This window comes from Paenarthrobacter sp. AR 02, from assembly GCF_021538675.1.
GTDB lineage: Bacteria > Actinomycetota > Actinomycetes > Actinomycetales > Micrococcaceae > Arthrobacter.
The window spans coordinates 1-56,489 of the sequence record NZ_JAJUKH010000016.1 but is presented as its reverse complement, the minus strand read 5'-3'; the positions used below and the strand labels follow the sequence as shown (position 1 = coordinate 56,489).

Below are 56,489 nucleotides of genomic sequence, written 5' to 3'. Positions count from 1 at the left end.
GGATTAGAAGGCCGCTGCTCTATCCCCTGAGCTACTGGGGCGCACATGGCACGTGAAACGGCATAGGCCGCTGGCGCCACAAAGAGTTTACAGTGCGTTCGGCTGGCAACCCGACAACCCCGTGCTGCACTCCTTCCCTCCACAGGCCTTGCAGCACCAAGTTATGCACATAGCTTCGATGCGCCCTACTCGTACACTCCGCCGTGGACAAGGCTGAAAGAGCCGGACAGGCACTTCCCTACATCGAGAAGGACCACCCATGAACGACATCATCACCGTCCGCGGCTTCGTAGCCTCGGAAGTCAAAAGTTCCACCACAGCGCGGGGAACTTCCACCGCTTCATTCCGCTTGGGATCCACGGAGCGCCGCTACGATCGCGCCACCAACGCGTGGGTTGACGGCAACACCAACTGGTACACGGTTCAGTCATTCCGCTACCTTGCCGGACATGTGGGATGCAGCGTCAAGAAGGGGCAACGGGTCCTCGTCGTTGGACGCCTGCGTTTGCGGCAGTGGGAACACGAAGGTCGCGTCTACCACGTGGCCGAAATCGACGCCGAGTCAGTCGGACACGACCTCATGTGGGGCTCCGCCAACTTCACCCGCATGAACGGCAGCACAGCCCCCGCCGAAACTCCTCCGTCCGTTGAGGCCTCCGGTATACCGGAGCGAAACAGCGACTGGGATGCCGATCATGACCAAGTACCCCCGGTAGACGACACAGAAGAAGTCGCTGTAGGTGCCTCGGACGATGACGACACGATGTTGGTCAACATTGAAACCGGTGAACTGACGGGCGCCGGAGTGTGATTCTGCTGCACGTGTTCGCGTATCTGCGGGACCAGCCCTGCACGTAGCGCCTATTCTGGGTCCATGCCACAGCACGATGCAGCCCCGGGAGTCGTGACCTCTCCCGCCTCCTGGGCAGCTGTCGAGGAGTTGTTCGGAACCAAGGGGGAACCCTCCCGGTGCTGGTGCCGGTGGTTCTCCCTCTCCGGCAGGGACTGGAAGACCACCACACCGGAGGACCGCAAGAAACAGCTGAAGACTGCGTTCAGTGCGGGTCCTGCGCCGGGCGTGCTCGCGTTTGATGGCATCTCACTTTTTGGAGCAGCCGGGTTCAGCATCGTGTCCAGGCCCTCACCGGGAAGCGCTGTCATGCGGTGCCTCACAGGGACCAAGACAGGTACTGAGGTTGGGCGATGACCACCAGGGACCTGGTCCAGTCGATCCGTTCAAGCATTCGCTCCGCCGCGGACCCCGACAGGGCGCGGGGAGCACAGGCCTACATGAAGTCCGACATGCCTTCCTGGGGTGTGCGGGTTCCCGAAGTACGCAAAATCGTGAAAGCAGCTGTGCGGGAGTTCCCTCCAACATCGCCGGACGAACTGCGGGCCGCCGTGTACGAACTGTGGCGTCAGGCGGAAGCGCGGGAGGAGCGCTATGCCGCGATTGACCTGACAGGCCTGAAGATGGCGAAGGCCGACCTCGACATGTTGCCGGTCTACGAGGAAATTATCCGTACAGGTGCGTGGTGGGACTTGGTGGACGGGGTGGCGCACAGGATCTGCGCACTCCTCATTGCCCACCCGGGCACCATGAAGCCGCTGCTGCTCCGCTGGGCCGTGGATCACGACACATGGATCAGAAGGACCGCAATCACCTCTCAGCTTGCTGCAAAGGAAGGGACGGAGACCGACCTGCTGGCTGCTGTTATCCGGGCCAATATGACTGATAAGGAGTTCTTCATCCGCAAAGCGATTGGATGGGCCCTGCGCGAGTACAGTAAGACAGATCCGGAATGGGTGCGGAACTTCACCGCCGACAACGCCTCGGACCTAAGCCCACTGTCCATCCGGGAGGCACTACGTCTCCTGCCGTCCCCTTGATTTCGTTACCGGATTTCAGATGATGGGACGCAGGAAAGCCTGGTCCTTGGTGCGGAACAGGCCCTTGGTTTTGGGGTCCATGAAAATCAGATAGATCGCAAAGAAGATTGCGATGACGGCCGCGGCGATGCGGGCCAGCAGCAGGGCCAGGCCCAGGTCTTCGCTTTGGAGGTAGGGGAACACGTCCAATTGGTCCGAGATGGCGTAAACCATGAAGAACGACACCACAAAGTACAGGGCTTTGACCTGCCAATCGTTGCGGATGCCCGTCACGGCAAACAACGGAATCAACCACACGACGTACCAGGACTGAATCATCGGCGCCAGCAGCACAATGGCGGCAAACGCCAGCGTGAGGCGCCGCATGATGCGGTCGTAGTCGCCCCGGAAGATGAGCCAGGCGACAGCGGCAACCATGAGGACTTTCCCTGCGTCATAGACCGCCTTGGCAAACACTGCGCCGTCAAGCCCCAAAACGTTGGCGATCGAGCCGACAGCCAAGCCGATCAGGCCCACGGGCGCGTACCAGATCGCTACGCTCCCAGGCGCTGACAAACCGTTGATCCAACCAAATCCGTACCCGTTAACCAGGCTCAGCGCGTAGAGGAGTCCCAGGCTCAGGGCGGCCGTGAAGAACCAGAACACGAACCTGCGGGGCCACGAAGCACCCTTGCCGGCCCACAGAAGCCCGATGAAGGGCAGGAAGACCACGGTGATTGGCTTAACGGAGATGGAGAGGGTGACCAAGACAATGCCGAGGATGACACGGCGGGTTGCGCAGTAGTACAGGCCCGCGAGGGCAAGACCGATCATCAGCGCGTCATTGTGGACGCTGGCAATGAAGTTGGTCAGGAAGAGCGGGTTGGCGGCCGTCAGCCAGAGTGCCCGATGCGGGTTTACGCCGTGAAGTTCCGCCAGCTTCGGGACATAGACAATGCACAGGACAACCCCCACCGCGGCGACCAGGCGGAAGAGCATGACGCTTGCTTCCGGTTGGACGTTGGTGGCCCACACGACAAACTGTTCGATCCATAGGAACACTTGGCCGTAGGGCACTGGTGCCTCTGTCCACTGCTTGTCCGCACCCAGCTGGAAATAGTTGGGCAGGGCCGATATTCCGTTTTCGTAAGGGTTGATGCCCTCAACCATCAACCGGCCTTGCCCTATATATGCATAAACGTCCCTGCTGAAGAGGGGAACGGTGAACATCATGGGGAGCCCCCACGCCACCACGGCCTGCAACGTAGCTTTCCGGGCCTCAATGCCCCAGACCCTGACTCGCTGCCCGAGACGGAGCCAAGCGCGGACCAAGAGCATTCCGCCGATGGCCAACAGGACGATGGACAGTGCAACTCCCACGCCTTCGGTGCGCATCCAGATAAAGAGTGGTAGCCGCCTCAGTTCGGAGGCCGGAGCAAGCCAACCCACCCCCAGGGAACCGAACACCATGAACATCGAACCTATGAATCCGGCAATCAATGGCGAACAGGCGTTATCCACTTCGCTGGCTACAGCAGCTTTTGACGTGTCTGCTTTCCCTGCCAGTTGCGCGGCGGGTACGGGCACCGTCATGTGGTCGTCGTCCAATCGTTCGCCCGCTGTGTTCGGGTCACATTCTGAGTCATCGGGGGCATTCCACGACAGGAAGAAACGACACTGTCGCGCCCAAAAATCGTACCATCGGAGCACTTGGAAGCGACTGAGGGATAGGCTTGGCGCGTGCCTATTACTAATGAACGCATCGTCTGGATCGACTGCGAAATGACCGGCTTGGACCTGAAGAACGACGCCCTGATCGAGGTTGCTGCCTTGGTAACCGATTCGGAGCTGAATATCCTGGGGGACGGCGTGGACGTCGTTATCAAGCCCGACGATGCCGCACTCGAACAAATGAACGACTTCGTACGGGACATGCACACCCGCTCCAAGCTCCTGGAGGAGCTCCCCCACGGTAAGACCATGGCAGAAGCCGAAGCTGAGGTCCTGGAATACATCGAGAAGTGGGTACCGGATCCCAGGAAGGCGCCGCTGGGTGGCAACTCCGTGGGAACCGATCGGATGTTCCTTGCCCGCGACATGCCGAACATCGTGGAGCACCTGCACTACCGGGTGATTGATGTCAGCACCATCAAGGAACTCTCCAGGCGATGGTTCCCGCGTGCGTACTTCCAGTCGCCGGCAAAGCACGGCGGCCACCGCGCCTTGGGTGACATCAAGGACTCCATCGACGAACTGCGTTACTACCGCGAAGCCGTTTTCGTCGCCGCACCCGGGCCGGACACTGCCACCGCGCAGCGGATTTCCAAGGATGTGATGGCGTCCGCCGAAACACTGGGAACCAGCGAATCGGTGTGATCTGCAACATTTTTGGAGGTTTTTTCGCCAAAACCGGCAAAAGTGGACTTTGCACCCCAAAACAGCAGGTAAGCTATTTGTCGTTGCCTTCGAGGAAAGCCGGTCAAACGGACTAGCCGAAAAAGGCACATGGTGGGCTTAGCTCAGTTGGCAGAGCGCCTGGTTGTGGTCCAGGAGGTCGCGGGTTCAACCCCCGTAGCTCACCCCACCGAGATTGGCTGAAGAGCCGGTTTCCACAAAGGCCGTACCGGTTATCCGGTGCGGCTTTTGTTTTTAACCAGATCCAGGGCCGACTCCGCCTCGGAATCACAGCGTCAACGAAGGAAGATCTGACATGACCGTCCTGCCAGTCACCATCTGGGGCGAACCTGTCCTGCACCGCCGGGCAAGCGAAGTCGAGGTATTCGACGACGAACTTCGTGCATTGATAGCGGACATGTTCGAAACGAACGACGCAGCAAACGGAGTCGGCCTGGCGGCGCCCCAGATCGGCGTAGGCAAGCGCATCTTTGTCTACAAGTACGCCAATGACGACGACGTGCCCGAACAGGGCGTCGTGGTCAATCCGGTACTGACGCTCTCCAAAGTCTCCGGCGCGGCACCGGACCCCGACGAACATGTCGAAGGTTGCCTGTCGTTCCCGGGCGAGTATTACCCCTTGCAGCGAGCCGAATGGACCCGCGTCCAGGGCTTCGACGGCGATGGCAAGCCGGTGGACTTCGAGGCTACGGGCTGGTTCGCCCGGATCCTGCAACACGAGTTCGACCACCTCGACGGAAAACTGTACGTGAACCGCTTGATTGACCGGTACGCCAAAAAGGCCATGAAGCAGGCCAAGAAAAACGGTTGGGGTGTACCTGGCCTGACCTGGATGCCCGGCGTGGACCCCGATCCCTTTGGACACTGAATCCATGTCCACCAGTTCCACAGCAGAACTCTTCGAGCTCCTGGACATCTCCGGCGACGACGCCGCAGAATGTGCCGCCCTTTTGGCGACGCCACCCAGCGCAGCCGTCCTACGGGCCATCAATTCCTTGCAGGAGCGTCTGGGAACCTTTCCCCGGGACAGCATCCAGGCAAACGACGGTAGCGAGGCGGACTGGATTGAGGCCTTGCTTCGTTTCGCCCCGACGGTTCACAGCTACCATGTGGGTCTGGGGATCAGTCCTGCGGTGTCGGCTGCATCTCTGGGCGATGTAGGGCTGCAACTGCGCATTAACCGGCGGGTTCACAACCGCTTTGGGCTGGATACCTGGAGTTGGCTGACGCTCCACATGGCCGGAAACCTGTTCCGCTTGGGACGTCTGCAATTCCACTTGGTCAGGAATTCCGAAGTCGCAGGACAACAGAATAGTTCCGGGTGGGAGCTTGGCGTTCACATTCCTGAAGACGGGGGCCTGTCCCCCGCCCTGGTTGACGCCAGCTTCACCGAGGCCCGGGGCTTTTTCCCCCGGTATTTTCCGGACAAACCGGCCGACACTGCCACATGTGACTCGTGGATGCTTGATCCCTACCTGGTAGAACGGCTTCCGGACAGCAACATAGCTTCCTTCGCACGGCGTTTCACGCTGGACCGCTGCACGGATGCACCCACGGACGCCGTGTACTTTACGTTCCGCCAGCGTGGCCTGCAGGACCTGGACAAGCTTCCCCGCGAAACGTCACTCCAGCGCGTCGTGCTGGAAAGGATCGACGACGGCGGCACCTGGCAACTGGGGCATGGTCACCTGGCGTTGTAGATGGTTTGTTGCTCAGGGCATCCGGAGAGTACCCGCTTCATCGCGTCCTTTTCGGCCGCAGTGACCCAGAGCCTGTAGGCAGTCTTCACCGAAATTTGACGCGCTATGTAGTGGCACCGGAAGTTCTTGTTAGCCGGTAGCCAGGTCGCGGCGTCGCCGGCTCCTTTCTTGACGTTCGCCGGACCATCAGCTGCGATGAGGTTCAGGGGATCGTTGGCCAACGTTTGCCGCTGCTGTGCTGTGAGTTCCTGGGCACCTTTCTGCCAGGCATCGGCCAGGGCCACGACGTGGTCGATCTGGACTGCCGCGCTGGTGTCCTGACCCCTTCGGAACGTCACGTGGGCACCCGTGTAGGGTTCCTCGAAGACTCCCCCGGCGACCTTGCAGGAGGAGCCGGCCGTGAATTCAACGTCCGTAAGATCCCTGTGCAGGATGTCGTTCCGGGTGTCGCATCCATTGTGGTCCATGTCCGCCCAGGCCTGGCCGAAAGCTGCCCTGTCATAGTCAGACTTCGGTGCCCTGCCTTTCACGGGAAGCCGCTCCAAGGCCATGCTTGCACTTTCGGCAACAACGGGAGCTGCGCCCTTGACCGGTTTCATGAATGTCGCATCGAAGACGGGCGCCTCGCTGGGGCCCGCTGCCCAGGGATCGGCGACGCCAAACTGGCCGGTGGTGAAGAACCAGGCCAAGCCCGACACCACTGCTGTTGCTGCGAAAGCCAGAATGACCCAGGCGTGACGCGACCTGCGCCGGGCGCGTTTGTAGGCTGACCAGGTGATGCTCAAGGGACTCCGTCCAGTGGGGGCAGGCAATGTCCTACGAGCGTAGGACAAGGCCCCGACAGCCAGAGCAATATCCACAGTGTGGAGGAGAAGTCACACTGTGACGACGCTGATGTGGGGCTCTATTGCTCCCGCATCACGCGCTGAAGGTCTTCGGTTGCTACTTCGAGCAATGCGCGCAGCTGTTCAACGCGCTGATCCGGGACGTCACCGGCGGCATTGGCTGCGACTGCCTGATCGAGGAGTTTTTGGGCCTGCTTATGGTTGGCCCGCGCAACGTCCAGCGCGTGTTCGAGAGTGGTTTCGTGCTCAAGGGTTGATTCGTTGTCCATGAGCCCATTTTGATCAGGTTTCCCGGCTGTGGCCAGTGACACAGCCGGGAAACCCCTAAATAGTTTTGGTTGCTTAAGCGTCAGCCGTTTCCAGCAACGCGATGGGAGCAATCACGTCCTTGGCGGGGAATGACGGCGGGTTGACTCCGGCCATTTCCTCCATGACGCGGACAACCTGGCATGAGTAGCCGAATTCGTTGTCGTACCAAACGTAGAGCACCAGGTTCTTGTCGTTGGAGATGGTTGCAAGGCCATCAACAATGCCCGCGCGGCGGGATCCGACGAAGTCCGTGGAAACAACATCGGGCGAGTCGATGTAGTCGATCTGCTTGCGCAGGTCCGAGTGCAGGGACATCTCACGGAGGAAGTCGTTCACCTCGTCGCGCGTCGTGCCGTTCTCAAGGTTCAGGTTGAGGATGGCCATGGAAACGTCCGGGGTGGGAACGCGGATGGCGTTACCTGTGAGCTTGCCCTGCAGTTCGGGCAGAGCCTTGGCCACAGCCTTGGCAGCACCGGTTTCGGTGATGACCATGTTCAGCGCAGCAGAGCGTCCGCGGCGATCGCCCTTATGGAAGTTGTCGATCAGGTTCTGGTCGTTCGTGAACGAGTGGACGGTTTCCACGTGGCCGTGGATGATGCCGAACTTGTCGTTGATGGCCTTCAGCACCGGGGTGATGGCGTTGGTGGTGCAGGATGCGGCGGTGACAATCTTGTCGTCGTCGTTAATGTCCCGGTGGTTGATGCCGTGGACGATGTTCTTGAGTTCGCCCTTGCCCGGAGCCGTGAGCAGTACGCGGGCGACGCCCTTGCTCTGCAGGTGCTGGGAGAGGCCTTCGGCGTCGCGCCAGCGGCCGGTGTTGTCCACAACCAAGGCATCCTTGATGCCGTACGCGGTGTAGTCCACCGTGGCGGGGTTGTCCGAGTAGATCACCTGGACCTGGACGCCGTTGGCCGTGATGGTGTTGGCTTCCTCGTCCACGCGGATGGTGCCCTCGAAGGATCCGTGGACAGAATCGCGGCGCAGCAGGCTTGCGCGCTTGACGAGGTCGTTCTCGGCGCCCTTGCGAACAACGATCGCACGGAGTCGAAGACCGTGGCCGCCACCGGCCTTTTCAATGAGCAGGCGCGCCAGCAGGCGGCCGATCCGGCCGAAGCCGTAAAGGACGACGTCGGTGCTGGTGCGGTCGTCAGCGCCGCGCTTGCCAACGACGTCGGCAAGTTCCGCACGCAAGTACTCGTCCAGGGAGGCGCCATTGCCTTCAGCCCGGTACTTCTCCGTCAGACGCGCAATGTCGATAGCAGCAGCGCCCAACTCCAACTCGGACAAAGCGTTGAGCAGGGGTGCGGTTTCTTCGAGCAGGAGCTCGTGGTTGCTCATCCGGCGCGCGAAGCGGTGAGCCTTCAGGATGTTCATGGTGGACTTGTTAATCAAGCTCCGGCCGTGGATGCTGGTGACCACGTTGTTTTCCCGGTACAACCGGCCGATCACCGGAATCATGGCCTCGGCGAGAGCCTCCCGGCCCATCCACTTATCAAGACAAGAATCTGACGTCTGGCTCACAGAACTACCTTCCTTGGGTCAACCACATACGTCCTCGTATGCAGATGGCAGCGGCCGCCCGGAGTAGTCCTGCGGCACATGCGCCGGCGGGCTTCGGTCCACCCACAGCGCCTTGAACGAGAGCAAAGAAAATCCGCCGGCTGCGAACGCAGTCCCGGCGGCAGAACATCTACGTTCAGTACCTATTCTAGGGCGGAAGGACCGGTGGCAGGACTTTCGAAGGCGTGAAATCACTCACACGCAGTGTTTGCGCTGGTCATAAATGGATGGGTCGACCGATACGCCGGGTTCTGTCATCACTTCCGTTACCGGAAAGTGAGTAGCGGCCATCCATCTACGAACGCCGTTGCCGACGCCCTCCAGCAGCCTACCCGGACACTCGGGCGGGCAGCCCTCAAACGTGTCCTGTCTGGCCTTGCTCCGGGTGGGGTTTACCTAGCCTCCCCGGTCACCCAGGGAGCTGGTGGTCTCTTACACCACCGTTTCACCCTTACCTGCTGCCCCATGATGCAAGCATCACCGGGCGCAGGCGGTCTGTTCTCTGTGGCACTGGCCTGCGGGTTACCCCGAGTGGGCGTTACCCACCACCCTGCCCTGCGGAGCCCGGACGTTCCTCGAGCCACTTTCGTGACGCGCGACCGCCTGGTCGACCCATCCGCCATCAAGTCTACCGGCGTCGGGAGCTTGGAAAGTCCGGCGTAATATCGACTGGTGCTGATTCTGCTTCCGCCTTCCGAAGGCAAGACCCCTGCCACCAAAGGTCCCGCGATCAATTGGGAGTCGCTGAGTTTCCCCGAGCTGAACCAGCACCGCGCCACGGTTCTTGAGGCCCTGGGGACGGTGAGCGCGCATGACGATGCCCTGACGCTGCTGGGCGTCGGCGCTTCCTTGCGGGACGACGTCGAACGTAACACCCGGCTGCATGCCGAACCGGCTGCCCCGGCGCACCAGGTGTATTCCGGCGTCCTTTATGACGCCTTGGGCTATAAGAGCATGACCGCAACCCAACGACGCAAAGCCACCGAATCCATCCTGGTGATCTCCGCTTTGTGGGGCGCCATTGGTTTTGGGGACCAAGTGCCCGCCTACCGGCTGTCCATGGGAACTGCACTGCCCGACGTCGGACGCCTCGCCTCCTACTGGAAGCCGCAGCTTAACGCCGTCCTCGCCAAACGGGCTGAAGGCGAACTGGTGGTGGATTGCCGGTCGAGCACCTACGCAGCTGCCTGGGCTCCCCCCGCCGCCCAGACAGTAAACGTCAACGTTTTCAGTGAGGCAAACGGCAAACGTACGGTGGTCAGCCACTTCGCCAAACACACCCGGGGTGAACTGGCCCGGCACCTTCTGACACGGCGCGGCAAGGCGCCGGCCACGCCGGCACAACTGGCCAAGGCAGCCAGCGAAATGTGGATCACGGAATTGGTGGAGGGCACGGCCCGCAAGCCGCACGCACTCAACATCATCCTGGCTGGCCAGGTTGGGCCCAACTAGGGTCGGTCCGGCCTAGTTCCACTCTGCCGAACGGACCAGGATTACTCCCGAGTCCGGGCAAAAGACAATGTCGTCCTCTGCAGCAGCCTTGACTTCCGCGAGGTCCCCCGGGCTCAGCATCATGCCGGAGCCTTCGGATTTGCCATGGAACAACCGAGCGGCGCCCACTCCCCGCTTGGCAATGGTCTTCTCGTAGATTGCCAGGAGCCCGGCGTCCAGGGACTCTGCAAAAGCGGCCCGCTGTCCACGAACGACGGTCTCTTCGGCGGCAATTTCGGCTATGGCCTCATCGAGCTCCGCGCGGATGCTGCCAAAGGAACCTTGAATGTCATCAACGATCGCCTGCTGGGCGGTCTGGCGTTCGCGAAGGGTGTCCAAGCGCTCAAGGATCTCCAGCTCGACGTCCTCAAGGTCGGAGCGGCGCTTGTTCAGCGAGGCAATGTCGCTCTGAAGCGCCACCAGGTCCTTGGACAGGCCCGTACCGCTATTGAGCCGGGCTTCGTCGCGTTCGATGCGCGTAGCCACCTGTTCCACATCAGCCTCGGCCCGACGCAATTCCGCCTCGGCATCGTGCACGGCGACCTTGGCCGCTCCCAGTTCACCGTTTGCCACGTTCAGGGCGTCGGTGAGGTCGGTGATGCGTGGATCCGTTTCCAGTACGCGGCGACGGCCGGCCAACGACTTGAGCTTGGCGTCGAGCCCCTGCAGTTCAAGCAATTTGTATTGTTCTGCCGGTGCTGCTTTCGCCACGCTTACCTCCGCTTGTCACTGCCGGTCCCGGAGATCAGGAGCGGCATGACAACCCCTATCTGTCGGGGCTGCCCATATCTTTCTAGACTCTAGTCCCCGCCGGGAGTCAGTATGAAGTCCCAGGGATCGCTATTGGTGCTGCTGACACGGATCTCGACGTCGAAACCCTGGTCTGCGAGCACGTTCCCCAAGGCCTCGGCGGCAGCTGGGAGCCACAGCCATTCGCTGGCGAAATGTGAAACGTCTATCAAGTAGGGACGACCGTTCGTGGCGCCCTCACGGGCCTCGGAGGCCGGATGGTGGCGCATGTCCGCAGTCACGTACACGTCTGCGTGGCTGGCGCGGACAGCGGGAAGCAAACTATCGCCTGCGCCGCCGCATACCGCCACCCTGCGCACCAGGCCGTCCTTATCGCCGGCAACCCTCACGCCACCGGCCACTGCCGGGAGCATTTCAAAGACACGGGCTGCAAAATCACCGAGTGTTTCCAGGTCAGGAAGGTCACCTACCCTGCCGATCCCCTCTTCGGGCAGTCCATTGCTGGCCGGAGTCAGGGGCGTGACGTTCTCCAGGCCGAAGGCGTCTGCCAGGACGTCGGACACCCCTCCGACGGCTGAGTCACCGTTGGTATGAACAGTCAGCAATCCCGTCCCGGCCTCGATGAGGCGATGGATAGCCAGGCCCTTGGCTGACGTGGCCGCTACGGAATTCACGCCTTTGAGCAGTAGGGGGTGGTGCGTTATCAGCAGCTCGGCACCCCATTCGATGGCTTCGTCGATGACTTCCAGGGTGGGATCCACGGCAAAGAGGACCTTGCTTACCGGAACATTGGGGCGGCCCGCTACCAGGCCGACTTCGTCCCACTCCTCCGCCAGCGACTCCGGCCAGAGCTCCTCCACGGCCAGTAACACCTGACCGAGCGTGGGTTCCCCCGTGGCCTCAACTGCTCCGTCATCTTCGCCGGAATCCGCATCAGAAATGTCAGTGTCTTCTGCTTCCATACTCTTATTCTTACCTACCGGACCGAATCAGGCAGTCCCGCCACCCGGCGTCGCCGTTATTGTCCCGTAAGGTGTTGCGGGAATCATCACGCCCTCCGATCCATTGAAGAGAACATGAAAACTTTCGTACTCGGCGGCGGCTGCTTCTGGTGCCTGGATGCCGTTTACCAAAAAACCCGCGGCGTCAGCTCGGTTGTTTCCGGCTACACCGGCGGTCATGTCCGCAATCCCGACTACTACGAAGTCTGTTCCGGAACCACCGGCCACGCGGAGGTGGTGGCCGTGACCTTCGACGAAACAGTTGTTCCGGAGGAAGTCATCCTGGACATGTTCTTCGCCCTGCACGACCCCACCACCCTGAACCGGCAGGGTTACGACGTCGGCACCCAGTACCGTTCGTCGATGTTCTACACCACCACCGAAGAGAAGGTGCTGTTCGAAGAAGCAATCGAGCGCGCCCAGGCCCTCTGGTCCGACCCGATTGTGACCGAAGTAAGTCGACTCCCCGACTTTTATGAAGCCGAAGAAGTGCACCAGAATTACTACGCCAAGTTCCCCTACCAGGGCTACTGCCAGGTGATTATTAACCCGAAACTGGCGAAGGCGCGGAAATATTACTCTGCGTGGCTTACTGCTTAGCAGGGTTTCGATCCGGCTCGTTAGGCTGACCTCAGCATTCCCTCCTCAGAGATAGGCATAATCTTCATGGCAAGGATCTACGACGACGTCACGCAGCTGGTCGGTCGCACACCGCTGGTCCGTTTGAACCGGCTCACCGAAGGCCTTGACGCCACCGTTGCGGTCAAGCTTGAGTTCTACAACCCTGCCAACAGCGTCAAGGACCGCATCGGCGTAGCCATCATTGATGCCGCTGAGAAGTCCGGCGCCTTGAAGCCCGGCGGAACCATCGTGGAAGGCACCTCCGGCAACACCGGCATCGCCCTGGCACTGGTCGGCGCTGCACGCGGCTACAAGGTCATCCTGACCATGCCCGAGACCATGTCCACTGAGCGCCGCGTCATGCTGCGCGCCTACGGTGCCGAGATCGTTCTGACCCCGGGTTCCGAAGGCATGCGCGGAGCAGTGGAAAAGGCCCAGGAGATCGTGGCCAACACTGAAAACTCCATCTGGGCACAGCAGTTCGCCAACGAGGCCAACCCTGCCATCCACCGCGCCACCACGGCCGAGGAAGTCTGGGAAGACACCGACGGCGAAGTCGACATCTTCGTTGCCGGCGTCGGCACCGGCGGCACCATCACCGGCGTCGGGCAGGTTCTCAAGGAGCGCAAGCCTGGTGTGCAGATCGTTGCTGTTGAGCCCAAGGACTCCGCGATCCTCAACGGCGGCGCACCCGGTCCCCACAAGATCCAGGGCATCGGTGCCAACTTCGTGCCGGAGATCCTCGACACCAACGTCTACGACGAGGTCCTTGACGCCACGCTGGAAGATTCGGTCCGCGTAGCCCGCGATCTCGGTGCCCGTGAAGGCATCCTGGGCGGCATCTCCTCAGGCGCCATCGTATGGGGTGCCCTTGAGTTGGCCAAGCGCCCCGAGAACGCCGGCAAGCTCATTGTCGCCGTCGTCTGTGACTTTGGAGAGCGCTACATCTCCACCGTCCTGTTCGACGACATCCGCGGCTAGAACTCGGCCCGTATGCCTTCATTTCCTGTAGAAAGGTCTTTGTGAGCTTCTTCGCAAGGCTTAAGGAAGACCTCGACGCCGCCCGGTCGCATGACCCGGCGGCTCGAGGCTCTTTCGAGAACTTTTTCGCCTACTCCGGACTCCACGCCATCTGGGCACACCGGGTGACGCACCGGCTGTGGCAAAACCCTGCACTCCGTTTTCCGGCCCGCCTGATTTCGCAGCTGGCCAGATTCCTGACAGGCATTGAAATCCATCCCGGCGCTACCATCGGCCGGAGGTTCTTCATCGACCACGGCATGGGAGTGGTCATTGGGGAGACGGCCGAAATCGGCGAGGACGTGATGATCTATCACGGCGTCACGCTCGGCGGACGCTCCTTGGCCAAGGTCAAACGGCACCCCACCATCGGCGACCGGGTCACCATTGGCGCCGGTGCCAAGGTCCTGGGTCCCATCACCATCGGCGCGGACAGTGCTGTGGGTGCCAACGCCGTAGTGGTCAAGGATGCGCCCCCGGAATCAATCATCACCGGGATTCCGGCCACATGGCGGCATCGGGATGCACGATCCGAAACCAAACCTGCCGTGGATCCCGCCGAGTACTATATCGAGTACCGGATCTAGCCTCCAGCCAGTCTCTTGTAGAAATTCAGGAAAACGGCGTCGAAGATCCGGTCCGGAAGAATTCTGCGCATCGCCAGGACGCTCCAGGCCCCCCTGCCCACCGGGTAGCGGGTCCTGGGGCGTTTTGCGTTGGCGGCGCGAACTATCGTGTCGGCAACTACCCGGGCTGGCGTTGAGAGGACATGGCCCTGCCCGGACGTGGAAGCCAACGCCGCAGCGACGATGTGGGCGTGGTCTTCATAGGGTCCTTCCCCGGAGCGGGCGAGTAACCCAGTCCCCGCAATGGTTCCCCACTCGGAGTCTGTTCCGGACGGTTCGATGATGACCACGTCGATGCCGTGTGGCCTTAGTTCCAAACGCAATGAATCGCTCATGCCTTCCACCGCGAATTTGGTGCCGTGATACCAGGCGCCCAGGGGCTCGTAGATTTTTCCGCCGATGGACGAGACGTTGATGATCCTGCCGGAGCGCGCCCGTCGCATACCGGGAATCACCAGCTGCGTCATGCGTGCCAGCCCCATGACGTTGACCTCGAACTGGCGTCGGCCTTCGTCGAGGGGAACTTCTTCGAGGGATCCATAGGAACCATAGCCGGCGTTGTTCACCAGGACATCGACCCTTCCATGGGCCTTTTCCACCGATGCCACCGCGGATGCCATGGACTCCTCAGAGGTCACGTCCAAGGACAGGACCACGATTCCGTACGCTTTGAGCGGCTCCATCTTTTCAAGGCGACGAGCACCCGCGTAGACGGTGAAACCGGCGGCTTTCAGGGCAATGGCGGTTTCGAAACCAATACCTGTGGATGCCCCCGTCACGAGTGCGGTCCGCGCTTTCATGGCTGTTGTCCTTTTCTGGGGCCCAACGCACCGCCATCCGGTACGGCAAAGGCCGGTTCCTCCCAGCCTAGTGGGAGGAAACCGGCCTTCAGCGCGATGTTGCTAGTGGGTGTCGACAGCCGAGATCTCGGACTTGTCCTCGCCCCACAGGGTGTGGAAGGTGCCTTCGGTGTCCACACGACCGTAGGTGTGTGCACCGAAGAGGTCACGCTGGCCCTGGATCAGTGCAGCGGCTACGCGCTTGCGGCGCAGTCCGTCGTAGTAGGCCAGCGAGGAGGAGAACACCGGTACGGGAATGCCCAGCTGCACCGCAGTGGCTACGACGCGGCGCCAAGCCGGCAGAGCCTCCGCGATGGCCTTGGTGAAGGCCGGTGCGAAGAGCAGGTTGGCGGGCTTCTCCTCGGCAGCGTATGCCTTGGTGATGTCCTTGAGCAGTTCTGCGCGGATGATGCAGCCTGCGCGCCACAGCGAAGCGATCTCGTCCAGCTTCAGGTCCCAGCCGTACTCCTTGGCAGCGGAGGTCAGCATGTCCAGACCCTGGGCGTAGGAAACCAACTTCGAGGCGTAAAGTGCCTGGCGGACGTCCTCGACGAAGGTCTCCGGGATTTCCACGGAGGCTTCTTCGCCGGCGAGCAGTTCCTGGCCGAGCTTGCGCTGCTCGGTCTGGGAAGACAGTGCGCGGGCGAAGACGGACTCGGCGATGCCGGAGACCGGTGAGCCAAGTTCCAGGGCGGAGATGACCGTCCAACGGCCGGTGCCCTTTTGGCCTGCGGCATCAACGACGACGTCCACGAACGGCTTACCCGTCTTGGCGTCCACGTGCCCCAGGACCTCGGCGGAGATTTCGATCAGGAAGGAGGACAGATCGCCCTTGTTCCATTCGGCGAAGATCTTGGACTGCTCGGCGGGCTCGATGCCGGCGCCTGAACGGAGAAGATCGAAGGCTTCACCAATGACCTGCATGTCGGCGTACTCGATGCCGTTGTGGACCATCTTGACGAAGTGGCCCGCGCCGTCGGTACCGATCCATGCGCAGCAGGGTTCGCCGTCGACCTTGGCGGAGATCTTTTCCAGCAGCGGGCCGAGGGCGTCGTAGGACTCCCTGGATCCGCCGGGCATGATGGAGGGTCCGTTCAAGGCGCCCTCTTCGCCGCCGGAAACACCGACGCCGACGAAGTGAAGGTCCTTCTTGGCAAGGGCAGCTTCGCGGCGACGGGTGTCCTCATAGTGCGAGTTGCCGGCATCGATGATGATGTCCCCGGCCTCGAGAAGCGGTTCGAGCTGCTCGATGACGTTATCGACAGGTGCGCCTGCCTTGACCATGATCAGGACGCGGCGGGGCTTTTCGAGGGAGTCGACGAGTTCCTGCAGCGTCTCGGTGCGAATGAAGTCGCCTTCCGAGCCGTGCTTCTCCAGCAGGGCGTCGGTCTTCTCCACGGAGCGGTTGTGGAGCGCCACGGTGAAGCCGTTGCGGGCAAGGTTGCGGGCCAGGTTGGCACCCATCACCGCAAGGCCGGTGACACCGATGTGTGCTGACATCAAAACTCCAATTCGTTCGTGTACAAACAGTCCTGCGGACACGCAGGAAGCAAAATCAAAACCAGGGGCTGTAATAAACCATACGTATTTAAATCCGGGGCAGGAAAGCGGCGCCCACCAAGTGGAACGGCGCCACGTCATAAACAGTCTATGATGCCTCCTGCCTGCACTACCCTCCCAAGGGGACTGCGTTGCCATTCCTGCGCGCCATCACTCCCCGCGCCATTATGCTTACCTCTATGTCAACCAGCCTCCACCACCGCGCCGTCGAGCATCTGGGGACCCGCATTGTCGGCGGCGCCCTTCCTACTGGCCATGTCATGTTGGCGGAGCATTTGGAAGACGAGCTCAAGGTTTCACGTTCGGTTGTCCGCGAAGCGGTTCGGGTCCTTCAGTCGTTGGGACTGGTGGAGACCATCAAGCGGGTGGGGATCAGAGTCCTACCGGCCAACCGCTGGAACCCCTTCGATCCTTTGGTCATTCGGTGGCGATTGGCTGGCGAAGGACGCGGAGCCCAGTTGCGTTCGCTGGCGGAGCTGCGTTCCGCCGTCGAGCCCGTGGCAGCTGAACTGGCGGCCGATAACGCCCCCGATGCGCTTCGCAAGGAGCTGGTGGGCATCTCCCACGCCATGAAGGAAGCCGGCGACGCCGGCGACATGGCCACGTTCCTGGACCTCGACATCCGTTTCCACGCCCTGGTCCTGTCGGGCTCAGGCAATGAAATGTTTGCGAACCTGATCGGCCAGGTCACCGAGACGCTGACCGGCAGGACGGTGCACGGCCTGATGCCGGAGCACCCCCAAAAGCAGGCCCTGCAGTGGCACATGGATGTTGCGCACGCCATCGAGGCCGGCGACGGTCCTGTTGCGCGGGACGCCGCTGCCCGGATCATGCGGCAGACCATCGCGGAGTTGGCCCCCAGCTGGGATGACCAACCCCGCGTATTTGTGCCTGTTGCCAAAAACTAGCTACTCCCGGAACTTCAGCAGCACCTTTCCGGACTCAGCAGGGTTCTTCGCCACGTCAAAGGCTTCGAGCCCGTGGGCGAGGTCGAATTCGTGCGTCACCACGGGATCCACCTGAAGCGAACCGTCGGCGAGCGCAGCGATGACGTCCTCGATTTCGTCATTGAAACGGAATGAACCCAGCAGTTCGAGTTCCCGGGTGATGGCCAGTGAGATGTACACCGGTTGAGGCCCTGACGGGAGCAGTCCCACCATCACTACCTTGCCGCCACGGGTGGCTCCCTTGATGGCAGAGGCCAGCCCGTAATGGCTGCCGGAGGATTCAATGACGACGTCGGCGTCCACGGCCGCGATGGCTTCCGCTTCGTCGCCTTTGAGTACGGCGTCCGCACCGACCGCCCGTGCGATCTCCAGCGGCTTGTCATGCATATCGACGGCGACAATCCGGGCAGCGCCGGCGCGCTTCAGGACCGCGACCGCGAGCGCACCGATAGGGCCACTTCCGATGACGAGCGCCGTTTTTCCGCGGACGTCCCCCGCCCGGGCCACAGCGTGCCAGGCGACACTGGCCGGTTCCACCAAGGCAGCGGTCCGGAGGTCCAGGTTTTCCGGCAATGGGCGAAGCATCCTCGATGGCAGGTTTGCATATCGGCTGAAGGCACCATCGGTGTGCGGGTAGCGGGCAGCGCTGCCCAGATATGTGCAACCCGGGGACAGGTTTGGCCGGTCCTCGGGGTATCTGGCGTCGCCGGGGGCGGGTGTCGCCGGATGGACTGCCACGGGCGTTCCCACGCCTGGGCCGCTGCCATCCGCGGCCTGCTGGACCACGGTGCCAACGATTTCGTGGCCGAGAACCATGGGCTCCTTGAGGATGGACTCCCCCGCAGCGCCGTGCAGCCAGTAGTGCAGGTCGGAGCCGCAGATACCGCCGTAGGCGATTTCGACGATCGCCTGGTCCGGCGTGGGCTCGGTCAGCGGAATGTCTTCGATGCGGAGGTCGTCCTTGCCATGGGCGACCACCGCCGGAGCGGTTGTGGGAAGTGTGATGCCCATCAGACCACCACCGTCATTCCGCCATCGACGAAGATAGTCTGGCCGTTGACGAAGTTGGATGCCTGCGAGGCCAACCACACCGTTGGGCCGGCGAGGTCCGCGACAGTCCCCCATCTGTTGGCAGGTGTCCGGCCAAGGATCCAGGAGTTGAAGTCGGTGTCGTCCACCAGGTTCTGCGTCATCTCGGTGTGGATGTAACCCGGGGCGATCCCATTGATCTGCAGCCCGGACGCCGCCCACTCAGCGGTCATGGCGCGGGTCAGGTTCCGCAGCCCGCCCTTGGCGGCGACATAGGGTGCGATCGTTGGTCGGGCGAGGTCTGTTTGGACTGAGCAGATGTTGATGATTTTGCCGTGGCCCCTGGGGATCATATGCCTGGCGGCTTCACGGCCCACCAGGAATGCGCTGGTCAGGTCCGTGGTGATCACGCGGTCCCAGTCCTTGACGTCGAGGTCAAGCATGGGGACCCGGTGTTGGATCCCGGCGTTGTTCACGAGGATGTCGAGCGGTCCGACGTTCTGCTCAATCCACGCTACGCCTTCAGCGGCGGCCTCCGCGTCGGTGACGTCGAAGGCCCGGCTGTGGACCCTTCCTGCCGGATAGTCGGCGGCCATTGCCTCCTGCGCGGCGTCGAGTCTTTCAGCGCTGATGCCATTGAGCACCACCGTGGCTCCAGCGTCGGCAAGGCCCCTGGCCAGGGCGTTACCTATCCCCCGGCTTGAACCAGTAACCAAGGCAACCCGCCCGGTCAGATCGAAAAGTCCACTCATGGTTTGTTCTTCATTCCTTCTTCGGTTGCGCCGGCTCAGTTGCTGCGCGACGTCGCGGTTGGGGTCGGGCTCAAATTGGCGATGGTTTGCCGGACGACGGCAAGGTCCTGGTCTCCGAGTCCCTGGCGCCTCAGTTCGGCGTACAGCTCGACGGCGGCTGTGGCCAGGGGCACGGCGGAGCCGGCAGCTTCAGCACTCTCAAGGACGAATCCGAGGTCTTTGTGCATGAATTTGGCCGGTCCCGTCGGTGCATAGTCTTTGGCTGCAAGCCGCGGCCCAACGTTGTCCAACACCCGGCTTCCGGCGAGCCCGCCCGAAAGGACATCAAAGAGCGCCTCCACGTCCATGCCGGAGCGTTCGGCGAGCTCGGCTGCCTCGGCGAGTGCCGCCGTCGTGGTTCCTACGATGAGTTGGTTGCACGCCTTGGCCAGCGATCCGGACCCAAGCGGCCCCATGCGCCGCACGGTTGTTCCCATGGTCTCGAGGAGCGGCTTGAGTGCCTCGAACTGGAGTTCGTCGGCGCCAACCATGATGGCCAGGGTGCCGTCCTGCGCACCTTTGGTTCCGCCACTGACCGGGGCATCCACCACTGATGCGTTGCCGCCGCTCGCTTCGTGGACGGTTTGGCCGAACTGCTGGACCGCGGTTGGCGAGACGCTGCTCATGATGACGACGGCGGTGCCCGGCTTTGGCGGCGCGCCCCGCCAGGATTCGAGCAAGGCCTGTGCGGCTTCCTCGATAAACGGCAGGTCAGGGAGCATGAAGATGATGGCATCCTCATCGCGAAGGTGGGCCACTTCGGCGGCGCGCTCGACACCACGGAGGTCCCTGAAGGCCTTGTCGGAGCGGTTCCAGCCGGTGACTGCCCACCCGGCTTTGGCGATGTTCGCGGCCATGGGTGCGCCCATGAGCCCCAAACCGACAAAGCCCACACGTTTACCGTCCATGCCAGTAATACCTCACTTCTTTGTGGTCATCTCGGGAAATTCTGTTCAATATCCTAGCCGCCATTCAGTATGATGAACACCATGACGACTGATGAACTTACCATCGCCATCGCTGTGCCGCTCGAAGCAGAGCACGTAGAGCTGATCCGCGCTGTTGATCCCTCCGTAACGGTTCTCTACGATCCCGAGTTGCTGCCGCCCGAGCGCTTCCCCGCGGACCATGCCGGCGATCCCGACTTCAAACGGACGCCCGAACAGGAAGAACGTTACTGGGCCATGCTGAACAGGGCACAGGTACTCTACGGCTTCCCCAACGAAAGCCCCGCCGGACTCGCCAAGGTGGCGGAAAGCAATCCGCACCTGCAGTGGATCCACGCCATGGCCGCCGGAGCAGGCGGCGCCGTCAAGGCCTCAGGCCTGGACACTGAAGCGCTGCGCAAATTCAAGGTGACCACCTCGGCCGGGGTCCATGCCCTGCCACTGGCAGAGTTCTCGGCCTTCGGCATCCTTAACGGCTTCAAGCGCAGCGCCGAAATGGGCCGCGACCAGGCTGCCAGGAACTGGCCTGAGCTGCGGACACCCACCAAACTCGTTAACGGTTCCACCCTGGTCATCACAGGACTGGGTGAAATCGGCATGGAAACTGCCCGTATAGCCCGCGCCCTCGGCATGAAGGTCAGCGGTACCAAGCGCAACGTCGAAGCCATCGAAGGCATCGACAAGGTGACCACCAACGACGACCTGGCCTCCCTGGTTTCCGGCGCTGACGCAGTGGTGAACACCCTGCCCGGGACCCCCTACACGGAGAAGCTGTTCAACCGCGAAATCTTCTCGGCCATGAAGCCCGGGGCCGTATTCGTCAACGTCGGCCGCGGAACCGTCGTCGATGAGGAGGCATTGCACGAGGCACTCGGGAACGGTCAGGTCTCTTACGCGTGCCTTGACGTCTTCGCCGTCGAACCTCTCCCGCAGGACAGCCCGTTGTGGAACCACCCCCAGGTCCTCGTGTCCCCGCACACCTCGGCCCTGAGCGAGGCTGAAAACCGCCTCATCGCCGAGCGTTTCTGCAGCAACCTGCGCACCTTCCTGGATGGCGGCGAACTCCCCCATCTGGTGGATCCCGTCCACTTCTACTAAACCGGACCAACTACCAGCCTGTGGCGGCCAACCATCTCTCGGACAGCATTTCGGTCATGCTTCTTGTGTAACTGGCCGAGAGGTGGTTGTCGTCCAGGTAAACGTAGACGTTGCCGATGATCCCCGGACAACGGGCACCGTCACAAATGAGGTCGGTCATATCCAAAATCGACAAACCGGTGAAGGTCCCCTCCAGCCGCTCCAGCGGGTTGCTTTCCGCCAGGACCGAGGACAGCGCGGGACTGCAGCCGGGACCGTCCACTCCCGAGGCGATGGCACACTCACTGGGACTGAAGGAGAACCGCGGGTTGTCCCGCATGGCAATGACCTCCACCCCCTGATCCGTTAGCTCGCCCACCAAATCGTCCAGTCCCCACGTCAAATCTTCGTCGGGTGAATCCGGAACCGCCGCTGTCCCCACCAGGAAAACCGCATCCGGATGGTGCTGGCGTATGTGCTGCCGAACCTGTGCATTGAACCGGTTGCACTCAGCTCCGACCTCCTCCGTCTGGGTCATGAAGGGGCAGGCGCCCAAAGTGATGGCCTGGACGCGCCACTGTTGTTCCTTGGCCAAGGGACCAATCGCACCCAGCCACTGCAGGGAATGCGACTGGCCTACGACAATAATCGTCTTCTTCGCTCCGCTTCCCACATCGTTTTGCTGGCATTCCGCAGCAAGCGCGGCATCGGCAGGACGCAACTCGCCGACGCAGGGACCGTCGAGCCTTCCCCAATCGTCCGGTAACTGCTCAGGCGTAGGCAGCGGCCGCGCATTCGCGTTGCCGGTGTTGACATAGCCCGGCAGCAACGCCCTGGCACCCGGGTTGTCCTCGGTCCCCTGCGAAGCCAGGATGTCTTTTTCCACCTGCCGCTGGTAGCCGAAAATTGCCATGGGCGACGCCCCAACGGCCAGGCACACTGCTACGGCCACAGCCAGGCGGCGCCGCTTGGCCTCTGGCCATCGCCACGCACGCAGCGGCCGCTCCACCCAACGCGTGGTGACGTAGGCCAGGAGCAGCGAGGCCATCACAATCAACGAGCCCGTCAACCAGTCCGCATGGTCTTCACCAATCCACACCAGAGTGATGACGAGGAGCGGCCAGTGCCATAGGTAGAGGGCATATGAGGTGGACCCCAGCCCAACCAGCAGCCTCGAGGACAGGATCCGGTCCACGCCAACCCGGCTTCCCGATTGTCCGGCCACAATCACTGCTACCGCAGCCAGCGTGGGCCATAGGGCAACATAGCCGGGAAATGCTGTGCGGACCTGCAAGATGGCGCCGCAGCTCAGCATTGCAGCAACACCAACCCAGCCAAGTACGGCTCTCATTCCCTTGCGTGGATGCAGGAAGGGAAGGAGCAATGCAACAAGGGTGCCCAAAGCGAACTCCCACAAGCGGGCAAAAGTGTCGAAGTAGGCCAGTTCCTGATGTGCCGCGGTGAAGTAAATCGAATAAGCGAGCGAGGCTGTAAAAACCAGTCCAAAGACTCCCAGCAGCACGGCACGGTACGACCATCCAAACCGGCGACAGACCAATGCGGTCAGCACAAAAATCGCAGGCCAAAGAATGAAGACCTGCCCTTGGATGGATAGCGACCAAAAGTGCTGCATGGGGCTGGCCAGGCTATGGTCAGCCGCATAGTAGTTGACCACTTGCCGTTGCAGCAGCCAGTTCTGGACGTAGAACAGCGAGGCCCAGGCCTGGTTGACGATCTCGGTCCACCGCGTCCGTGGAATGACCAGGAAAGTTGCCGCCAATGTCCCGAGCAGGACCACCACGACCGCGGGCAACAACCGCCAGAAAAGGTGAAGCCAGTGCCGCAGCAGTGAAACGGTACGGGCATCCTCGTAGCGCCCAACGAATTGCAGGGTCATCAGGAACGCCGAAATCAGCAAGAACACATCCACACCGCCGGATACCCGGCCAAACCAGATGTGGTAAGTGACGACCATGAGTACTGCAAGCGAGCGAAGACCCTGGATCTCAGGACGAAAAGTTGTCCCGGCAGCGCGCCGAACCTGTCCGGGGCTCTCCGGCGATGTCACGTCCTTGGTTGCCGTCATGGACACGCTCCTCTTCCGCTGCACCAATTCTGCACTGCCCTCGGCCAATGTCCACCCCAAGGAGAACGACAGGACAAACGACAGCGGCGCGGCCCCTCCTCTCGGAGGGACCGCGCCGCAGTGCTTTGAGCGCCTAAGCCAGAAGCTACCGCGCGTCTTCGGTGCTGACGAGGTCGCGTCCTGCCGTCTCCGGGGTGAAGAAGGTTGTGACGAACGAGATCAATGCCAGGACAAGCGAGTAGATGGCCAGGACCAGCCACGAGTGGTTCGTGGCCGCCAGCATCAGCGCACCGAGCAGGGGTGCCAGTCCGCCCGCCAGGACGGCTGAGATCTCCCGGCTCATCGCCACGCCCGTAAAGCGGTACTGCGAGCCAAAAAGTTCCGGGAGGAGCGGGCACTGCGGGCCGAGCATCGACTGGACGCCGATGGCGATGCCCACAGCCATGACCACCCACACCAACGTGACGTTGCCCAACGTCACCAGGTAGAAGGCCGGCACGGCAATGATGGCTTGGAACAACGCACCGTAGCGGTAGACCGGCACACGGCCATATTTGTCCGAAAGGGCCCCGAAGGTCACAACGAGGACTGCCGCGAACCCAGCCGCAATCAGCAAACCGACCAGGCCAATGGAATTGTTTCCGGCAAAGACCCCGGCAGGCATGCTCATGAACGAAACCAGAAGCGCCGAGTAAATGGACGAGTTTCCGTTCTCGCCCATCCGCAGGCCAATGCCGATCAGCACGTTCTTCCTGGAGTGCTTCCACAAAGCACCGATCGGGTTCTTGACCACGTTCTTGTGCTTTTCCAGCTCCTGGAAAGCCGGCGTTTCCTTGAGCTTGAGCCGAATGAAGATCGCGATGACAATCAGGATGAAGCTGGCCAGGAACGGCACGCGCCACAGCCAACCCTGCAGGACGGACTTGTCAGCCATGGCAATGAGGGCAAACGTTCCAGCACCCAGGAGGGTGCCAAGCTGGATTCCTACGAACGGCAAGGAAGCGAAGAAACCACGACGGCGGCGCGGTGCCACTTCGGATATCAGCGTCGTGGCGCCGGCCTGCTCGGCGCCGGCCCCGAGCCCTTGGACGATGCGGAGTGTGACGAGGAGAACTGCGCCCAGCATCCCTGCCTGATCGAAGGTAGGCAGGAGGCCGATGGCGAAGCTCGCCGTTCCCATCAAGGCGATGGTCAGGATTAGGACCATCTTCCGGCCGAACCGGTCACCGATGTAGCCGAAGATCAGACCACCAAACGGCCGCGCCGCGAAGCCAACACCATAGGTAGCGAACGAAGCGATCAGTGCCCCATCCGGACCGAGTGGCGCGAAAAACAGCGGCCCGAAAATCAGCGCCGAAGCCAAACCGTAAATGTAGAAATCGTAGTACTCCAGAGCGGAACCAACAGAGCTGGCCAGCGTCGCACGCCGAAGCTGCTCCGGTTCGACGACGGCTTCGTCGGCTTCCGCCGCGAACTTTGTCTTGGTACGAGTTGTCACAAGCACTCCCTCAAAATCACCCCGGGCCCCCGTTGGCCCAGCGAGATAGTGATGGCATCACCGCCAAGATCACTATGTTGAACAGCGTACAGCTTGATGAACAGCTTGCCAAGACTAAAATCAGATTTATAGGTGCTATCCCATGGGATTGCCCAAGGACCTCGCCAATTCCTTGAGTTCCTTGACCATCAATGCACCCTGCTCCTCCGAATATGTCGCCTTCAGTGCAGTGACAGAGAGGCCCAAGCTGGGGCCGTGGGCTCCATGGGTGGGCACGGGAACCGCCAGGCAGACCACTCCCACGGTGGATTCCTCGTCTTCGAAGGCAAACCCCTGAGTGCGGATAGTCGAAATCTGCGCCTTTAACTCTTCGGCCGTACGCAGCGAGTTCGGGGTCATGACCGGCAGCGACATGCCGTCGGGGAACATCGCCTCAATATCGTGGTCGTGCAACTGGGCCAGCAAGGCTTTGCCAACGCTGCACAGCGACACCGGCATCTTGTCACCGATGTTCGATGTCAGCCGGACGGCGGGATGGCCTTCGTAGCGCGCAAGGTAAATGACGTGGTCGCCGTCGAGCATGGCGATCCTGACAGTCTCACCGGAAAGTGTCGGGGCCTGTTCACAATACTTGTAGAACTCCTGCACCTCGTCCAAGCGGCTCAAATACGCCGCACCCAGCTCCACAAGCTTTCGGCCCAGCGCAAAGTCGGCTCCCTGCCGCGTAATAAGGCGAGATTCCTCCAGGGCCAGAAGCAGATTCGAGGTTGAGGACTTGGGGATGCCTAGTTCCCGCGAGAGGTCACTCAAGGTCAGGCGCCCGGACGGGGAGCCGGCAAGCGCCTCAAGCACGGCGGCTGCGCGGGTGACGGCAGGAGCCGGCGACGACGCGCCCAGCCCCTCCGAGCGGGTAGAGCGGGAATCTGCCACGATTCTCCTTCGTCATCGAGGTACCGGCTGTTCATTCAGCTGAACACTACTCATCATAGTGTCTCACCTGCTTGAGGGGTGCCCCTCCCCACGGATACTGGAGTCGAGCCCCCAATCGACTCACTTTTCAAACCCAAAAGTTCGCTGTATATTCATTCTCGAGCTCTCCACCGCGGCATCCCCCAATAGTCGTGGTGGAGAGCTCATCCATTTAACCCGCGGATTCAGGCAGCCAAGGCTTCCTCGCCCCGGAGGTACCAGGCGCCATCACCATTCCGGACAAGTTCCCACGTCACGGCGCCGGAATGCTGCCCTCTGCCCGGAGCCACCTGGACCTGCCAGATTTCGATATCAACCCGGCCGTGCCCCCGGGGCATTCGCCTTGACTGTTCCCACCACGGCACCCTCTCGAACCAGCGGACAGGCTCAGCCACCACGTCCCACTCCTGGCCGCCACGCTGGACCGCCACGGGAGCGCCTTGGACTGTGGTGCGGATGTCAACGGATTCCATGTCCGAAACATTAGGGAACACCACTGACAATTCAGGCACCGCAATCCGGGCCTTGTCAGGGCAACAAAAAACCCCGCCGCGTCGTACCTGTTGGCACTCCGTGGCGGGGTTACTTGGTGGGTCCTACCGGGATCGAACCGATGACATCCACGGTGTAAACGTGGCGCTCTACCAGCTGAGCTAAAGACCCAAATGACGGTTTCAGCGCTTCCTGCGGACCTTTTCAGTTCCTCAGCGCTTCAACCAACGAACAATGACTCTACATGATTATGTGCCGGAAACACCAATCGACCCGGCAGCACCTGAAATGTCGGGCAGCGTTCGCGCCAAATAGTCCAAAGCACCGCTCACTCCGAGGTCGAGTTTCACCGTAGCGAGGGGGTCACCACGGGTGGCACCCCGGTTAATGATGACCACGGGCTTGCCGGCCTTGGCGGCGTGACGCACAAAGCGAAGTCCGCTCTGCACCGTCAACGAGGACCCCGCAACCAGGAGGGCCTCCGCGTTATCCACCATCCCATAAGCGCGTGCCACGCGATCCTTGGGAACGTTTTCCCCAAAATAGACGAAATTGGGCTTAAGCATCCCGCCGCAGATGGGACACACCGCCACTACGAACGAAGTAATCAGGTCGGGATCTTCCACTGTCGCGTCGGCATCCGGAGCCATTTCAACTACTCCTGAATCCAGTGCGGCCTCCAGGAATCCAGGATTGATCTCTTCGAGGATGGCCGCGATCAGTTTCCGACTGAAAATGTGTCCGTTTTCGAGACAGATGACCTGGTCGAAGCGCCCGTGCAGGTCCACCACGTTAACGCTTCCGCCGTCCTCATGAAGCCTGTCCACGTTCTGGGTGATGAGACCGGTCAAAAGTCCCCGCCGCTCCATCAACGCGATGGCGGCATGCCCGGCATTCGGATCGGCATGCCGTAGATGGGACCACCCGATGTGGTTGCGGGCCCAATAGCGGCGTCGGTTGGACGCACTGCCGATGAACTCCTGGTAGGTCATCGGGTTCCGGGGCGCCGAGCCCGGCCCCCTGTAATCAGGAATACCCGAATCCGTGCTCAGGCCCGCGCCGGTGAGGACAGCCAACGGCTTGCCCTCCAGGAAAGACCGCGCCTCTGACACAGCCTCCAACTCGGCTGGTTGCAAGTGCACGGCCGGCTCCGGGTCCATGCTGGCGAAGCCAGTCATGCCCACCCCCGGCCTGACCTGGCTCATGACGAGTGCCCGACCAGATCCGCAAGGGCCCGGCGGTATTCAGCGAAGTCCCGGGCTTGGCCCCTTGGATTAACAACCGCGTAACGGACGGTGCCGCCGGCGTCGATAATAAAAGTTCCCCTCAGAGCCATCCCGCTGGCGGCGTCAAACACACCGTATGCCTGGGCGACCGCACCGTGAGGCCAGAAATCGGCGAGGAGATCGAATCCGAAACCCTCGCTCTGGGCGTACGCCCGCTGGACAAACTTACTGTCCACCGAGATGGCCAATACTGCGGCGTTCGCGCCCTCGAAGGCAGCGATGTTGTCGCGGATCTCACACAACTCTCCCGTGCAGATACCCGAGAAAGCGAAAGGGAAAAACACTACAACGACGTTCCGTCCGCGATAGTCGGACAATCGAACCGGCTCCCCGTATTGGTTGACCAGCTCAAATTCCGGCGCAGAATCACCAACGGCCGGTACCGTCATCAGCGCCGGCGCCAAGGGGACCTTGGTCACTTGTTCTTCTTCGGCACCAGACGGGTGGCACTCCAGTCCTTCGAAACACCGGCGGAGGTGGTGAGGTGCAAACCGGACGTGGGCGCTGCGTCCTGGATGTCTGCCGGGGAAACGTAGCCGTCGCGGCCTGACTTGGGGGTCAGGACCCAGACGACTCCGCCTTCCTTCAAAGTGGTGAGCGAATCCATCAGGGCATCAACAAGATCACCGTCGCCGTCGCGCCACCAGAAGACAACAGCATCCACTACGTCATGGTCGTCTTCATCCAACAGTTCGGATCCAGTGACATCTTCGATGTCATCACGCAAGTCGAAGTCGACGTCATCGTCGTAGCCGCGCTCCTGAATCAGATCCCCATCTTTGAAACCCATTCGTTCCGCCACATTTACCGATGTGGCGGCGTCGGCCTCGCTCACGTTTCCTCCTTTTGAAGTGACTTCCATTACTAACAGCCAACACCCTTTGGGCGTGTGCTTCAAGCCATTGTCCCTGCCCGGGGCCACATTCCGCACTACCGGGGGCGTTTTGGGGCCCCGATACCTACGTGGTATCGGTCACGGAGGGATTATGAGTGTGACATACAACGCCCCCCGGGGCCCGTGGCTACGCATCCCGGCACAGTGAAAGCTAGAGTGGCCATGAGCGCTATGGCTGCAGGGCGATCGCCCCAAAGAATTCTACTGGGCAGCCAAGCGCTCACAAGACCTGCCCGGCGCATCGGACCGGGCTGTTGAAACCGAAATGTCGCACACGACGCGTTCACGACGGGCAGTTACCCTGCCAGACCTGAGGCGCCGATGAATGCGCCTAAAGGAAGGTTGGACGTGTCTGTAGGAGAAGAGACCTCACACATCCTCAGCGGGTTGACTGCCCAGCTGCCTGATCGTGATCCGGAAGAGACTGCTGAGTGGATTGAGTCCCTTGATGCGTTGATCGCCGAGCAGGGTACTGAGCGTGCGCAGTTCATTATGCGGTCGTTGTTGCAGCGTGCTGGTGCCCGGTCGGTGGGTGTGCCGATGGTGACGACCACTGATTATGTGAACACGATCCCGGTGGATCAGGAAGCGCCGTTCCCGGGGAACGAGGAGTTCGAGCGCCGGTATCGGGCGTATATGCGGTGGAACGCTGCGGTGATGGTGCATCGTGCGCAGCGCTCCGATATTGGTGTGGGCGGGCATATTTCCACTTATGCCGGTGCCGCGACCCTGTACGAGGTGGGGTTCAACCACTTCTTCCGCGGCAAGGACCACCCTTCGGGCGGTGACCAGGTGTTCTTCCAAGGTCACGCGTCCCCGGGGATGTACGCGCGGGCGTTCATGGAAGGCCGCCTGAGCGAAGAGGACCTGGACGGGTTCCGTCAGGAGAAGTCCAAGGCCGGGCACGCCCTGTCCTCGTACCCGCACCCGCGCCTGATGCCGGATTTCTGGGAGTTCCCGACCGTGTCGATGGGTATCGGCCCGATGAACGCGATCTACCAGGCCCAGTCCAACCGGTACCTGCAGAACCGTGGGATCAAGGACACCTCGGACCAGCAGGTCTGGGCGTTCCTTGGTGACGGGGAAATGGACGAGCCCGAGTCCCGTGGCCTGCTCCAGCTCGCCGCGAACGAGAACCTGGACAACCTGAACTTCGTGGTCAACTGCAACCTCCAGCGCCTGGACGGTCCCGTGCGCGGTAACGGCAAGATCATGCAGGAACTCGAAGCGTTCTTCCGCGGTGCGGGCTGGAACGTGATCAAGGTCGTCTGGGGCCGGGAGTGGGACTCCCTGCTCGAGGCCGACACCGACGGGGCGTTGGTGAAAATCATGAACGAAACCCCCGATGGTGACTACCAAACCTACAAAGCCGAGTCCGGCGGATTCGTGCGGGAACACTTCTTCGGGAAGAACCCGGCCACCAAGGACATGGTCGCGGACCTGACCGACGAACAGATCTGGGGCCTCAAACGCGGCGGCCACGACTACCGCAAGGTCTACGCCGCCTACAAGGCAGCGACCGAGTTCAAGGGCAAACCCACCGTGATCCTGGCCAAAACCGTCAAGGGCTACGGACTCGGACCCCACTTCGAGGGCCGCAACGCGACCCACCAAATGAAGAAACTGACCATGGAAGACCTCAAAGCCTTCCGTGACCACCTCCGGATCCCCATCACCGACGAACAACTCGACGCGGACCTCTACCGGCCCCCGTACTACCACCCCGGCATGGACGCCCCGGAAATCCAATACCTCATGGAACGCCGGGCCGAGCTCGGCGGGTTCGTCCCCGAACGCCGCCGCACCCACACCCCCGTGACCCTCCCGGACGCGAAGTCCTACGAGGTCGCCAAACGCGGGTCCGGGAAACAACAGGCCGCGACCACCATGGCCTTCGTGAGGCTCCTCAAAGACCTCATGCGCGATAAAAACTTCGGCGCACGCTTCGTGCCCGTCGTCCCGGACGAATCCCGGACCTTCGGGATGGACGCGTTCTTCCCGACCGCGAAAATCTACAACCCCAAAGGCCAGAACTACCTCTCCGTGGACCGCGACCTCGTCCTGGCCTACAAAGAATCACCCGCCGGACAACTGATCCACCCCGGCATCAACGAAGCCGGCGCCGTCGCAGCGTTCACCGCCGCCGGAACCTCCTACGCCACCCACGGCGAACCCCTGGTCCCGATCTACGTGTTCTACTCCATGTTCGGCTTCCAACGCACCGGCGATTCCTTCTGGGCCGCAGCAGACCAAATGACCCGCGGGTTCATCATCGGCGCCACCGCAGGACGAACCACCCTCACCGGCGAAGGACTCCAACACGCCGACGGGCACTCCCCCATCCTGGCCTCCACCAACCCCGCCGTCCGCACCTACGACCCCGCCTACGGCTACGAAATCGGCCACATCATCCGCCACGGACTCGAACAAATGTACGGCGAGGACAGTACTGACCAGAACGTGATGTACTACCTCACCGTCTACAACGAGCCCATCACCCAACCCGCGGAACCGGAAAACCTCGACACCACCGCACTGATCAAGGGCATCTACCACCTCGCCCACGCCCCCGAAGGACCCACCAACCGGCCCACCGCGCAAATCCTCGCCTCCGGCGTCTCCGTCCCCTGGGCCCTCGAAGCCCGACGGATCCTCGCCGAAGACTGGAACGTCGCAGCCGACGTCTGGTCCGTGACCTCATGGAACGAACTCCGACGCGACGGACTCGCCGCCGAAGACCACGCCTTCCTCAACCCCGGCCAACCCGCACCCACCCCCTTCATCACCGAACAACTCGCAGGCAAAACCGGACCCGTCATCGCCGTCACCGACTACATGAAAGCCGTGCCCGACCAAATCCGCCAATACATCCCCAACGACTTCGCCTCCCTCGGAGCAGACGGCTTCGGCTTCTCCGACACCCGCCAAGCCGCACGCCGCTACTTCAAAAACGACACCCACTCCATCGTCGCCAAAACCCTGCAACTCCTCGCCGCCAAGGGCGAAGTTGCCGAGGACGCACTGGAGAAGGCCATCGAGAAGTATCGGCTCCTGGATGTCAACGCCGGCACCACCGGCGGAGCAGGCGGCGACGCCTAAATAGTTGCCGGGTACGTCCCGTAACAACAGCAGTGGCGCGACGGCGGCTTCCACCGAAAGGTGGGGGCCGCCGTCGGGCTTTAAGGGGGCAACCAGGGTGCCCGGCAGGACGTGACGGGCAGCAACGTCAGTTGTAGCCTTCTCACAAATGGAGCTTGCCCGGGATGGGCCGTATGCTCGTTCCATGGCAGAGCCCGTCAAAACAACTTCCAAGCGCAAGGCAGCAACCCCGGCATTGTCGCCTGAAAAGGCCGAGACCCTGCGGCAGCTGCGCGCCAACGTTGGGCAACTGTCCACCAGCACCATGCGAAAGCTTGAGAAGTCATTGCCCTGGTACAGCCGCCTGAGCTCGGACGAGCGCTCGGCGCTGGGATTGGTGGCCCAGAATGGCATCGCCGCATTCGTGACGTGGTACGAGCGTCCGAGCTCGCCGTCGTGGATCCTCACCGATGTCTTTGGTAACGCCCCCACCGAACTGACGCGCTCCATCAGCCTGCAGAAGGCGCTGCAGCTGATCCGCATCGTCGTCGAAGTTGTTGAAGACCAGGTGCCCGTGATCGCTCCGGAGTCGGACCAGCCATCGCTGCGCGAAGCGGTCCTGCGATACTCGCGGGAGGTCGCGTTTGCGGCAGCGGACGTTTATGCACGTGCCGCTGAATCGCGGGGTTCCTGGGACACACGCCTTGAGGCCTTGATCGTGGATGCCATTCTTCGAGGCGAAAACACGGACGCTTTGCGGTCCCGGATCGCTGCCCTGGGCTGGAAAGCCCAGGAGCGGTTCACCGTCATGGTGGGCAATTCGCCGTCGGAACCCAGCGCCAGTTACGTCAGCGAACTGCGCCGGACCGCCGGACGTTTCGCCGAGGACGCACTGGTGGGAATCCAAGGCGATCGGTTGATCCTCATTCTGGGCGGGGTACAGGACCGGGACACGGCCTACGTCAAGCTCAGCGAATTGTTTGCCCCCGGCGCCGTCGTGTACGGACCCGAAGCCGGTTCGCTGGTCGAGGCGAGCAGTTCGGCACAAGCGGCTTTCGCGGGCCTCACGGCCGCCCGCGCCTGGCCCTCGGCTCCGCGCCCGGTGGCGGCCGATGACCTGCTCCCCGAACGTGTGGTCTCGGGCGATGACGCAGCCCGCAGATCGCTGATCAAAAATATCTACCGGCCCCTTCTCGCAGCCTCCAACGGCCTGGTGGAAACCCTTGGAACCTACCTTGAGCTGGGTCATTCCCTGGAGGCCACGGCCCGGGAACTGTTCGTGCATGCCAACACTGTGCGCTACCGTTTGAAGCGTGTCTGCGACGTCACAGGCTGGGATCCGCTCCTGCCCAGGGAGGCGTTTGTGCTGCAAACGGCCCTGGTTGTGGGCCGGCTTTCGGCCCAACCCAAAGCCGCCCCGGAACGTCACGCGTCGCGTTCACAGAACTGAACCGTTGTAGACTTCCTACAAACTGACCCAGTGAGCTTGGTGTACCAAAACACCAGTGGATCACGTGGCAATTTGGAAAGCTGGATACGTGCTTGCAATCGTCTGCCCTGGACAGGGCTCCCAGACCCCCGGATTTTTGGCCCCCTGGCTGGAACTCCCCTCCGTCGAAGGCCAGTTGGCCTCCCTGAGCGAGATCGCAGGCATTGACCTCAAGGCCCACGGCACCACGTCTGACGAAGAAACCATCAAGGACACCGCAGTAGCGCAGCCGCTGATTGTTGCAGCCGGCCTGATAGCTGCAAGTTCGCTCTTCGACGTCGAGCTCAGCAGCCTCCCGGTCATCCTGGCCGGCCACTCCGTCGGTGAGATCACGGCTTCCGCCCTTGCCGGCGTCCTGACGGACGCCGAAGCCATGACTTTCGTCCGTGAACGCGCCAACAGCATGGCAGCGGCAGCCGCTGTGACTCCCACCGGCATGAGCGCCGTGGTGGGAGGCGACCCCGCCGAGGTCCTGGCAGCCATTGAAGCTTCCGGCGCCACTCCGGCCAACGTCAACGGCGCAGGCCAGACAGTCGCGGCCGGCACTTTCGACCAGCTGAAGGCTCTCGCAGACAACCCGCCCGCCAAGGCCCGGGTGATTCCCCTGAAGGTCGCCGGCGCATTCCACACCTCGCACATGGCCCCTGCGGTGAGCGCTTTGGAAGCCCTCAAGCCGTCGTTGTCGCCTCAGAGCCCGTCCGTCCCGTTGCTGTCGAACTACGATGGCCAGGAAGTTACCGATGGCAAGGCGGCCGTCGAGAGCCTCATTGCACAGGTCTCCCGGCCCGTTCGCTGGGACAAGTGCATGGAAACAATGGTCGAGCGCGGAGTCACGGGCGTCATCGAGCTTGCACCCGCCGGGACCCTTGCCGGCCTCGCCAAGCGCGGCATGCCCGGCGTGAAGACCGTTGCAGTAAAAACCCCGGATGACCTGTCCGCGGCTCTTGCACTTTTCGCTGAATTGGAAGGACAGGCATGAGCACCCCGGTACTGAACAAGACAGCGGTCAATGAGAACGCCCGCATCCTGGGCATCGGCGCCTACCGCCCCGACGTCATAGTCACAAACGAGGACGTTTGCCAGTGGATCGACTCTTCCGACGAGTGGATCCGCCAGCGCACCGGCATCATCACCCGTCACCGCGCCGCCGCGGATGTCAGCGTGATCGACATGGCCGAAGGTGCTGCGCGCGAAGCAATCCAGCAGGCCGGAATCGAACCGTCCCAGTTGGGCGCAGTCATTGTCTCGACCGTGACACACCCTTACGCCACGCCGTCGGCCGCCGCCGCCCTCACCGAACGTTTGGGCGCGACGCCGGCACCCGCCTTCGACATCTCGGCCGCCTGTGCCGGGTACTGCTACGGCGTGGCCCAGGCTGATGCCCTGGTGCGCTCCGGCGCAGCGCAGTACGTCCTGGTGGTCGGCGCCGAGAAACTCTCGGATGTCATCGACAACCACGAGCGCACCATCTCCTTCCTGCTCGGCGACGGCGCAGGTGCCGTGGTGGTGGGCCCGTCCGACACTCCCGGCATTGGCCCGTCCGTCTGGGGTTCCGATGGAAGCAAATGGGACGCCATCGGCATGACGCACTCGCTGGAAGACGTCAAGAAACTTGGCGAGTCCGCACGGCACTCCGACGAAATCGACGACCCCGCCATTCTTTCGGCCACCCAGGATGTCTGGCCCACACTGCGCCAGGATGGCCAGACCGTGTTCCGTTGGGCCGTATGGGAGATGGCAAAGGTAGCCCAGCAAGCCCTGGACGCTGCAGGTATCGAAGCCACAGACCTCGCGGCATTCGTTCCCCACCAGGCGAACATGCGCATCATCGACGAGATGGTCAAGAAGCTGAAGCTCCCCGAGTCCGTTGTCATCGGCCGCGACATCGCCCAGGCCGGCAACACATCAGCCGCTTCCATCCCGCTGGCCACACACCGTCTGCTCAAGGAAAACCCGGAGCTGAGCGGCGGCCTTGCCCTGCAAATCGGCTTCGGAGCGGGCCTGGTCTTCGGGGCGCAGGTAGTAGTCCTGCCGTAGAACCTGGAGTCCCGGTGGCCTCCAGCCAACTGAATACGACTTACAAACCCAAACCGTAACCGCGGTTTGCCCCCCTTTCCGGCAGTAGCCGGTACAAACAAGAAAAGGAGCCAACAATGGCTAGCAACGAAGAGATCCTGGCCGGCCTGGCTGAAATCGTCAACGAAGAAACCGGCCTTGCCCCCGAAGCCGTGGAACTGGACAAGTCCTTCACCGAGGACCTGGACATCGACTCCATCTCCATGATGACCATCGTTGTCAATGCTGAAGAGAAGTTCGGCGTTCGCATCCCCGACGAAGAGGTAAAGAACCTCAAGACCGTCGGCGACGCCGTCAGCTTCATCGCAAACGCACAGGCTTAGTCCTGACAACGCTGTGCCGGGCCGGGATTCCATCCTTGCGCCCGGCACAGCCGCAATAACGCCCAGAGTTTTTCTTGCCTCCCCCCGTGCATCCATCGGGAGGGCAGGCTGATCCGACAGAGAGTGATCGCATGGCACGCAAAGTAGTCATAACCGGTCTGGGGGCCACCACTCCCATCGGCGGCGACGTACCCACAATGTGGCAGAACGCGCTGAAAGGGGTCTCCGGCGCCCGTACGCTCGAAGATGAGTGGGTGGCCAAGTACGACCTCCCCGTCCACTTTGCTGCCCGGTGCTCGACGCCGGCCCTGGACGTCCTGAGCCGGGTGGAAGCCAAGCGCATGGACCCGTCCACGCAGTTTGGTGTCATTGCCGCCCGTGAGGCTTGGGCGGATTCCGGTATCGGCGAGATCGACCACGACCGCTTGGCAGTGGCCTTCGCTACTGGCATCGGCGGCGTCTGGACGCTCCTGGACGCTTGGGACACCCTCCGTGACAAGGGTCCCCGCCGGGTTCTTCCGATGACCGTCCCCATGTTGATGCCCAACGGCGTAGCCGCTGCCGTCAGCCTGGACCTCGGCGCCCGCGCTGGAGCACACACGCCTGTTTCGGCCTGCGCGTCCGGCACGGAAGCCCTCCACCTTGGCCTGGACCTGATCCGGTCCGGCAAGGCTGACGTGGTGGTCTGCGGTGGCGCTGAAGCAGCCATCCACCCGATGCCTTTGGCGGCGTTCTCCTCCATGCAGGCGCTCTCCCGCCGGAATGACGAGCCGGAGCGCGCATCGCGCCCCTACGACATCGACCGTGACGGCTTCGTCATGGGCGAAGGTGCCGGCGCTTTGGTCCTCGAGGCCGAGGAGCACGCCATCGCCCGCGGAGCACGGATCTACGCAGAGCTTGCCGGAACGTCGGTGACCGCGGACGCCTACCACATCACGGCACCGGACCCCGAGGGCCTCGGCGCTACAAGGGCCCTCAAGGCTGCCATGTTCGACGGCCGCATCCAGGCTGAAGACGTTGTCCACGTCAACGCCCATGCCACGTCGACACCGGTGGGCGACAAGCCTGAGTACACCGCACTCCGGGCCGCCCTTGGTACCCATGTGGACAATGTGGCGGTCTCTGCCACCAAATCCCAAATGGGTCACCTGCTGGGAGCTTCAGGAGCCGTTGAAGCCGTCCTGACGGTTTTGGCTGTCTACGAACGCAAGACACCGGTGACCATCAACCTCGAGAACCAGGACCCGGAGATCCCCCTCGATGTCGTGACCTCCGTTCGCGACCTGCCCGCGGGCGATATCGTCGCTCTGAGCAACTCCTTCGGCTTCGGCGGACACAACGCTGTCATCGCTGTCCGAAACGTCTAGAAGCACTGTTCAGGCCCCGGCCTGAAGACATGAAGAGGGCCCCACCATCCGGTGGGGCCCTCTTCATTGCTATGGGGTGGTGTTTGTCTCGAGTCAGCCGACCTGGTGCAACCAACGCACGGGTGCGCCTTCGGCTGCGTGCCGGAACGGCTCGAGCTCCTCGTCCCACGCTTCACCGAGCGCCAAGGACAGTTCATGGTAAACGGCTGAGGGGTCCCCCGCACCGGACTCGTAGGCATAGCGAATGCGATCTTCAGTGACCATGATGTTCCCGTGCACGTCTGTGACGGCATGGAAAATACCGAGCTCGGGTGTATGGGACCAACGGGCCCCGTCGACGCCCTGGCTCGGCTCTTCGGTAACCTCGTAGCGCAGATGGGCCCACCCTCTCAGGGCAGACGCTAACTGCGCCCCCGTGCCCGGCGCACCGGTCCACGACAGCTCAGCCCGGAACATCCCAGGCGCAGCAGGCTGAGGGGTCCACTCAAGATCGGTCCGCTTGTCCACGACCGATCCGATGGCCCACTCAACGTGCGGGCAAAGTGCCGTCGGGGCCGAGTGCACAAACAAGACACCGCGGGTTGTTGCAACAGACATTCCATCCTCCATAGCTGTAGGTACGTCTTCCCCAACGACCTCTGCCTGGATGTTTGTTGTTGCTGCCGGTGCCATGAAGTTCATGCATGCCCTGACAGGCTATTCATTTATGTGAAGTGCTACTGACGATATTGGCACAGATATAACCCTCAAGTGTGCATTGAAGGTTTCCCCGTGGTGCTTTCATTTTGCCGTACGCTGCCGGTTTCCGCCAGTGCGGGGTTTACTTCCGCGCGTCACGCACGTGGGTGCGCTTGCTGGTAGCTCTTCCGCAGCCGATCCACGGAAACGTGCGTGTAGATCTGTGTCGTCGCGAGGCTGCTGTGGCCAAGGATTTCCTGCACAGCCCTGAGGTCCGCACCCCCGTCGAGCAGGTGGGTGGCGGCACTGTGCCGCAGCGCGTGGGGGCCGGTGGCCGAAGTATCACCCAGATCCTGCAACACTTTGTTCACCACTGCGCGGATTTGTCGTGGATCCACCCTGCCGCCCCGTGCCCCAAGGAACAATGCGGGTCCGCTCAAGGCAGTCACGACGGCTGGCCGCCCTCGCCTCAACCAGTCGTCGACGGCGATCGCCGCCGGGACACCGAATGGCACCGTGCGTTCCTTATTACCTTTGCCCAGCACCCGGAGTGTCCGTCGGTCAGGATCGAGGTCATCGATGTCCAGGCCCGCGAGTTCACCTACGCGGACTCCGGTGGCATACAGCAGTTCCACCATGGCACGGTTCCGCACGGCCATGGGACCGCCCTCCTCGGCTGCCTTTGTCAGGTCATCCACAATCCTGGTCATCTGCTGTTGGTGCAGGACTCCCGGCAGGGACTTGTCCCGCTTGGGGGCCTGCAACCTGACGGCAGGATCAACGCCAATCAGCTCTTCCCGCAACGCCCACGAGGTGAACGATCGTGCGGTGGCTGCTCTGCGGGCCAATGTGGCCCTGGCCATGCCTGCTTCGCTCTGGGCACCGAGCCAGCGTCGAAGGGAACCGAGCTCCAAATCTTTGAGCTCGCCGACACCTTCCTGAACAGCAAAACCGAGAAGGCTCTCGACATCGGCAATGTAGGCACGAACGGTGTGCGAAGACCTGGCGCGCTCCCCCGCCAGATAGCGCCGGAATCCTTCAACTGCGCTTTGCAGCGGTACTGGTAATGATTGCCCATCCACGCTTCCCACTGTGCCAGTAGCGGGTATCAACAGGCAGCATCAACATACCCTTCCTCGGCCCGTCTAGGCATTCTTGGCTCTCTTCCACGTTCCACGGTCCGAAGTGGCGAGCCCCAGCACATTCAACCGCGCCAGCCCTGCACGGACTGCGTCCGGGCTGAGTCCGGCCACCACCGTCAGTTTCTCTACGGAACTGGCGGATCTTAGCGGGAGGGCGTCCAGGAGAATGAGGTCCTCCAGGCACAATCCGTCGTGTACCGCGGGAGGAGATTCATTCTCTCCACCGTCCACGTCCCCCATTGCGCCTGCCAGCTCGGCGATCTCGCCGGCATCGGTCACGCATACTGCTCCGCCGTCCCTGAGGAGGCGGTGGCAGCCGGCGGAATTGGCACTGTGCACCGACCCTGGGACGGCTGCCACAGCCCTGCCCAACGTCTCAGCGTGGTGGGCTGTGTTGAGTGCCCCCGAACGCCAGCGCGCTTCCACCACCACGGTGACCGAAGCGATTGCCGCAATGAGCCGGTTCCTTTGCAGGAACCTGTAGCGAGTGGGAGCCGATCCGGGCGGTACCTCCGCGATCACAGCTCCCTGCGTCGACACGGCCCTGAGCAATTCTTCATTGCCCGACGGGTAGAAACGATCAACCCCGCCTGCCATGACCGCAATGGTGGGCATGTCGGCACTCCCACCGCTCAAGGCCCCACGGTGCGCTTGGGCGTCAATCCCGTAAGCGCCACCTGAGACCACCGTGTATCCGCGTTGCGCAAGGGTGTAGGCGAAGTCTCCGGTCACTGATGCGCCATAGCTGGTACTGTCCCTTGAACCAACGAGTGCCACGGCCTGTCGGGCAGTGGGAAACGGCTGCTCGTTGCCCCTCCACCACAGGCAAAGTGGCTCCTGCAGACCGAGGTCGGCCAGCTGCACCGGCCACAGCTCATCTCCTGGAACAATGACTCTCCCACCCAAGCGCCGCATTGTCTCCATGTCGCGCTCAGGGGCGAGGTCGGCGACGCGCGGGGCCCAACGCCGGAGGCTGGCGGCGAGGCCTGGCCACGTGGCAGGGCCCCCCGCGTCCATGAGGAGCTCGGAGATTTCCTGCTCCAGCGTGGGCCCAGTACCCAGTTCCCCCGTTGCCACTCCCAGGGCATCGATGGCTCCGACAGCCCGCACCAGGGCCAGGCCCACTGAGTCTTGCGGCTCCATGAGCCGCGCCAGCGCCGCCCGGGCTATGCGTTCCTTTTCCTGACTGGTTGTTGGCACGTGGCTTGGTCCTTTCGTGTAATTGCGTCTCATGCTGCGGATGCAGCCTGGCGGAGTCCGAGGCCCTGTCCGATGTGGTTGATATCCGGCCTGTCCGTTTGGTCCAGGTCCGCCAGTGTCCATGCCAGCCGAAGGACGCGATCGTAACCGCGCGCTGTCAGTGCACCTCGTTCAAGGGCGATGTCCAGCACCCGAGTGGTGCCCGGAGGCAACTTCAGCTCTCCGCGCAGCACGCGACCGGGCACCTGCGAGTTGGCCTCGAGACCGAAAGGTGCAAAGCGCTCCAGTTGCCGTGACCGCGCCGCCAGTACCCGGTCCGCGACCGTGGCGGTGTCTTCTTCTTGTGACGCACTGCCAAAGTCCGCCAGGGACACCCGCTCCACCTGCAGTTGGATGTCCACCCGATCCAGCAGTGGACCCGATATACGCCCGAAGTACCGGCGCCGCATCATCGCCGTACATGTGCAGTCCGTCCCTTTGCCGGTCGCCTTGCCGCACGGGCACGGATTCGCGGCCAGTACCAGCTGGAACCGGGCCGGATAGGCCGCAGTGCCCGCTGACCTGTGGATGACCAGTTCCCCGCTTTCCAGCGGCTGGCGGAGGGCATCGAGTACCCGGCGCTCGTATTCCGGTGCCTCATCCAGGAAAAGGACGCCCCGGTGTGCCCGCGACGCCGCACCTGGACGGGGAAGTCCCGAACCGCCACCGATGATGGCCGCTGCAGTGGCGCTATGGTGGGGGTTTTCAAAAGGGGGCCTGCGGATCAAGCGCGCCGCTGAAGACTGGATCGCGGCCAGGGAGTGGATTGCAGTGACCTCCATGGCAGCTGTATCCGCCAAGTCAGGCAGCAGTCCGGGCAACCGTTCGGCCAGCATGGTTTTGCCGGCCCCCGGCGGTCCGGTCAGGAGCATGTGGTGTCCGCCGGCTGCAGCGACTTCCAAGGCCCTGCGCGCCTCTCCCTGTCCCGAAACGTCACAGAGGTCAGGCTCCGGGAACCCGGTGGTGTCGTCATCCTCGGCAGTGTCAGTCTCCGATGGCTCGTAGTCCAATACGAGGTCCTTGGGGTCTGCACCGAAATCGTAGGCGAGCCGCGCGAGCGTTTTGTACCCGTGAACCTTTGCCCCGGGCACCAGCGACGCCTCGGCGGCATTTGCCTCCGCCACGACGATGTCCGGGAAGCCTGCCTGCACGGCGGCCATAACCGCCGGGAGGATTCCACGAACAGGACGCAGCCGTCCGTCCAGGCCAAGTTCTGCCATGAACACCGTCCTGCCAATGGAGCGGACATCGTTCGCTGCACAAAGGACAGCCATGGTGATGGCGAGGTCGAAGCCGGATCCCCGCTTGGGCAGTGAAGCCGGAATCAGATTGGCCGTGATCTTTCGCCGGCTCAGTGGGATGCCAGAGTTTTGGGCGGCGGAACGAATCCGTTCCTTGGCCTCGTTCAGTGCCGCGTCCGGGAGGCCCAGGATCACGAAACTCGGGAGCGTTTGTCCAATGTCCGCTTCGACCTCGACGATGTAGCCATTCAAGCCAACCAAGGCCACGCAGTAGCTGCGCCCCACCCCCATCTAGCCCACACCCCGCAGGTGCTCCAGCAGGGGTTGCCCGATGCCGTCGTCGACAACGCCAACGACGTCAACGCGCCGGCGCAAGGCCCTCACCTCGTGGGCACGGCACCACGACGACGCGAGCCGGTGCAGGCGGGCCAGCTTGGCTGGACCTACGGCTTCGAAGGGATGTCCGTAATCCAGGCTTCGGCGGGTCTTGACCTCGGCGACTACGAGGATGTCGCCTTCGAGGGCCACAATGTCTATTTCGCCGTCCGTGCAGCGCCAGTTGCGATCTATGATCCGCATTCCCTGGGTCTCCAGGAACTCCGCGGCCAATGCTTCACCATGTTGGCCAAGCAAGTCTTTTGCTCTCATGACCATCACCTCCGCTACCAGCTTTCAGGCTGGCGACGGCGGGCGGCAGGAGGTCATTGCGCTATGTGGGTAACTCCCCGGTAGTCACGCTTGTGGAGGGACACTTGGAACTAGTTGCCAAGGTCGCCGAGTCCGCCGTCCTTCGGTAGCGCCAGGTCTTCGCTCTTCGGAAGTTCTTCCACGTTGACGTCCTTGAAGGTGATGACCCTGACGTTCTTCACAAAGCGGGCCGAGCGGTACACGTCCCATACCCAGGCATCCTGCAACGTGAGGTCAAAGTAAACTTCCCCATCCGCGCTGCGGGCCTGGAGGTCAACATGGTTGGCAAGGTAGAACCGCCGCTCAGTTTCGACGACGTAACTGAACAGTCCGACGACGTCCCTGTATTCACGGTAGAGCTGCAGCTCCATGTCGGTTTCATAGTTCTCAAGGTCCTCGGCGCTCATGCTTCCATCTTGCACCATCTTCAGGACGGGACGCGCCACCCGGGCCCGGCCTGGGGCTTGGGAGCGTCCGTGGGGTGGATCAATCGGCTCCGGAGCTGGTCAGGTTCCAGCTTGTCCGGTGGTAGGCGCTGGGACCTTGCTGCCGGATCATCTCCCGGTGGGCGGAGGTGGCATAGCCCTTGTTGACGTCCCACCCGTAGGCGGGCAGCTCGGAATGCAGGTCCACCATGATGCGGTCCCTGGCCACTTTGGCCAGGACACTGGCTGCCGCGACGCTGAGGCAGCTCATGTCGGCCTTGACCTTGGTGTGGACGGGAGCTTCGCAGGCGGGACCCGCCGGGGCGTCAAAGAGGGAAGCCTGGACCTCGGGGGAAAGCCAGTTGTGGCTGCCGTCCAGGAGCACCACATCCGGGGTAATGCCGGCGGCAAGGATATCGAACCACGCCCGCGTACCTGCCAGGCGCAGCGCGGCGATGATGCCGATCTCATCGATTTCCCGGGAACTCGCGTGACCCACGGCGCATGCCACAGCCCAGTCCCTGACCAAGGGCTCAAGCCGTTCGCGGTCCTCGGGCTTGAGCAGTTTGCTGTCCCGGACATCGGCCAGCAGGCCATGATCGGCGAGGTTCACCACGGCGATCCCCACGCTCACGGGACCGGCCAACGCGCCTCGGCCTACCTCGTCCACGCCCGCAAGCAGGCTCACACCGGGGGCCAGGAACGTGCGTTCGTGGTCAAGGGTGGGAAACCCAACGGCTTTCTTTGCCTTGGGCGCGGTTTTCTTGCCCTTGGCTTTCGCTGGGGACTTGCCCGTCGTGACGGCTGCCGTGGTGGTTGTCATTACTTGGTCGCTGTTGCCTTGGGGACATCCCGGAAGACGTCTGAGTGGTTGTCGAGTATTGTCCATCGACTCACGGGCCACGCGATGACGGTCGCTTTACCTTCAATGTCGTCGATGTTGATGAACCCGCCGTTGACTTCCTGGTGAGCCCGGGAATCGGCTGAGTGGTTGCGGTTGTCGCCCATGACCCAGACCTTCCCTTCCGGAACCACGACGTCGAATGTGCTTGGTTGGGGAATTTCCGCCGGGTTAATGTACGTCTCATTCAGCGGCACCCCGTTGACGCTGACGCGTCCCTGGGCGTCGCAGCAGGAGACGTGATCGCCGGGGAGGCCGATGACACGCTTAACGAGGTGCTGATCGGTGTTATCTGCCATCAGCCCCACGAATTCGAGGCTGTCGTTCAACCAGTCCATGGGCCCGGCGGGCTTTTGCGGTACGGGTTCGAGCCAGGCCTGGGTGTCCGTGAACACCACTACATCACCGCGGGACAGGTCGAACGGGCCCGGAACCAGGAGGTTGATGAAGATCCGGTCGTTGACATCCAAGGTGCTTTCCATGGATTCCGAGGGGATATAGAACGCCCTGAACAGGAAAGTCTTGAGGAGGAAGGACAGCACCAAGGCAATCGCCACAACGGTGACGATCTCTTTCACCCAAACGAGGACGGGATTCCTGTGCGTCTTCGCGGGAGCATCAGCGTCACCCGGGCTCGACTCCGCCAAGCCGGCAGTACTTGCCGTTCCGTCCGAGAGCCGTGCGTCGTCGTACCTCTCAGGGTTCCCGGGAGCTTTGTCCGGCATCTACTGTCCGTTCTTCAAAGGTGTTTCAGCCTGCGCGGAGCGAGGCATCTCTGCAAATCTATCAAGTGGCCAGACGATCTGGACCGGCCGGCCGATAACCCGTTCCACGGGCACCATACCGCCCCCCGGTGCACCCAGCAGTCCGCGGGAGTCCGCTGAACGGGAACGGTGGTCGCCCATCAGCCACAGACGACCCTCCGGCACGACGACGTCGAACTTCTGCTTGCTGGGTTCATCCCCTGGGTACACATAGGGTTCATCAACAGGCTGATCGTTGACTGTGAGTCTTCCGTCGGCCGAGCAGCACCGGACGTGGTCGCCGGCGACTCCTATAACCCGCTTGACGTACGTGGTGTCACTTCCCGTAAGTCCGAACCACTGGCTCGCCGCAGAAACCGCATCGACCAACGGGCCTTGGCCACTGCTGAGCGGAGCGAATGAACCGCGGCCATCGAAAACGACCACGTCACCCCGGCGGATTGGCTCCGACGCGTAGGCCGTGCGGGAAACAAGGATCCGGTCCCCGGTTCCGAGGAGGGGTTCCATGGATTCGGAGGGAATGTAATAGACATCCAGCCACAACGAGCGCACCAAACCACTGATGGCGACAGCAAGGACCAGTGCGAGCAAAACAAAACGCCAGCCCTGTTTCCGGGGCTGGCGTTCTGATGTGTCCATGACTCGTATCCCTGTTGCGTTGCGGATTGCTCCGGAACTACCGGGCACGAATCCTGGACCCGTTGCGTAAGTCGCAGGACCTACTTGGCGAAGTCGCGCTTTTCCTTGATCTTCGCAGCCTTACCGCGCAGTGCACGCATGTAGTAAAGCTTGGCGCGGCGGACGTCACCCTTGGTGACGACCTCGATCTTGTCGATGATCGGGGAGTGTACCGGGAAGGTACGCTCTACGCCGACACCGAAGGAAACCTTGCGAACGGTGAAGGTTTCGCGAACGCCGTCACCCTGGCGGCCCAGGACGAAGCCCTGGAATACCTGGACACGGGAGTTCTTGCCTTCGATGATGTTGACGTGAACCTTGAGGGTGTCACCCGCGCGGAACTCAGGAACATCGTTACGCAGCGATGCTGCATCTACGCTATCGAGGATATGCATTAATCCACTCCTGGTGAACGCCACAGGTCATTCACTTTGGGTTACGGCGGACAAGCCCGGGGCACTTAAAGCCACCGGAAATTTCCGCCGAAGTTTCTTAGTGTCCGGTTCCGCCACTGATTGGCGTCACCGGGTTGTCCGACTGTTGGCTGAACTCCCCCTGTGGCAGGTGTCAGCCCAGCAGACACAAGGGTTAATTCTGCCACATGCGCTGCCGTCGGGCCAACTGCCAGATCCCTTGAACGTTCGACGGCGGGAGCGCGCCCTTAGTTTGCGGCGTCGCCACCGGGCCGCGGACGCAAACGGCCGTCGACGACGTCGTACCCGAGGTCCGCCAAAGCGTTGCGGTCAGCGCGACTCAAGGCACCGGCGTCGAACGTTTCCAGAAGGTCCGGACGGCGCTCGGCTGTCCGCCTGAATTGCTCATGGCGGCGCCATTGGGCGATCTTGCCGTGGTTGCCACTGAGCAGGATGGCGGGGACCTCATGGTCGCGCCACGCGGAGGGCTTCGTGTACACCGGGTATTCCAGCAAACCGTCGGAGTGGGATTCCTCAACCAAGGACTCAGGATTACCGACAACCCCCGGGAGGAGGCGCCCAATGGCTTCCACCATGGCCAGCACGGCTACTTCGCCGCCGTTGAGAACATAGTCTCCAAGGCTGACGGGACGAACCGTGAAGTGGTCCTGCGCCCAGTCGATGACGCGCTCGTCGATGCCTTCGTAGCGTCCGCAGGCAAAGACGAGTTGGTCCTCTTCGGCAAGTTCGTAGGCCAGCGCTTGGTTGAACCTCTCCCCTGCCGGCGAAGGAACGATCAGTACGGGCTTGGAACCTTCACGGGCCCCTGCAACGGATTCGAGGGCCTGGGCCCACGGCTCAGGCTTCATCACCATCCCAGCCCCACCGCCATACGGGGTGTCATCCACGGTGCGGTGCCTGTCCGTGGTGAAGGATCGGAGATCGTGGACGTTTAGTTCGAGCAATCCGTCCTGGCGGGCCTTGCCTATGAGCGAAAGCTCAAGCGGGGCAAGGTATTCGGGAAAAATGCTGACGACATCAATCCTCATTCAGGCATCATCCCCGGCGCCGTCCTTGGACTCCTCCGCGGTGGACTCGTTGATCTCAAAAAGGCCGGCAGGAGGGGTGACCAGGATGTAGCCGTCCTCGACGTTGACTTCAGGCACGATCTCGTCGACGAATGGAATAAGGATTTCCTTGCCGTCCGGGGTCTTGACCGTCAGCAGGTCCTGGACCGGGAGCGTGGTGAGTGCAGCTATGGTGCCCACAACCTGCGAGCCAACCCGCGCTTCAAGGCCAACGAGCTCGTGCTCGTACCAGCCTTCGTCATCGTCCTCGTCGTCCAGTTCCTCGGTTTCGATGAAGAGCTTGGCGCCGCGGATGACTTCGGCAGCGTTGCGATCGGCAACTTCCTCGAAGCCCAGCAGGAGGATGTCCTTGTTCCACCGGGCGCTGCGGATGGTCAGGGGGCCGGCAGAGGCCGGCTCCACGACAAACTCGGTTCCTGCGACAAAGCGCTCCGACGGGGCGTCGGTGAGTACCTGCACCGTGACCTCGCCGCGGATGCCGTGGGGTTTGCCGATCCGGGCCACCTGGAGCTGCATGGGTTCCTCTGAATTCTTGTTGTTCCCGCGCCGCCAGGCAGCCACGGTAATGAATGTTGGATAAAGCAATCCGGCCCCTCCACCATATTCGGTGAAGGGGCCGGACCTAAGACAAGATGTGCTGAGCGCGTTACCGGCGACGGTCGGTGTCGACGACGTCGACCCTGACCTGCTCGCCACCAGCCAAAGCCGCAACAACTGTGCGCAGTGCGCGTGCTGTGCGTCCTTGACGGCCGATTACCCGTCCGAGGTCCTCCTGGTGAACTCGCACCTCAAGGGATTCCCCGCGGCGGTTGTTCTTGGCACTGACCTTGACATCCTCAGGACTGTCAACGATCCCACGAACCAAGTGCTCGAGCGCTTCGGACAGCAACTTACTCAGCCTCGGTGGTCTCTGCTTCAGCCTCGGCCGGAGCCTCAGCAGCTTCGTCCTTCTTGGCCTTCTTGGTGATGGCTTCCGGGATAATGACGGAACCCTTCTCCGGTGCTACGAAGGCTTCCTTCGGAGCTTTGGTCTTCAGGGTGCCTTCCTGGCCCGGCAGGCCCTTGAACTTCTGCCAGTCACCGGTGATCTTGAGGATCGCAGCAACCTGCTCGGTCGGCTGGGCGCCAACGGACAGCCAGTACTGGGCGCGCTCGGAAGCGACCTCGATGTACGACGGCTCTTCGGTGGGGTGGTACTTGCCGATTTCTTCAATGGCACGGCCATCGCGCTTGGCGCGGGCATCCATGACGACGATGCGGTAGTACGGTGCGCGCATCTTACCGAAGCGCTTAAGGCGAATCTTTACGGCCACTTTTGTGGTCACTCCTGTTTCTGAAACGAGGTGAACCCGACGTTCTGCACCCGTGGGGCGGGCCATACTGGACGGTTCGAAGGACAAGATACGGGCACGGAGAGAGGGGCCGCACCGATCAAGTACCTGTCCATTGTGCCAGATGCCCGATGCAATTACGACTTAGGCCGCAAAGGGTGGCGTGTTCTTGGTCACTCCGGACGGATCGTATCCACAAAAACCGGGCAACGGTCAGGCGGACCAGACGTAGAGTCCGGAGCGGTCGGCTTTTTCCACATCCGTGGCGAGGGCGGCCAGTTGCTGGACGTACTGGCGCGATTGGGTGGCGTCAAAGGGCATGTCGTCCTGGGCGGCCCAGGCAGCAGCAACGTCGTCAAGGACGTTACCATCGCCCTCACTCTCATAGGTGAGCAGTTCGGCAAGCGCGCGCACCATGGCCTCGGGAACTCCGAGGAGGGCATCACTGGTGACATCCACCAGAGCGAGCTCATAGTCTGCTCCCGCCGCATGGACGGCCTGTCCGGCGAGGTCGCCCAACTGCTCGACCTCAAAGTCGGTGATGCCTTCGATCCTGACGGCGGGGCCTGTGGCTTCGGCACCGCGATCCAGCGCGGCTGCCCGTTTGAGTGCTTCGTCGTGGGTGGCTACAAAAATTTCGGCAAAGCCCATGGAAAGTACTCTCAATCCTTCGTGCTGACGGGGCGGCGGCACGGGAACCGAAAGGTTCCGCGCCGTCAATGCCCAGCCTAGTGCAGCCATGGGCTGCCAGGACGATTCAGCGAACGGCGACGCGCAGCTTGTTCCGCCATGGGTCGTCGAACCGAAGCTCAGCGCCGGTGTGGTGGTTCTGGACGCCCGCCACCTTCAGCCGGTCCGCCAGCATCGCGACGTCATCGGCCGTGGGGACCTCGATCAGGACTTCCCCCAGCCCCAGCGTGTCCTTTCGGGGTCCGGCGCCCCGACTGTTCCACACGTTCATGGCCATATGGTGGTGGTATCCCCCGGCGGAAACGAACAAAGCCTGGCCGTGCCAGCCCGCCGTCCGCTCGAACCCCAGGGTTTCCACATAGAACTTTTGCGCAGTTTCGACGTCCCCCACTTGGAGGTGCACGTGGCCGATCCCGGCGGCTGCCTCCCGCTGGCCGGTCACGGCAGCCTCACTCAGGTGCTGCTGCAGGAACCGCTGCGGCGGGAGTGCGACGTTGTCCATGACGACGTTCTTGCCGTCCCACTGCCACAGTTCGCGGGGCTTGTCATAGTAGAGCTCAATACCGTTGCCCTCGGGGTCGGTGAAATAGAACGCCTCGCTGACCAGGTGGTCGGCGCTTCCGGCAAAGGCGCGCGGCTCGTATTCTGCCGCCGTGGCAATGGTGGCCGCCAGAGAGGGCTGGTCTTCAAAGAGGATGGCGGTGGGGAAGAGACCCGCTTCCCCGCGGCCCGGAATCTGCAGGCCTGAGGCAGGCGCCAGGTGGACAACAGGCTTTCCGGTGCGGCCCAAGTACAGTCCGCCATCCTGCTCGGCCACGATGTCCAGGCCCAAGGCGCGCTGGTAGTAGTCGCTCATGACCTTCATGTCGCCAACCTTGAGCATGACGGTGCCCATGGTGAGTTCGGCAGGAAGAAGATCCTGGCTGTTTGCTGTAGTCATGTGAAGCTCCTGGGTCTGAGGCTGCCGCCCTTTCGGCACCCTTCTACTAGTACTAAATTACTTGAAGCTTCAATTTATTCCTAACGGATGATCCCGCCACGCAAAACGATGTGCTGGAGTTCGGCCACGGTGTCGAGGGCGACCCGCGGATCTTCACGGCAGAGAACGACGTCGGCACTCGCCCCTTCGCTGATGGCTTCGGCCCCCAGCCACGCCCTTGCGCCCCACGTTGCGGCCTCCAGGACAGCGGAAGGCGGCAGGCCGGCGTCGTGCAGTTCCTTCATCTCGTCCGCAATCCGGCCGTGCTTGATGACGCTGCCGGCATCGGTGCCCGTGTAGATGGTGACACCGGCTTCGAAGGCTTCCAGCACACGGTCGTGACGGCGTTCCCACAGCTTCGCCATGTGATCTGCGTAGACGGGGAACTTGGGCGCGGCCTGGGCGGAAATCTCCGGAAAAGTCGCAATGTTGACCAGCGTAGGGACAATCGGAACACCCTGCTCCACAAACCGCGGAAGGTGCCGGGGCAAGAGGCCCGTTGCGTGTTCGATGCAGTCGATATTGGCGTCCAGCATGTCGTCAATGGTGTCTTCGGCGAAGCAGTGGGCCGTCACCCTGGCACCCTCATCGTGCGCGGCCGAAATGGCGTCCTTGACCAGCTTTGCCGGGAAGGACGCGGCCAGGTCACCAATGCCGCGATCGATCCAGTCGCCCACGAGTTTTACCCAGCCATCGCCGTCACGGGCTTCTTTGCGGACGGTCTCCACGAGCTGTTCGGGCTCGATTTCATGGCCCAGCCCGCGGAGGTACCGCCGGTCCCTGGCTATATGCCGGCCAGCCCTGATAAGGCGCGGCAAATCCGCGCGCCCTTGAACCCAGCGCGTGTCACTGGGCGATCCTGCATCACGGATCAACAGCGTGCCGGCTGCCAGGTCTGCCCGTGCCTGGGCGAGGGTGGTCTGCTCATCAACCGCACCACCCGGCCCCAAACCGATGTGGCAGTGGGCGTCGACAAAGCCGGGCAGGACCCAGCCGTCGAGCACAACGTCCGGTGCCGCGACCGGCTGGATGAACGTCAGGCGACCGTCAACGGACCACATGCCCCTGCGCTCCTTGTCTGCTGCTACGAGCACCGTACCGCTGAATTCGATGATGTTGGCCATGGCAAAAAGCCTAGCCCCGTACCTGCCGGGCAAGCCTGCAACGCCATATGACTGTGCGGCCGCAGGCAGCTGTGGTAGCTTCGTCTATGACCACACGGGGGCCCCTGCAGGGGCTGAGATCGGACTGAGGCAGTCTGCGACCGTTGAACCTGTCCGGGTAATGCCGGCGAAGGAAGTGAGCAGTCCCTTGAGCACCACAGAAACACAGCACAGCCCTGCCCAAAACGCGACCGTCGTTGAGACCGGGGCACCGGAAACCGTGACGCAGTCGCTGAAATCCCACTCGCTGGGGTGGCTTGAAGATCCCGAACATGGCATTCGCGTTCCTGTCACCGAGATCGCACTGGAACCCTCCCCCAACGGCCAAGCCAACCCGCCCCTGCAGGTCTACCGAACTGCAGGACCGGGCAGTGACCCGAGAGTCGGGCTGGAACCGTTCCGTGCACCCTGGATCGAAGGCCGGGGCGACACGGAGCCGTACTCGGGCCGGGAAAGGAACCTGCTCGACGACGGCAAGTCCGCGGTCCGGCGCGGTGCGGCATCGGCGGAGTGGAAGGGCGCACAACCGGTGCCCCGCCGCGCCGTCGAGCAGAAAACCGTGACGCAGATGCACTACGCCCGGAAGGGCATCGTGACGCAGGAGATGCAGTTCGTGGCCTTGCGCGAGAACTGCGATGTCGAACTGGTCCGCAGCGAAGTTGCCGCCGGACGCGCCATCATCCCCAGCAACATCAACCACCCGGAATCCGAACCGATGATTATCGGCAAGGCGTTCCTGGTCAAGATCAACGCCAATATTGGCAACTCCGCGGTCACCAGCTCCATCACCGAGGAAGTGGACAAACTGCAGTGGGCGGCGCAATGGGGTGCCGATACGGTCATGGACCTCTCCACCGGCGATGACATCCACACCACGCGCGAATGGATCATCCGCAACTCCCCTGTTCCAATCGGCACCGTTCCCATTTATCAGGCACTCGAAAAGGTCAACGGCGAGGCCAATAAGCTCACGTGGGAGATCTTCCGCGACACCGTGATTGAACAGTGCGAACAGGGGGTGGACTACATGACGGTCCATGCCGGGGTGCTGCTGCGCTACGTCCCGTTGACTGCCAATCGCGTCACCGGCATCGTTTCCCGCGGCGGCTCGATCATGGCCGGCTGGTGCCTGGCCCACCACCAGGAGAACTTCCTTTACACCCACTTCGACGAACTGTGCGAGATCTTCGCCAAGTACGATGTCGCCTTTTCGCTCGGCGACGGGCTGCGTCCCGGCTCCATCGCGGACGCCAATGATGCCGCGCAGTTCGCCGAGCTGGACACCCTTGCCGAGCTGACCCAGCGGGCGTGGGAGTTCGATGTCCAGGTCATGGTTGAAGGCCCGGGGCACATCCCCTTCCACTTGGTACGTGAAAACGTCGAACGCCAGCAGGAACTGTGCAAGGGTGCCCCGTTCTACACATTGGGTCCCTTGGTAACGGATGTGGCGCCCGGCTACGACCACATCACCTCAGCCATTGGCGCGACCGAAATCGCCCGCTACGGCACGGCAATGCTCTGCTATGTGACACCCAAGGAACACCTTGGCCTGCCGAACAAGGACGACGTCAAAACCGGTGTGATCACCTACAAGATCGCCGCCCACGCCGCTGACCTCGCCAAGGGGCACCCTGGCGCGAACGAGCGCGACGATGCACTGTCCAAAGCCCGCTTCGAGTTCCGTTGGCGCGACCAGTTCGCGCTGTCCCTCGATCCTGTGACAGCCGAGGCGTTCCACGACGAAACCCTGCCCGCCGAGCCGGCCAAGACCGCGCACTTCTGCTCGATGTGCGGGCCGAAATTCTGCTCCATGCGGATCAGCCAGGATATCCGCGATGAGTACGGTTCAGCTGAAGCGCAGGCCGCAATCGCCGGCATGTACAGCGGCATGAGGGAAAAGAGCCAGGAGTTCCTGGCCTCCGGCGGGAAGGTCTACCTGCCGGAACTGCAGGTACCCGGCACTGCGGGCAATGGCAGCTCAGGACGCCTGAACTGACATGGCCCGTCCCACGTCCGCGACAAACGAGCGGATGATGTGATCGCCATCCACTGAATCCTGGGGCCGGTGCCCGCCCGCTGCTACCCGGCGGAGGGCGCCGGTCTCCTGGAGGTATCCCGCAATTTCCTCGTAGAGCGGCTCCCAACCACCCGTAAGGACCAAGGTGGGAACGCCGGGCACAATGTGAAGCGGTGCCTCCCATGGCGGTGCCTGGAGCCTGAGGCGCCGCGCAGACTTCCGGGCCTCCGGCGTGTCCAGTCCCCCGGTTTCGGCCGAGAAAGCCCTGCGGAAGTATTCCCGCTGGTAGTCGGCGTCGTTCAGTTGTGCGCGGACATCGAACAACGGCTCCATCAGCGCACGGTGGGAGGCTGTGGCCGGCAGCTCAGCTGTCAGCGACAAGCACGCCGGCTCCACCAACGACAGCGAATGCACAAGATCAGGACGCTCAATAGCTGCCAGCATGGCGGAAATGGCGCCCTGTTCGTGCGCCACGACGTGGCCTCCACCGGCATCGGCCAACGCATTGATCACGATGGCGACATCTGCTGCCACATTGGACGGCGCCGGTTCCTCGACGGCCGAAAAGCCGTGCCGCCTCAGGAACAAGGCGTCATAGGCCAGCGCCATGCCGTGTTGCTTCGGCCATGCTGCGGCGCCGAAACTCCCCAGGCCGTGAACGAAGACTACGCGCTGCTTGTGCATTGGTTCAGCCTATTCCACGGCTCTGACATCCCAACTGACCGGCAGCTGGGACGCACTGTCTACTTACCGAGGAACTTGTCGAAGCCCTTGGGAAGGTTCAGCGACGACGGGTCGAAGTCCGCCGCGCCTTGCCCAAAAGCCGCGCCCGTGGGGGCCGCTGAAGCAGCGTTTGCCCGCTTGGCCTCTGCATCGCGAAGTTCCTGGGCTGCCTTGGCCGGGTTGCCGGACCGTGCCTTCTTCTTGGGAGTGTTCTTCCCGTTCTTGCGTCCGCCAGGGCCACCGAGGCCGGGCATTCCAGGCATACCCGGCATGCCTCCGCCCTGGGCCAGCTTCTTCATCATCTTCTGAGCCTGGGCGAAGCGTTCCAGCAGGCCGTTGACCTCGGAGACATGCACGCCGGAACCCTTGGCGATACGCGCGCGGCGGGAGCCGTTGATGATCTTGGGAGCAACACGCTCGTGCGGTGTCATGGAACGGACGATCGCCTCGACGCGGTCGATCTCTTTTTCGTCGAAGTTCTCCAGCTGCTGACGGATGTTTTGAGCACCCGGCATCATCATGAGCATCTTCTTCATGGAGCCCATGTTGCGGATCTGCTGCATCTGGGCGAGGAAGTCGTCCAGGGTGAAGTCTTCCTGGTCGGCGAACTTCTTCGCCATCCGGGCGGCTTCATCCTTGTCCCATGCCTTCTCAGCCTGCTCGATCAGGGTGAGGACGTCACCCATGTCGAGGATGCGGGACGCCATGCGGTCCGGGTGGAAGAGCTCAAAGTCGTCCAGGCCTTCGCCGGTGGAGGCAAACATGACGGGCTTGCCGGTCACGGAGGCCACGGAAAGTGCGGCACCACCGCGGGCGTCGCCGTCGAGCTTTGACAGGACGATGCCCGTGAAGTTGACGCCCTCGTCGAAGGCCATCGCCGTGTTGACGGCGTCCTGGCCGATCATGGAGTCGATCACGAACAGGACTTCGTTGGGGATGATCGCCTGGCGGATCCGGCGTGCCTGATCCATCATTTCGGCGTCGACGCCGAGGCGACCGGCGGTATCAACGATCACGACGTCGTGAAGCTTCTGGCGCGCTTCCTCGACGCCGGCCTTGGCGACGGCGACCGGGTCACCGGCAGGGTGTTCAAGTTCCGAGGTAGCGCCGGGGTGCGGAGCGAAAACCGGGACACCGGCACGCTGGCCAACAACCTGGAGCTGCGTCACTGCATTGGGACGCTGAAGGTCGCAGGCAACCAGCATGGGGCTGTGGCCCTGGGCCTTGAGCCACTTGGACAGCTTGCCGGCGAGGGTGGTCTTACCGGCACCCTGGAGGCCCGCGAGCATGATGATGGTGGGGCCGTTCTTGGCCAGGCGGATCCGGCGGGTCTCGCCACCGAGGATTTCCTTCAGTTCCTCGTTGACGATCTTCACGATCTGCTGGCTGGGATTCAGTGCACCCGAAACTTCGGCGCCCAGCGCGCGTTCACGGATGCGCCCAGTGAATTCGCGGACCACCGACACGGCAACGTCCGCATCCAACAGGGCGCGGCGGATCTCCCGGACCGTGGCATCGACGTCAGCCTCGGTGAGGCGGCCCTTGCCACGGAGGTTCTTGAAGGTTGCTGTCAACCGGTCAGAGAGTGAATTGAACACGCGCCGTGCACTTCTTTCGATGGTCTACGAATGGCGGCCAATGCGGCACGCCAGAGTCTTGACGATTCTTGCCCCGGCACGATGACTCAACTACGGGATGACTCAACTGCGGGACTCGACTATCTAGGGTACCAAGTCGCACCTACAAGATGGCATGCTGGCACGGTGACCAGTAAAACAACTGTAAAAACATTGCTCATCCTCGGCGCATCCGGAGACTTGACGGGCCGGCTGCTGCTCCCGGGCCTTGCTGGACTGTTGGCCGCGGGTGGCGCTCCAGGCCTGCGTTTGGTGGGAGCCGGCTCTGATCCCTGGTCTCCGGACCAGTGGAGGGAACGGGTCGACGGCGCTTTCGCCGCCGCGTCGAAGGAAGCCGACGCCCAAGGCAAGGCGGCTTTGGCTGCGGTGGCCGGGAGCACCGAATACCACCAGCTGGACGTGACGGCGGACGGACCGCTGGCAGAGTTGCTGTCGCAGCTGGAGGGCCCGGTCGCGATCTACTTCGCGTTGCCGCCCCACGTCAGCCAGAAGGCCTGCGAGGTCCTGCACCCCGAACAGTTGCCTGCCGGAACCCGCCTGGTCATGGAGAAACCGTTTGGATCAGGCACCGAATCGGCGCGCGAATTGAACAAGACGCTGGCTGCGCTGGTGCCGGAGGACCACATCCATCGGGTGGACCATTTCCTGGGCAAGGCAACAGTGCTGAACATCCTTGGCCTCCGCTTCGCCAACAGGTTTCTGGAACCGGTGTGGAACCGGGACAACATCGAAAAAGTGGAGGTCATCTTCGACGAAGACCTCGCCCTTGAGGGCCGTGCCCGGTACTACGACACCGCCGGCGCGCTCCGGGACATGATCCAAAGCCATCTTCTGCACATCATGGCGTTCCTGGCCATCGACGCGCCGGCCACCATTGGGGAACGCGACCTGCGGGACGCCGTCGCCACCGTATTGCGTGCCAGCAGCATCAAGGCCCCCTACAACCTGTCGACGCGTCGTGCGCGGTACACGGCAGGAACCCTGGGCGAACGTACCGTGCCCGACTACGCCGCGGAGGAAGGCGTGGATCCCGCCAGGAACACCGAAACCCTGGCGGAGGTCCGCGTGGACATCGACAACTGGCGTTGGAGCGGCGTCCCGTTCATCCTCCGCTCGGGCAAGGCCATGGGACAACGCCGCAAGGAAGCAGTCATCACGTTCCGCCCGGTCCCTCACCTCCCCAAGGGCTTCTCCGGCGTGGACTCCCCCAATCAGTTGCGGATCGGTTTCGGGCCTGACGTTTTGGAGCTCGACGTCGATGTCAACGGTCCCGGTGACATCTTCAGCCTTGACCGCGCAAGCCTGGTGGCCGAACTCAACGCGGCCGGGATGCTGCCCTATGGCGAAGTGCTCGAAGGCATCCTGACCGGAGACCCGCTCTTGTCCGTCCGGGGCGACACCGCTGAGGATTGCTGGCGGATCATCGAACCCGTCCTCAATGCATGGGCGAACGGCGAGGTGCCCCTGGAAGAATACGCCGCCGGCAGCGCCGGGCCGGCGAACTGGCCCACCGCCGTCGAGGACTAAAGAAGGCAACACAAAGCGGGCCGGGTACCTTGACAGGTACCCGGCCCGCTGCCGGTGTTTGAGTAACGAGTGGTAGCCGGTTGCCTAGATGTACTAACCCGGTAGGTTGGTGACGCGGCTGGCTGGGGAGGCGCCTTTGAGTGCCGTGTGTGGCCTGCTGCGATTGTAGTGCTCGATGAAGTCCTGGTAACAGGCTTGGCGTTCGGTTTC

The 56,489-nt window shown here is 62.5% G+C and carries 58 protein-coding genes, 3 tRNA genes, 1 other RNA gene and 1 riboswitch (1 of these 63 running past the window's edge); of the genes, 21 read left to right on the top strand and 41 right to left on the bottom strand.

Annotation, left to right across the window (positions count from 1 at the left end; all coding sequences use genetic code 11):
- Window positions 1–41, bottom strand: a tRNA-Arg gene (locus LRQ04_RS20310); it reaches 32 nt to the left of the window's first position.
- Between the two features lie 218 nt (window positions 42–259).
- On the opposite strand from LRQ04_RS20310, the gene LRQ04_RS20305 reads away from it, so the two are divergent.
- From LRQ04_RS20305 to LRQ04_RS20295, 3 genes are all read left to right on the top strand, one after another.
- On the top strand, window positions 260–811 hold the full coding sequence (locus LRQ04_RS20305) for a single-stranded DNA-binding protein (RefSeq protein WP_235522104.1): 552 nt from the start codon (window positions 260–262) through the stop codon (window positions 809–811).
- A gap of 63 nt (window positions 812–874) precedes the next feature.
- On the top strand, window positions 875–1,207 hold the full coding sequence (locus LRQ04_RS20300; protein ID WP_235522103.1) for a hypothetical protein: 333 nt from the start codon (window positions 875–877) through the stop codon (window positions 1,205–1,207).
- On the top strand, window positions 1,204–1,890 hold the full coding sequence (locus tag LRQ04_RS20295) for a DNA alkylation repair protein (protein ID WP_235522102.1): 687 nt from the start codon (window positions 1,204–1,206) through the stop codon (window positions 1,888–1,890). The genes LRQ04_RS20300 and LRQ04_RS20295 overlap by 4 nt, the downstream gene beginning before the upstream one ends.
- A 15-nt stretch (window positions 1,891–1,905) precedes the next feature.
- Here LRQ04_RS20295 and mptB read toward each other — a convergent pair whose 3' ends face one another.
- The gene (gene mptB / locus LRQ04_RS20290) at window positions 1,906–3,462 is read right to left on the bottom strand and encodes a polyprenol phosphomannose-dependent alpha 1,6 mannosyltransferase MptB (RefSeq protein ID WP_235522101.1); all 1,557 of its coding nucleotides are present in this window, start codon (window positions 3,460–3,462) and stop codon (window positions 1,906–1,908) included.
- Window positions 3,463–3,609: 147 nt separating this feature from the next.
- Between mptB and orn the strand changes: the two genes are divergently transcribed.
- From orn to LRQ04_RS20270, 4 genes are all read left to right on the top strand, one after another.
- On the top strand, window positions 3,610–4,245 hold the full coding sequence (orn, locus tag LRQ04_RS20285; protein WP_257367908.1) for an oligoribonuclease: 636 nt from the start codon (window positions 3,610–3,612) through the stop codon (window positions 4,243–4,245).
- Between the two features lie 132 nt (window positions 4,246–4,377).
- Window positions 4,378–4,453 (top strand) — tRNA-His (locus tag LRQ04_RS20280).
- Between the two features lie 126 nt (window positions 4,454–4,579).
- Window positions 4,580–5,152 (top strand): peptide deformylase, encoded by a 573-nt coding sequence (gene def, locus LRQ04_RS20275; protein WP_235522100.1) that lies wholly within the window; start codon window positions 4,580–4,582, stop codon window positions 5,150–5,152.
- A gap of 4 nt (window positions 5,153–5,156) precedes the next feature.
- Window positions 5,157–5,984, top strand: coding sequence for an acyltransferase domain-containing protein (locus LRQ04_RS20270; protein ID WP_235522099.1), 828 nt, complete (start codon window positions 5,157–5,159; stop codon window positions 5,982–5,984).
- Here LRQ04_RS20270 and LRQ04_RS20265 read toward each other — a convergent pair.
- The 4 genes from LRQ04_RS20265 to rnpB all read right to left on the bottom strand — a co-directional run bounded on the left by LRQ04_RS20265 (window position 5,969) and on the right by rnpB (window position 9,313).
- A complete protein-coding gene (locus LRQ04_RS20265) occupies window positions 5,969–6,769 on the bottom strand; it encodes an HNH endonuclease family protein (protein WP_235522098.1) in 801 nt (266 codons plus the stop codon). The two genes, LRQ04_RS20270 and LRQ04_RS20265, sit on opposite strands and share 16 nt — an antisense overlap.
- 119 nt (window positions 6,770–6,888) lie before the next feature.
- The gene (locus LRQ04_RS20260; RefSeq protein ID WP_235522097.1) at window positions 6,889–7,098 is read right to left on the bottom strand and encodes a hypothetical protein; all 210 of its coding nucleotides are present in this window, start codon (window positions 7,096–7,098) and stop codon (window positions 6,889–6,891) included.
- Between the two features lie 73 nt (window positions 7,099–7,171).
- Complete coding sequence (locus LRQ04_RS20255) at window positions 7,172–8,659, bottom strand: glyceraldehyde-3-phosphate dehydrogenase (RefSeq protein ID WP_257367904.1); 1,488 nt, start codon at window positions 8,657–8,659, stop codon at window positions 7,172–7,174.
- Window positions 8,660–8,922: 263 nt separating this feature from the next.
- An RNA gene (gene rnpB / locus LRQ04_RS20250) (RNase P RNA component class A) lies at window positions 8,923–9,313 on the bottom strand.
- A 57-nt stretch (window positions 9,314–9,370) separates the two neighbouring features.
- On the opposite strand from rnpB, the gene LRQ04_RS20245 reads away from it, so the two are divergent.
- Window positions 9,371–10,150, top strand: coding sequence for a YaaA family protein (locus LRQ04_RS20245; RefSeq protein ID WP_235522096.1), 780 nt, complete (start codon window positions 9,371–9,373; stop codon window positions 10,148–10,150).
- A 12-nt stretch (window positions 10,151–10,162) separates the two neighbouring features.
- Here LRQ04_RS20245 and LRQ04_RS20240 read toward each other — a convergent pair whose 3' ends face one another.
- Both LRQ04_RS20240 and LRQ04_RS20235 read right to left on the bottom strand, forming a co-directional pair.
- Entirely contained in the window at window positions 10,163–10,900 is a 738-nt protein-coding gene (locus LRQ04_RS20240) for a zinc ribbon domain-containing protein (RefSeq protein WP_235522095.1), read from the bottom strand.
- Window positions 10,901–10,989: 89 nt separating this feature from the next.
- Window positions 10,990–11,901: a Nif3-like dinuclear metal center hexameric protein gene (locus tag LRQ04_RS20235; protein WP_235522094.1), complete on the bottom strand. Its 912-nt coding sequence runs from the start codon at window positions 11,899–11,901 to the stop codon at window positions 10,990–10,992.
- A 114-nt stretch (window positions 11,902–12,015) separates the two neighbouring features.
- Here LRQ04_RS20235 and msrA point away from each other — a divergent pair, with 114 nt between their 5' ends.
- From msrA to epsC, 3 genes are all read left to right on the top strand, one after another.
- Entirely contained in the window at window positions 12,016–12,540 is a 525-nt protein-coding gene (gene msrA / locus LRQ04_RS20230) for a peptide-methionine (S)-S-oxide reductase MsrA (RefSeq protein WP_235522093.1), read from the top strand.
- Window positions 12,541–12,606: 66 nt separating this feature from the next.
- Window positions 12,607–13,542, top strand: coding sequence for a cysteine synthase A (cysK, locus tag LRQ04_RS20225; protein ID WP_235522092.1), 936 nt, complete (start codon window positions 12,607–12,609; stop codon window positions 13,540–13,542).
- A gap of 41 nt (window positions 13,543–13,583) precedes the next feature.
- Window positions 13,584–14,168, top strand: coding sequence for a serine O-acetyltransferase EpsC (gene epsC, locus LRQ04_RS20220; protein WP_235522091.1), 585 nt, complete (start codon window positions 13,584–13,586; stop codon window positions 14,166–14,168).
- Here epsC and LRQ04_RS20215 read toward each other — a convergent pair.
- Both LRQ04_RS20215 and gndA read right to left on the bottom strand, forming a co-directional pair.
- Entirely contained in the window at window positions 14,165–15,007 is an 843-nt protein-coding gene (locus LRQ04_RS20215; protein WP_235522090.1) for an oxidoreductase, read from the bottom strand. The two genes, epsC and LRQ04_RS20215, sit on opposite strands and share 4 nt — an antisense overlap.
- A 102-nt stretch (window positions 15,008–15,109) precedes the next feature.
- On the bottom strand, window positions 15,110–16,546 hold the full coding sequence (gene gndA / locus LRQ04_RS20210; protein ID WP_235522089.1) for an NADP-dependent phosphogluconate dehydrogenase: 1,437 nt from the start codon (window positions 16,544–16,546) through the stop codon (window positions 15,110–15,112).
- 239 nt (window positions 16,547–16,785) lie between these two features.
- Here gndA and LRQ04_RS20205 point away from each other — a divergent pair, with 239 nt between their 5' ends.
- Complete coding sequence (locus LRQ04_RS20205; RefSeq protein ID WP_235522088.1) at window positions 16,786–17,514, top strand: FadR/GntR family transcriptional regulator; 729 nt, start codon at window positions 16,786–16,788, stop codon at window positions 17,512–17,514.
- On the opposite strand, the gene LRQ04_RS20200 is transcribed toward LRQ04_RS20205, so the two are convergent.
- The 3 genes from LRQ04_RS20200 to LRQ04_RS20190 are packed head-to-tail and all read right to left on the bottom strand — an operon-like array spanning window position 17,515 to window position 20,281.
- Complete coding sequence (locus LRQ04_RS20200) at window positions 17,515–18,564, bottom strand: L-idonate 5-dehydrogenase (RefSeq protein WP_235522087.1); 1,050 nt, start codon at window positions 18,562–18,564, stop codon at window positions 17,515–17,517.
- Complete coding sequence (locus LRQ04_RS20195; protein WP_235522086.1) at window positions 18,564–19,334, bottom strand: SDR family oxidoreductase; 771 nt, start codon at window positions 19,332–19,334, stop codon at window positions 18,564–18,566. The genes LRQ04_RS20200 and LRQ04_RS20195 overlap by 1 nt, the downstream gene beginning before the upstream one ends.
- A gap of 35 nt (window positions 19,335–19,369) precedes the next feature.
- Window positions 19,370–20,281, bottom strand: coding sequence for an NAD(P)-dependent oxidoreductase (locus tag LRQ04_RS20190; protein WP_235522085.1), 912 nt, complete (start codon window positions 20,279–20,281; stop codon window positions 19,370–19,372).
- A 69-nt stretch (window positions 20,282–20,350) separates the two neighbouring features.
- On the opposite strand from LRQ04_RS20190, the gene LRQ04_RS20185 reads away from it, so the two are divergent.
- Window positions 20,351–21,418 (top strand): D-2-hydroxyacid dehydrogenase, encoded by a 1,068-nt coding sequence (locus LRQ04_RS20185; protein WP_235522084.1) that lies wholly within the window; start codon window positions 20,351–20,353, stop codon window positions 21,416–21,418.
- A 10-nt stretch (window positions 21,419–21,428) separates the two neighbouring features.
- Here the strand turns inward: LRQ04_RS20185 and LRQ04_RS20180 are convergent, their stop codons facing one another.
- The 8 genes from LRQ04_RS20180 to LRQ04_RS20145 form a co-directional block, all read right to left on the bottom strand.
- Complete coding sequence (locus LRQ04_RS20180) at window positions 21,429–23,483, bottom strand: acyltransferase family protein (RefSeq protein ID WP_235522083.1); 2,055 nt, start codon at window positions 23,481–23,483, stop codon at window positions 21,429–21,431.
- 145 nt (window positions 23,484–23,628) lie between these two features.
- A complete protein-coding gene (locus tag LRQ04_RS20175; RefSeq protein WP_374198991.1) occupies window positions 23,629–24,987 on the bottom strand; it encodes an MFS transporter in 1,359 nt (452 codons plus the stop codon).
- Between the two features lie 129 nt (window positions 24,988–25,116).
- Entirely contained in the window at window positions 25,117–25,911 is a 795-nt protein-coding gene (locus LRQ04_RS20170) for an IclR family transcriptional regulator (RefSeq protein WP_235522081.1), read from the bottom strand.
- 224 nt (window positions 25,912–26,135) lie between these two features.
- Complete coding sequence (locus LRQ04_RS20165) at window positions 26,136–26,423, bottom strand: hypothetical protein (RefSeq protein ID WP_235522080.1); 288 nt, start codon at window positions 26,421–26,423, stop codon at window positions 26,136–26,138.
- A 114-nt stretch (window positions 26,424–26,537) separates the two neighbouring features.
- A tRNA-Val gene (locus LRQ04_RS20160) sits at window positions 26,538–26,613 on the bottom strand.
- Window positions 26,614–26,690: 77 nt separating this feature from the next.
- Window positions 26,691–27,647: an NAD-dependent protein deacetylase gene (locus tag LRQ04_RS20155; protein WP_235522079.1), complete on the bottom strand. Its 957-nt coding sequence runs from the start codon at window positions 27,645–27,647 to the stop codon at window positions 26,691–26,693.
- Window positions 27,644–28,147 carry a peroxiredoxin gene (locus tag LRQ04_RS20150; RefSeq protein WP_374198990.1) on the bottom strand — a complete coding sequence of 168 codons (504 nt, stop codon included), beginning with the start codon at window positions 28,145–28,147 and terminating at the stop codon, window positions 27,644–27,646. The genes LRQ04_RS20155 and LRQ04_RS20150 overlap by 4 nt, the downstream gene beginning before the upstream one ends.
- Complete coding sequence (locus tag LRQ04_RS20145) at window positions 28,144–28,563, bottom strand: DUF3052 domain-containing protein (protein WP_211712171.1); 420 nt, start codon at window positions 28,561–28,563, stop codon at window positions 28,144–28,146. Before LRQ04_RS20145 ends, LRQ04_RS20150 begins: the two co-directional genes overlap by 4 nt.
- A 381-nt stretch (window positions 28,564–28,944) precedes the next feature.
- Between LRQ04_RS20145 and aceE the strand changes: the two genes are divergently transcribed.
- The 6 genes from aceE to LRQ04_RS20115 all read left to right on the top strand — a co-directional run bounded on the left by aceE (window position 28,945) and on the right by LRQ04_RS20115 (window position 36,956).
- The gene (gene aceE, locus LRQ04_RS20140; RefSeq protein ID WP_235522078.1) at window positions 28,945–31,722 is read left to right on the top strand and encodes a pyruvate dehydrogenase (acetyl-transferring), homodimeric type; all 2,778 of its coding nucleotides are present in this window, start codon (window positions 28,945–28,947) and stop codon (window positions 31,720–31,722) included.
- Window positions 31,723–31,906: 184 nt separating this feature from the next.
- Window positions 31,907–33,151, top strand: coding sequence for a CdaR family transcriptional regulator (locus LRQ04_RS20135; protein ID WP_211713534.1), 1,245 nt, complete (start codon window positions 31,907–31,909; stop codon window positions 33,149–33,151).
- Between the two features lie 88 nt (window positions 33,152–33,239).
- Window positions 33,240–34,169: an ACP S-malonyltransferase gene (locus LRQ04_RS20130; protein WP_235522077.1), complete on the top strand. Its 930-nt coding sequence runs from the start codon at window positions 33,240–33,242 to the stop codon at window positions 34,167–34,169.
- A complete protein-coding gene (locus tag LRQ04_RS20125; RefSeq protein WP_235522076.1) occupies window positions 34,166–35,227 on the top strand; it encodes a beta-ketoacyl-ACP synthase III in 1,062 nt (353 codons plus the stop codon). Before LRQ04_RS20130 ends, LRQ04_RS20125 begins: the two co-directional genes overlap by 4 nt.
- 116 nt (window positions 35,228–35,343) lie before the next feature.
- Entirely contained in the window at window positions 35,344–35,589 is a 246-nt protein-coding gene (locus LRQ04_RS20120) for an acyl carrier protein (protein WP_175320862.1), read from the top strand.
- A 131-nt stretch (window positions 35,590–35,720) separates the two neighbouring features.
- A complete protein-coding gene (locus tag LRQ04_RS20115) occupies window positions 35,721–36,956 on the top strand; it encodes a beta-ketoacyl synthase (protein WP_235522075.1) in 1,236 nt (411 codons plus the stop codon).
- A 93-nt stretch (window positions 36,957–37,049) separates the two neighbouring features.
- Here LRQ04_RS20115 and LRQ04_RS20110 read toward each other — a convergent pair whose 3' ends face one another.
- The 17 genes from LRQ04_RS20110 to LRQ04_RS20030 all read right to left on the bottom strand — a co-directional run bounded on the left by LRQ04_RS20110 (window position 37,050) and on the right by LRQ04_RS20030 (window position 50,336).
- The gene (locus LRQ04_RS20110) at window positions 37,050–37,553 is read right to left on the bottom strand and encodes a DUF3145 domain-containing protein (RefSeq protein WP_018776197.1); all 504 of its coding nucleotides are present in this window, start codon (window positions 37,551–37,553) and stop codon (window positions 37,050–37,052) included.
- A gap of 236 nt (window positions 37,554–37,789) precedes the next feature.
- Window positions 37,790–38,725: a tyrosine recombinase XerC gene (locus LRQ04_RS20105; protein ID WP_374198989.1), complete on the bottom strand. Its 936-nt coding sequence runs from the start codon at window positions 38,723–38,725 to the stop codon at window positions 37,790–37,792.
- Between the two features lie 54 nt (window positions 38,726–38,779).
- Window positions 38,780–40,009, bottom strand: a complete 1,230-nt coding sequence (gene dprA, locus LRQ04_RS20100; RefSeq protein WP_374198988.1) for a DNA-processing protein DprA — start codon at window positions 40,007–40,009, stop codon at window positions 38,780–38,782.
- A complete protein-coding gene (locus LRQ04_RS20095; protein WP_235522073.1) occupies window positions 40,006–41,547 on the bottom strand; it encodes a YifB family Mg chelatase-like AAA ATPase in 1,542 nt (513 codons plus the stop codon). Before LRQ04_RS20095 ends, dprA begins: the two co-directional genes overlap by 4 nt.
- The gene (locus LRQ04_RS20090) at window positions 41,548–41,913 is read right to left on the bottom strand and encodes a YraN family protein (protein ID WP_235522072.1); all 366 of its coding nucleotides are present in this window, start codon (window positions 41,911–41,913) and stop codon (window positions 41,548–41,550) included.
- Between the two features lie 101 nt (window positions 41,914–42,014).
- The gene (locus LRQ04_RS20085) at window positions 42,015–42,350 is read right to left on the bottom strand and encodes a DUF2469 domain-containing protein (protein WP_235522071.1); all 336 of its coding nucleotides are present in this window, start codon (window positions 42,348–42,350) and stop codon (window positions 42,015–42,017) included.
- Between the two features lie 79 nt (window positions 42,351–42,429).
- Window positions 42,430–43,191, bottom strand: a complete 762-nt coding sequence (locus tag LRQ04_RS20080) for a ribonuclease HII (RefSeq protein ID WP_235522070.1) — start codon at window positions 43,189–43,191, stop codon at window positions 42,430–42,432.
- Window positions 43,191–43,994 (bottom strand): signal peptidase I, encoded by an 804-nt coding sequence (gene lepB / locus LRQ04_RS20075; protein WP_235522069.1) that lies wholly within the window; start codon window positions 43,992–43,994, stop codon window positions 43,191–43,193. Before lepB (LRQ04_RS20075) ends, LRQ04_RS20080 begins: the two co-directional genes overlap by 1 nt.
- Window positions 43,995–44,672: a signal peptidase I gene (gene lepB / locus LRQ04_RS20070; protein WP_235522068.1), complete on the bottom strand. Its 678-nt coding sequence runs from the start codon at window positions 44,670–44,672 to the stop codon at window positions 43,995–43,997.
- Between the two features lie 80 nt (window positions 44,673–44,752).
- Window positions 44,753–45,106: a 50S ribosomal protein L19 gene (rplS, locus tag LRQ04_RS20065; RefSeq protein ID WP_014922079.1), complete on the bottom strand. Its 354-nt coding sequence runs from the start codon at window positions 45,104–45,106 to the stop codon at window positions 44,753–44,755.
- Between the two features lie 266 nt (window positions 45,107–45,372).
- Window positions 45,373–46,173 (bottom strand): tRNA (guanosine(37)-N1)-methyltransferase TrmD, encoded by an 801-nt coding sequence (gene trmD, locus LRQ04_RS20060; RefSeq protein WP_235522067.1) that lies wholly within the window; start codon window positions 46,171–46,173, stop codon window positions 45,373–45,375.
- Window positions 46,174–46,728 (bottom strand): ribosome maturation factor RimM, encoded by a 555-nt coding sequence (gene rimM / locus LRQ04_RS20055; protein ID WP_235522114.1) that lies wholly within the window; start codon window positions 46,726–46,728, stop codon window positions 46,174–46,176.
- 130 nt (window positions 46,729–46,858) lie between these two features.
- Entirely contained in the window at window positions 46,859–47,101 is a 243-nt protein-coding gene (locus LRQ04_RS20050; protein WP_235522066.1) for an RNA-binding protein, read from the bottom strand.
- Window position 47,102: 1 nt separating this feature from the next.
- Entirely contained in the window at window positions 47,103–47,525 is a 423-nt protein-coding gene (gene rpsP / locus LRQ04_RS20045) for a 30S ribosomal protein S16 (protein ID WP_024817151.1), read from the bottom strand.
- Window positions 47,526–47,756: 231 nt separating this feature from the next.
- On the bottom strand, window positions 47,757–48,194 hold the full coding sequence (locus LRQ04_RS20040; protein ID WP_235522065.1) for a hypothetical protein: 438 nt from the start codon (window positions 48,192–48,194) through the stop codon (window positions 47,757–47,759).
- A 106-nt stretch (window positions 48,195–48,300) separates the two neighbouring features.
- Window positions 48,301–49,173, bottom strand: a complete 873-nt coding sequence (locus tag LRQ04_RS20035) for a VOC family protein (protein WP_235522064.1) — start codon at window positions 49,171–49,173, stop codon at window positions 48,301–48,303.
- 80 nt (window positions 49,174–49,253) lie between these two features.
- On the bottom strand, window positions 49,254–50,336 hold the full coding sequence (locus LRQ04_RS20030) for an amidohydrolase family protein (RefSeq protein WP_235522063.1): 1,083 nt from the start codon (window positions 50,334–50,336) through the stop codon (window positions 49,254–49,256).
- A gap of 84 nt (window positions 50,337–50,420) precedes the next feature.
- A riboswitch (TPP riboswitch) is annotated at window positions 50,421–50,528 on the top strand.
- Here LRQ04_RS20030 and thiC point away from each other — a divergent pair.
- On the top strand, window positions 50,524–52,371 hold the full coding sequence (gene thiC / locus LRQ04_RS20025; RefSeq protein WP_305082612.1) for a phosphomethylpyrimidine synthase ThiC: 1,848 nt from the start codon (window positions 50,524–50,526) through the stop codon (window positions 52,369–52,371). (Overlaps the previous riboswitch by 5 nt.)
- On the opposite strand, the gene LRQ04_RS20020 is transcribed toward thiC, so the two are convergent.
- Both LRQ04_RS20020 and ffh read right to left on the bottom strand, forming a co-directional pair.
- A complete protein-coding gene (locus LRQ04_RS20020) occupies window positions 52,354–53,076 on the bottom strand; it encodes an alpha/beta fold hydrolase (RefSeq protein WP_235522062.1) in 723 nt (240 codons plus the stop codon). The genes thiC and LRQ04_RS20020 overlap by 18 nt on opposite strands.
- 59 nt (window positions 53,077–53,135) lie before the next feature.
- Window positions 53,136–54,713, bottom strand: coding sequence for a signal recognition particle protein (ffh, locus tag LRQ04_RS20015; protein ID WP_235522061.1), 1,578 nt, complete (start codon window positions 54,711–54,713; stop codon window positions 53,136–53,138).
- A gap of 165 nt (window positions 54,714–54,878) precedes the next feature.
- On the opposite strand from ffh, the gene LRQ04_RS20010 reads away from it, so the two are divergent.
- The gene (locus tag LRQ04_RS20010; protein WP_235522060.1) at window positions 54,879–56,279 is read left to right on the top strand and encodes a glucose-6-phosphate dehydrogenase; all 1,401 of its coding nucleotides are present in this window, start codon (window positions 54,879–54,881) and stop codon (window positions 56,277–56,279) included.
- A 93-nt stretch (window positions 56,280–56,372) separates the two neighbouring features.
- On the opposite strand, the gene LRQ04_RS20815 is transcribed toward LRQ04_RS20010, so the two are convergent.
- On the bottom strand, window positions 56,373–56,489 hold a 117-nt coding region (locus LRQ04_RS20815), incomplete at its 5' end, for an integrase core domain-containing protein (RefSeq protein WP_374198954.1).

Coding starts and splice junctions, on each gene's coding strand:
- LRQ04_RS20305 (WP_235522104.1), top strand. CDS start 260: ATGAACGACATCATCACCGTCCGCGGCTTCGTAGCCTCGGAAGTCAAA.
- LRQ04_RS20300 (WP_235522103.1), top strand. CDS start 875: ATGCCACAGCACGATGCAGCCCCGGGAGTCGTGACCTCTCCCGCCTCC.
- LRQ04_RS20295 (WP_235522102.1), top strand. CDS start 1,204: ATGACCACCAGGGACCTGGTCCAGTCGATCCGTTCAAGCATTCGCTCC.
- mptB (WP_235522101.1), bottom strand. CDS start 3,462: ATGACGGTGCCCGTACCCGCCGCGCAACTGGCAGGGAAAGCAGACACG.
- def (WP_235522100.1), top strand. CDS start 4,580: ATGACCGTCCTGCCAGTCACCATCTGGGGCGAACCTGTCCTGCACCGC.
- LRQ04_RS20270 (WP_235522099.1), top strand. CDS start 5,157: ATGTCCACCAGTTCCACAGCAGAACTCTTCGAGCTCCTGGACATCTCC.
- LRQ04_RS20260 (WP_235522097.1), bottom strand. CDS start 7,098: ATGGACAACGAATCAACCCTTGAGCACGAAACCACTCTCGAACACGCG.
- LRQ04_RS20235 (WP_235522094.1), bottom strand. CDS start 11,901: ATGGAAGCAGAAGACACTGACATTTCTGATGCGGATTCCGGCGAAGAT.
- msrA (WP_235522093.1), top strand. CDS start 12,016: ATGAAAACTTTCGTACTCGGCGGCGGCTGCTTCTGGTGCCTGGATGCC.
- cysK (WP_235522092.1), top strand. CDS start 12,607: ATGGCAAGGATCTACGACGACGTCACGCAGCTGGTCGGTCGCACACCG.
- LRQ04_RS20215 (WP_235522090.1), bottom strand. CDS start 15,007: ATGAAAGCGCGGACCGCACTCGTGACGGGGGCATCCACAGGTATTGGT.
- gndA (WP_235522089.1), bottom strand. CDS start 16,546: ATGTCAGCACACATCGGTGTCACCGGCCTTGCGGTGATGGGTGCCAAC.
- LRQ04_RS20205 (WP_235522088.1), top strand. CDS start 16,786: ATGTCAACCAGCCTCCACCACCGCGCCGTCGAGCATCTGGGGACCCGC.
- LRQ04_RS20200 (WP_235522087.1), bottom strand. CDS start 18,564: ATGGGCATCACACTTCCCACAACCGCTCCGGCGGTGGTCGCCCATGGC.
- LRQ04_RS20195 (WP_235522086.1), bottom strand. CDS start 19,334: ATGAGTGGACTTTTCGATCTGACCGGGCGGGTTGCCTTGGTTACTGGT.
- LRQ04_RS20190 (WP_235522085.1), bottom strand. CDS start 20,281: ATGGACGGTAAACGTGTGGGCTTTGTCGGTTTGGGGCTCATGGGCGCA.
- LRQ04_RS20185 (WP_235522084.1), top strand. CDS start 20,351: ATGATGAACACCATGACGACTGATGAACTTACCATCGCCATCGCTGTG.
- LRQ04_RS20180 (WP_235522083.1), bottom strand. CDS start 23,483: ATGACGGCAACCAAGGACGTGACATCGCCGGAGAGCCCCGGACAGGTT.
- LRQ04_RS20165 (WP_235522080.1), bottom strand. CDS start 26,423: ATGGAATCCGTTGACATCCGCACCACAGTCCAAGGCGCTCCCGTGGCG.
- LRQ04_RS20155 (WP_235522079.1), bottom strand. CDS start 27,647: ATGAGCCAGGTCAGGCCGGGGGTGGGCATGACTGGCTTCGCCAGCATG.
- aceE (WP_235522078.1), top strand. CDS start 28,945: ATGAATGCGCCTAAAGGAAGGTTGGACGTGTCTGTAGGAGAAGAGACC.
- LRQ04_RS20135 (WP_211713534.1), top strand. CDS start 31,907: ATGGCAGAGCCCGTCAAAACAACTTCCAAGCGCAAGGCAGCAACCCCG.
- LRQ04_RS20125 (WP_235522076.1), top strand. CDS start 34,166: ATGAGCACCCCGGTACTGAACAAGACAGCGGTCAATGAGAACGCCCGC.
- LRQ04_RS20120 (WP_175320862.1), top strand. CDS start 35,344: ATGGCTAGCAACGAAGAGATCCTGGCCGGCCTGGCTGAAATCGTCAAC.
- LRQ04_RS20115 (WP_235522075.1), top strand. CDS start 35,721: ATGGCACGCAAAGTAGTCATAACCGGTCTGGGGGCCACCACTCCCATC.
- LRQ04_RS20110 (WP_018776197.1), bottom strand. CDS start 37,553: ATGTCTGTTGCAACAACCCGCGGTGTCTTGTTTGTGCACTCGGCCCCG.
- dprA (WP_374198988.1), bottom strand. CDS start 40,009: ATGAGACGCAATTACACGAAAGGACCAAGCCACGTGCCAACAACCAGT.
- LRQ04_RS20095 (WP_235522073.1), bottom strand. CDS start 41,547: ATGGGGGTGGGGCGCAGCTACTGCGTGGCCTTGGTTGGCTTGAATGGC.
- LRQ04_RS20085 (WP_235522071.1), bottom strand. CDS start 42,350: ATGAGCGCCGAGGACCTTGAGAACTATGAAACCGACATGGAGCTGCAG.
- LRQ04_RS20080 (WP_235522070.1), bottom strand. CDS start 43,191: ATGACAACCACCACGGCAGCCGTCACGACGGGCAAGTCCCCAGCGAAA.
- lepB (WP_235522069.1), bottom strand. CDS start 43,994: ATGCCGGACAAAGCTCCCGGGAACCCTGAGAGGTACGACGACGCACGG.
- lepB (WP_235522068.1), bottom strand. CDS start 44,672: ATGGACACATCAGAACGCCAGCCCCGGAAACAGGGCTGGCGTTTTGTT.
- rplS (WP_014922079.1), bottom strand. CDS start 45,106: ATGCATATCCTCGATAGCGTAGATGCAGCATCGCTGCGTAACGATGTT.
- trmD (WP_235522067.1), bottom strand. CDS start 46,173: ATGAGGATTGATGTCGTCAGCATTTTTCCCGAATACCTTGCCCCGCTT.
- rimM (WP_235522114.1), bottom strand. CDS start 46,728: ATGCAGCTCCAGGTGGCCCGGATCGGCAAACCCCACGGCATCCGCGGC.
- LRQ04_RS20040 (WP_235522065.1), bottom strand. CDS start 48,194: ATGGGCTTTGCCGAAATTTTTGTAGCCACCCACGACGAAGCACTCAAA.
- LRQ04_RS20035 (WP_235522064.1), bottom strand. CDS start 49,173: ATGACTACAGCAAACAGCCAGGATCTTCTTCCTGCCGAACTCACCATG.
- LRQ04_RS20030 (WP_235522063.1), bottom strand. CDS start 50,336: ATGGCCAACATCATCGAATTCAGCGGTACGGTGCTCGTAGCAGCAGAC.
- LRQ04_RS20020 (WP_235522062.1), bottom strand. CDS start 53,076: ATGCACAAGCAGCGCGTAGTCTTCGTTCACGGCCTGGGGAGTTTCGGC.